At 71.2% G+C, this 57,671-nt stretch carries 43 protein-coding genes and 1 tRNA gene; 25 read left to right on the top strand and 19 right to left on the bottom strand.

The features are described 5' to 3' along the window. Positions 1 to 70 precede the first annotated feature (70 nt). Both ACF08F_RS19920 and ACF08F_RS19915 read left to right on the top strand, forming a co-directional pair. A complete protein-coding gene (locus ACF08F_RS19920) occupies positions 71 to 3,367 on the top strand; it encodes a LamG-like jellyroll fold domain-containing protein (RefSeq protein WP_392299839.1) in 3,297 nt (1,098 codons plus the stop codon). A gap of 230 nt (positions 3,368 to 3,597) precedes the next feature. Next, positions 3,598 to 4,740, top strand: a complete 1,143-nt coding sequence (locus ACF08F_RS19915; RefSeq protein ID WP_392299838.1) for a S1 family peptidase — start codon at positions 3,598 to 3,600, stop codon at positions 4,738 to 4,740. 97 nt (positions 4,741 to 4,837) lie between these two features. Here ACF08F_RS19915 and ACF08F_RS19910 read toward each other — a convergent pair whose 3' ends face one another. Then, entirely contained in the window at positions 4,838 to 7,042 is a 2,205-nt protein-coding gene (locus ACF08F_RS19910; protein ID WP_392299837.1) for an AbfB domain-containing protein, read from the bottom strand. 585 nt (positions 7,043 to 7,627) lie between these two features. Between ACF08F_RS19910 and ACF08F_RS19905 the strand changes: the two genes are divergently transcribed. After that, positions 7,628 to 8,890: a family 16 glycosylhydrolase gene (locus tag ACF08F_RS19905; RefSeq protein WP_392299836.1), complete on the top strand. Its 1,263-nt coding sequence runs from the start codon at positions 7,628 to 7,630 to the stop codon at positions 8,888 to 8,890. Positions 8,891 to 9,064: 174 nt separating this feature from the next. After that, positions 9,065 to 10,735: a beta-1,3-glucanase family protein gene (locus ACF08F_RS19900; protein WP_392299835.1), complete on the top strand. Its 1,671-nt coding sequence runs from the start codon at positions 9,065 to 9,067 to the stop codon at positions 10,733 to 10,735. Positions 10,736 to 10,850: 115 nt separating this feature from the next. On the opposite strand, the gene ACF08F_RS19895 is transcribed toward ACF08F_RS19900, so the two are convergent. Continuing rightward, complete coding sequence (locus ACF08F_RS19895) at positions 10,851 to 11,828, bottom strand: teichoic acid biosynthesis protein C (protein ID WP_392299834.1); 978 nt, start codon at positions 11,826 to 11,828, stop codon at positions 10,851 to 10,853. Positions 11,829 to 12,213: 385 nt separating this feature from the next. Between ACF08F_RS19895 and ACF08F_RS19890 the strand changes: the two genes are divergently transcribed. Further along, positions 12,214 to 12,861 carry a histidine phosphatase family protein gene (locus ACF08F_RS19890; protein ID WP_392299833.1) on the top strand — a complete coding sequence of 216 codons (648 nt, stop codon included), beginning with the start codon at positions 12,214 to 12,216 and terminating at the stop codon, positions 12,859 to 12,861. Between the two features lie 200 nt (positions 12,862 to 13,061). Then, a complete protein-coding gene (locus tag ACF08F_RS19885) occupies positions 13,062 to 13,994 on the top strand; it encodes a tellurite resistance/C4-dicarboxylate transporter family protein (protein ID WP_392299832.1) in 933 nt (310 codons plus the stop codon). A 111-nt stretch (positions 13,995 to 14,105) separates the two neighbouring features. Here the strand turns inward: ACF08F_RS19885 and zwf are convergent, their stop codons facing one another. The 3 genes from zwf to ACF08F_RS19870 all read right to left on the bottom strand — a co-directional run bounded on the left by zwf (position 14,106) and on the right by ACF08F_RS19870 (position 16,307). Next, complete coding sequence (gene zwf, locus ACF08F_RS19880) at positions 14,106 to 15,557, bottom strand: glucose-6-phosphate dehydrogenase (RefSeq protein ID WP_392299831.1); 1,452 nt, start codon at positions 15,555 to 15,557, stop codon at positions 14,106 to 14,108. 1 nt (position 15,558) lies between these two features. After that, entirely contained in the window at positions 15,559 to 15,687 is a 129-nt protein-coding gene (locus ACF08F_RS19875) for a hypothetical protein (RefSeq protein WP_392299830.1), read from the bottom strand. A gap of 185 nt (positions 15,688 to 15,872) precedes the next feature. Beyond that, positions 15,873 to 16,307 carry a MarR family winged helix-turn-helix transcriptional regulator gene (locus tag ACF08F_RS19870; RefSeq protein WP_392299829.1) on the bottom strand — a complete coding sequence of 145 codons (435 nt, stop codon included), beginning with the start codon at positions 16,305 to 16,307 and terminating at the stop codon, positions 15,873 to 15,875. Positions 16,308 to 16,427: 120 nt separating this feature from the next. Here ACF08F_RS19870 and ACF08F_RS19865 point away from each other — a divergent pair, with 120 nt between their 5' ends. Continuing rightward, positions 16,428 to 17,555: an NADH:flavin oxidoreductase gene (locus tag ACF08F_RS19865; protein WP_392299828.1), complete on the top strand. Its 1,128-nt coding sequence runs from the start codon at positions 16,428 to 16,430 to the stop codon at positions 17,553 to 17,555. A gap of 300 nt (positions 17,556 to 17,855) precedes the next feature. On the opposite strand, the gene ACF08F_RS19860 is transcribed toward ACF08F_RS19865, so the two are convergent. The 3 genes from ACF08F_RS19860 to ACF08F_RS19850 all read right to left on the bottom strand — a co-directional run bounded on the left by ACF08F_RS19860 (position 17,856) and on the right by ACF08F_RS19850 (position 19,809). Further along, positions 17,856 to 18,167, bottom strand: a complete 312-nt coding sequence (locus ACF08F_RS19860; RefSeq protein ID WP_392299827.1) for a hypothetical protein — start codon at positions 18,165 to 18,167, stop codon at positions 17,856 to 17,858. Between the two features lie 217 nt (positions 18,168 to 18,384). Beyond that, positions 18,385 to 19,122: an alpha/beta hydrolase gene (locus tag ACF08F_RS19855; RefSeq protein ID WP_392299826.1), complete on the bottom strand. Its 738-nt coding sequence runs from the start codon at positions 19,120 to 19,122 to the stop codon at positions 18,385 to 18,387. A 201-nt stretch (positions 19,123 to 19,323) separates the two neighbouring features. Beyond that, positions 19,324 to 19,809 carry a carboxymuconolactone decarboxylase family protein gene (locus ACF08F_RS19850; protein WP_392299825.1) on the bottom strand — a complete coding sequence of 162 codons (486 nt, stop codon included), beginning with the start codon at positions 19,807 to 19,809 and terminating at the stop codon, positions 19,324 to 19,326. A gap of 113 nt (positions 19,810 to 19,922) precedes the next feature. Between ACF08F_RS19850 and ACF08F_RS19845 the strand changes: the two genes are divergently transcribed. After that, positions 19,923 to 20,846, top strand: a complete 924-nt coding sequence (locus tag ACF08F_RS19845) for a pirin family protein (RefSeq protein ID WP_392299824.1) — start codon at positions 19,923 to 19,925, stop codon at positions 20,844 to 20,846. Between the two features lie 71 nt (positions 20,847 to 20,917). Further along, entirely contained in the window at positions 20,918 to 21,298 is a 381-nt protein-coding gene (locus tag ACF08F_RS19840; RefSeq protein WP_392299823.1) for a GNAT family N-acetyltransferase, read from the top strand. A gap of 68 nt (positions 21,299 to 21,366) precedes the next feature. Here ACF08F_RS19840 and ACF08F_RS19835 read toward each other — a convergent pair whose 3' ends face one another. Together ACF08F_RS19835 and ACF08F_RS19830 are read right to left on the bottom strand one after the other, a co-directional pair. Then, positions 21,367 to 22,164, bottom strand: coding sequence for a VOC family protein (locus ACF08F_RS19835; RefSeq protein WP_392299822.1), 798 nt, complete (start codon positions 22,162 to 22,164; stop codon positions 21,367 to 21,369). 217 nt (positions 22,165 to 22,381) lie between these two features. Further along, positions 22,382 to 23,725, bottom strand: coding sequence for an ROK family protein (locus ACF08F_RS19830; protein WP_392299821.1), 1,344 nt, complete (start codon positions 23,723 to 23,725; stop codon positions 22,382 to 22,384). Between the two features lie 134 nt (positions 23,726 to 23,859). Between ACF08F_RS19830 and ACF08F_RS19825 the strand changes: the two genes are divergently transcribed. The 5 genes from ACF08F_RS19825 (at position 23,860) to ACF08F_RS19805 (ending at position 29,648) form a co-directional block, all read left to right on the top strand. Further along, complete coding sequence (locus ACF08F_RS19825) at positions 23,860 to 25,164, top strand: ABC transporter substrate-binding protein (protein ID WP_392299820.1); 1,305 nt, start codon at positions 23,860 to 23,862, stop codon at positions 25,162 to 25,164. Positions 25,165 to 25,175: 11 nt separating this feature from the next. Next, positions 25,176 to 26,168 (top strand): carbohydrate ABC transporter permease, encoded by a 993-nt coding sequence (locus ACF08F_RS19820; protein ID WP_392299819.1) that lies wholly within the window; start codon positions 25,176 to 25,178, stop codon positions 26,166 to 26,168. Between the two features lie 34 nt (positions 26,169 to 26,202). Continuing rightward, positions 26,203 to 27,042 carry a carbohydrate ABC transporter permease gene (locus ACF08F_RS19815; RefSeq protein ID WP_392299862.1) on the top strand — a complete coding sequence of 280 codons (840 nt, stop codon included), beginning with the start codon at positions 26,203 to 26,205 and terminating at the stop codon, positions 27,040 to 27,042. Positions 27,043 to 27,077: 35 nt separating this feature from the next. Next, on the top strand, positions 27,078 to 28,469 hold the full coding sequence (locus ACF08F_RS19810; RefSeq protein ID WP_392299818.1) for a GH1 family beta-glucosidase: 1,392 nt from the start codon (positions 27,078 to 27,080) through the stop codon (positions 28,467 to 28,469). Between the two features lie 111 nt (positions 28,470 to 28,580). After that, positions 28,581 to 29,648 (top strand): phosphotransferase family protein, encoded by a 1,068-nt coding sequence (locus ACF08F_RS19805; RefSeq protein WP_392299817.1) that lies wholly within the window; start codon positions 28,581 to 28,583, stop codon positions 29,646 to 29,648. Between the two features lie 71 nt (positions 29,649 to 29,719). On the opposite strand, the gene ACF08F_RS19800 is transcribed toward ACF08F_RS19805, so the two are convergent. Next, the gene (locus tag ACF08F_RS19800; protein ID WP_392299816.1) at positions 29,720 to 30,739 is read right to left on the bottom strand and encodes a LacI family DNA-binding transcriptional regulator; all 1,020 of its coding nucleotides are present in this window, start codon (positions 30,737 to 30,739) and stop codon (positions 29,720 to 29,722) included. Positions 30,740 to 30,929: 190 nt separating this feature from the next. Between ACF08F_RS19800 and ACF08F_RS19795 the strand changes: the two genes are divergently transcribed. The 4 genes from ACF08F_RS19795 (at position 30,930) to ACF08F_RS19780 (ending at position 38,306) form a co-directional block, all read left to right on the top strand. After that, positions 30,930 to 33,125: a discoidin domain-containing protein gene (locus ACF08F_RS19795; RefSeq protein WP_392299815.1), complete on the top strand. Its 2,196-nt coding sequence runs from the start codon at positions 30,930 to 30,932 to the stop codon at positions 33,123 to 33,125. A 136-nt stretch (positions 33,126 to 33,261) separates the two neighbouring features. Next, positions 33,262 to 35,454 (top strand): discoidin domain-containing protein, encoded by a 2,193-nt coding sequence (locus ACF08F_RS19790; RefSeq protein ID WP_392299814.1) that lies wholly within the window; start codon positions 33,262 to 33,264, stop codon positions 35,452 to 35,454. A gap of 142 nt (positions 35,455 to 35,596) precedes the next feature. Then, entirely contained in the window at positions 35,597 to 36,688 is a 1,092-nt protein-coding gene (locus ACF08F_RS19785) for a DUF1996 domain-containing protein (protein ID WP_392299813.1), read from the top strand. 163 nt (positions 36,689 to 36,851) lie between these two features. Continuing rightward, positions 36,852 to 38,306: a GH1 family beta-glucosidase gene (locus ACF08F_RS19780; protein WP_392299812.1), complete on the top strand. Its 1,455-nt coding sequence runs from the start codon at positions 36,852 to 36,854 to the stop codon at positions 38,304 to 38,306. 262 nt (positions 38,307 to 38,568) lie between these two features. Here the strand turns inward: ACF08F_RS19780 and ACF08F_RS19775 are convergent, their stop codons facing one another. The 3 genes from ACF08F_RS19775 to ACF08F_RS19765 all read right to left on the bottom strand — a co-directional run bounded on the left by ACF08F_RS19775 (position 38,569) and on the right by ACF08F_RS19765 (position 41,731). Next, entirely contained in the window at positions 38,569 to 38,937 is a 369-nt protein-coding gene (locus ACF08F_RS19775; RefSeq protein WP_392299811.1) for a hypothetical protein, read from the bottom strand. Positions 38,938 to 39,098: 161 nt separating this feature from the next. Further along, positions 39,099 to 39,218 (bottom strand) — tRNA-OTHER (locus ACF08F_RS19770). 248 nt (positions 39,219 to 39,466) lie between these two features. Then, positions 39,467 to 41,731, bottom strand: a complete 2,265-nt coding sequence (locus ACF08F_RS19765) for a Dyp-type peroxidase (RefSeq protein WP_392299810.1) — start codon at positions 41,729 to 41,731, stop codon at positions 39,467 to 39,469. Between the two features lie 341 nt (positions 41,732 to 42,072). Here ACF08F_RS19765 and ACF08F_RS19760 point away from each other — a divergent pair, with 341 nt between their 5' ends. After that, positions 42,073 to 44,052: a galactose oxidase-like domain-containing protein gene (locus ACF08F_RS19760; RefSeq protein ID WP_392299809.1), complete on the top strand. Its 1,980-nt coding sequence runs from the start codon at positions 42,073 to 42,075 to the stop codon at positions 44,050 to 44,052. Between the two features lie 193 nt (positions 44,053 to 44,245). Here ACF08F_RS19760 and ACF08F_RS19755 read toward each other — a convergent pair whose 3' ends face one another. After that, positions 44,246 to 44,437 (bottom strand): hypothetical protein, encoded by a 192-nt coding sequence (locus ACF08F_RS19755; RefSeq protein ID WP_392299808.1) that lies wholly within the window; start codon positions 44,435 to 44,437, stop codon positions 44,246 to 44,248. Positions 44,438 to 44,683: 246 nt separating this feature from the next. Then, on the bottom strand, positions 44,684 to 46,963 hold the full coding sequence (locus ACF08F_RS19750; protein WP_392299807.1) for an MMPL family transporter: 2,280 nt from the start codon (positions 46,961 to 46,963) through the stop codon (positions 44,684 to 44,686). Positions 46,964 to 47,137: 174 nt separating this feature from the next. Between ACF08F_RS19750 and ACF08F_RS19745 the strand changes: the two genes are divergently transcribed. From ACF08F_RS19745 to ACF08F_RS19730, 4 genes are all read left to right on the top strand, one after another. Further along, entirely contained in the window at positions 47,138 to 48,310 is a 1,173-nt protein-coding gene (locus tag ACF08F_RS19745; RefSeq protein WP_392299806.1) for a sensor histidine kinase, read from the top strand. Then, on the top strand, positions 48,285 to 48,947 hold the full coding sequence (locus ACF08F_RS19740) for a response regulator (protein ID WP_392299805.1): 663 nt from the start codon (positions 48,285 to 48,287) through the stop codon (positions 48,945 to 48,947). The genes ACF08F_RS19745 and ACF08F_RS19740 overlap by 26 nt, the downstream gene beginning before the upstream one ends. Positions 48,948 to 48,969: 22 nt before the next feature. Beyond that, positions 48,970 to 50,013, top strand: coding sequence for a pyridoxal phosphate-dependent decarboxylase family protein (locus tag ACF08F_RS19735; RefSeq protein ID WP_392299804.1), 1,044 nt, complete (start codon positions 48,970 to 48,972; stop codon positions 50,011 to 50,013). Positions 50,014 to 50,146: 133 nt separating this feature from the next. Then, positions 50,147 to 51,028, top strand: a complete 882-nt coding sequence (locus tag ACF08F_RS19730; RefSeq protein WP_392299861.1) for a 3-deoxy-7-phosphoheptulonate synthase — start codon at positions 50,147 to 50,149, stop codon at positions 51,026 to 51,028. A gap of 261 nt (positions 51,029 to 51,289) precedes the next feature. Here ACF08F_RS19730 and ACF08F_RS19725 read toward each other — a convergent pair whose 3' ends face one another. After that, positions 51,290 to 52,120, bottom strand: coding sequence for a DUF1206 domain-containing protein (locus ACF08F_RS19725; protein WP_392299803.1), 831 nt, complete (start codon positions 52,118 to 52,120; stop codon positions 51,290 to 51,292). Between the two features lie 477 nt (positions 52,121 to 52,597). Here ACF08F_RS19725 and ACF08F_RS19720 point away from each other — a divergent pair, with 477 nt between their 5' ends. Next, positions 52,598 to 54,703 carry an RICIN domain-containing protein gene (locus ACF08F_RS19720; RefSeq protein WP_392299802.1) on the top strand — a complete coding sequence of 702 codons (2,106 nt, stop codon included), beginning with the start codon at positions 52,598 to 52,600 and terminating at the stop codon, positions 54,701 to 54,703. A gap of 200 nt (positions 54,704 to 54,903) precedes the next feature. Continuing rightward, the gene (locus ACF08F_RS19715; protein ID WP_392299801.1) at positions 54,904 to 55,515 is read left to right on the top strand and encodes a hypothetical protein; all 612 of its coding nucleotides are present in this window, start codon (positions 54,904 to 54,906) and stop codon (positions 55,513 to 55,515) included. Between the two features lie 237 nt (positions 55,516 to 55,752). Here the strand turns inward: ACF08F_RS19715 and ACF08F_RS19710 are convergent, their stop codons facing one another. Together ACF08F_RS19710 and ACF08F_RS19705 are read right to left on the bottom strand one after the other, a co-directional pair. Next, positions 55,753 to 56,421, bottom strand: coding sequence for a LuxR C-terminal-related transcriptional regulator (locus tag ACF08F_RS19710; RefSeq protein ID WP_392299800.1), 669 nt, complete (start codon positions 56,419 to 56,421; stop codon positions 55,753 to 55,755). Beyond that, positions 56,412 to 57,560: a sensor histidine kinase gene (locus ACF08F_RS19705; RefSeq protein WP_392299799.1), complete on the bottom strand. Its 1,149-nt coding sequence runs from the start codon at positions 57,558 to 57,560 to the stop codon at positions 56,412 to 56,414. Before ACF08F_RS19705 ends, ACF08F_RS19710 begins: the two co-directional genes overlap by 10 nt. Positions 57,561 to 57,671: the final 111 nt, after the last annotated feature.

Raw genomic sequence — 57,671 nt, 5'->3', positions numbered from 1 at the left:
GGGGCACTTCCGCCGACGTGTGTTCCCGAGGTCCGGCCGCTCCGATCCCCTCTCCAAGAGGAAAGATTCGATGACACGACGAAACACCCGCCCTCGAACCGGAATATGGGCGCTGCTGACCGCCGCCGCCCTGGTGCTGCCCGTCGGCGCCCTGACCCCGACCGCCTCGGCCGCCCAGCCGGGCGCCGCCTCCTCCCCCGCCGACTCCCACGTCTCCTCCCCCGCCTCCGCCCGGGACGCAGCCGTCGAAGTGCACGGCCTCAAGGGCGAGTACTTCAGCATGTCGGCGCCCGGTGCCCGGGACTTCGACAAGCTGGGCGGCACCTCCCTCGACCCGCAGATCAACTTCTCCGGCCTCACCGGCACCTTCCAGTCGCTGACCGGACGGGCCGAGCACACCACCGCCCGCTGGACCGGGCGGATCGAGGCGCCGGTCACCGGCGACTACACCTTCCACGGCATCGGGGACAACGGCTTCCGGCTGTTCGTCGACGGCAAGCCCGTGATCGACCACTGGGTGCCGGACTGGGACCGCGAGCAGACCAGCGCCCCGGTCCGGCTCACGGCCGGCGAGAAGCACGACTTCCGGCTGGAGATGTTCCAGGACGTCGGCGGGGCCAACATGTTCCTGCGTTGGTCGACCCCGACCCTGGCCAAGCAGCTGGTCCCCGAGTCCGCCTTCACCCCGCCCACCGACTTCCAGGTCTACCCGGTCGAGCCGACGGTCCCGGCGAGCGGACGGCAGCTGCGCCTGCGGTTCGACCACCCGGTCGGCGGCCTGGCGTCGGTGGCCGAGCACCTCACGGTGGAGGCGGACACCACGCCCATGCCGATCCGCTCGGTCACCGTGGCCGGCGACGACCCGAACACCGCGGTCGTCGAACTGGCCGAGGCCGTCCAGAAGGGCCAGCAGGTACGCGTCGACTACGACGGCGCCGGCGGCCTGAGGAACGGGGACGAGACCGTCCCCCGGATCCTCCGCTCGGCCGCCAACGCCTCCACGCACCGGCTGACCACCGAGTGGGGCGACAAGCTGGACCGCAGGAACCCGCTGCCGGAGTACCCGCGCCCGCAGCAGGTGCGCTCCCGGTGGAAGAACCTCAACGGCCCCTGGCAGTTCGCGGGCGCTGACGCCGGTGAACAGCCGGTCTTCGGCAAGGACCTCGACGAGAGGATCGTGGTGCCCTTCCCCGTGGAGTCCCAGCTGTCCGGGATCGAGCGGCACGAGGACCACATGTTCTACCGCCGCCTGGTGGACGTGCCCAAGGACTGGAAGGTGGGCAAGGCCGGCAAGCACAACCGGCTGATGCTGAACTTCGGCGCCGTCGACTACCGGGCCACCGTCTGGGTCAACGGCAAGCGGGTGGCCGAGCACACGGGCGGCTACAACGCCTTCAGCGCCGACATCACCGACGCCCTCAAGGCGAAGGGCCCGCAGGAGGTGGTGGTCGCGGTCACCGACACGGGCGGCCCGAACCAGCCGACGGGCAAGCAGTCCTCCCACCCGGGCGGCATCTTCTACACCCAGTCCTCGGGCATCTGGCAGACGGTGTGGATGGAGCCCGTCGCCCCGGTGGCCGTCGACGACCTCGTCACGACCCCCGACATCGACACGGGCACGCTGGCCGTGAAGGTCGAGTCCGCCCGCGCCTCGGCCGGGGCGCGCGTGGAGGCCGTCGCCCGTGACGCCCGCGGCAAGGTCGTCGGCCGGATCTCCGGCCCTGCCTCCGGGACCCTGCGGCTCCCGGTCGCGAATCAGCACCTGTGGAGCCCGGACGACCCGTACCTGTACGACCTGGAGGTGCGTCTGACCGACGGCAGGTCGATCGACCGCGTCGACGGCTACTTCGGCATGCGCGAGATCGCGATCCAGAAGGTGGGCGGCTTCCAGAAGCTGGTCCTCAACGGGAAGCCGATCTTCTCGCTGGCCACGCTGGACCAGGGATTCTGGCCGGACGGCCTCTACACCCAGCCCAGCGACGAGGCGCTCGCCTTCGACCTCGAGGCGCACAAGAAGCTCGGCTTCAACGCCGTACGCAAGCACATCAAGGTGGAGTCGGACCGCTGGTTCTACCACGCGGACCGGCTGGGACTGCTGGTCTGGCAGGACTTCGTCTCGGGCGACCTCAAGGACGACGCCGGCCACCAGGCGTTCGTGGACCAGGGCCGCGAGATGATGCGCCGGCACCACGACTCCCCGTCGGTCATCGGCTGGACGGTCTTCAACGAGGGCTGGGGCGAGTGGGACCGCGAGGAGACCGGCCGGATCGCCGAGGCGGTCAAGGCGGCCGACCCGTCCCGCATCGTCAACGCCCACAGCGGGGTGAACTGCTGCAACTCGAAGGGTGACTCCGGCAAGGGCGACATCGTCGACCACCACGACTACGACAACACCGACCCGGCCTACCCCGACCACCGGGCGGCGCTGGACGGCGAGCACGGCGGATTCACCCTGCGCACCCCGGGCCACATGTGGCCGGGTGCCCCCACGGTGATCTACAGCGGGGTGGCCGACAAGGAGGCGCTCACCCGCAAGTACGTCGAGAACACCGAGCAGTTCTACCTGGAGGCGGCGGGCGCCGAGCTGTCCGGATCCGTCTACACCCAGATCTCCGACCTGGAGAACGAGCTCAACGGCCTCTACACGTACGACCGACGGGAGATCAAGGTCGACCCGTCCAGGGTCCGTGCGATCAACCTCAAGGTCATCGCGGCAGGCGCCGCCGCCGGACAGCGCGGCCCCGTCAAGGGCGGCGCCTCCTGGTCCCTGGACGAAGGCACGGGCACGACCGCCCGTGACGCGGGCCCGAGCGGGCGGACGCTCACGCTCAACGAGGGAACGGGCTGGAGCGCCGGGGTCGGCGGAAGTGCGCTGAAGTTCGACGGCCAGGGCCACTTCGCCCAGACGGACGGGCCCGTCGTCGACACCACGACGAGCTACTCCGTGTCGGCGTGGGCGACGCTGGACTCCCTGCCGGGCAACTACGCGACCGTGGTGAGCCAGGACGGCCGACGCCAGGAGAACCCCTTCTACCTCCAGTACGGCCAGGGCGCCTTCGCCTTCAGCACCCCGGGCGGCAACCGCGCCCGCCACGTCACGACGCCCGAACTCGGCCGCTGGTACCACCTGGTGGGCGTCCGGGACGCCGAGAGGAACGAGATCCGGCTGTACGTGGACGGGATCCTGGCCGCCACGGCGGCCGCGGGTCCGGCCGATGTGAGCACAGGTCCGTTCGCGGTCGGCCGCGCCAAGTGGGGCGGCGGGAACGTGGACTTCTGGAAGGGCTCGGTCGACGGGGTGCACGCCTTCGACAAGGCGCTTTCCTCCGAGGAGGTGGCCGCGCTGCACACAGCCGAGAAGCCGTAGGGCGACGTCCGCGGGGCCGCGCGCGGGAGCACCGCGCGGCCCTGGGATCCCCGGACCGCGGGCACGGGCCCGCGGTCCGGGCCTTCGCCATGCCCGGGGGCGGTGCCACGGGGCCGCCGTCGCGACGGCCGAAACCTGGTATGGACCTGACAAGCGCGGCCCGCTAGCGTGGCGGCGGCGCTCACTGAGAGCGCTCTCAGGATGGCCAGCCCCCCACACCAGGAGGTCCCGTGAAACGCACCACCCCCCTGCGCGCCGCCATCGCCGCCGTGCTCCTGACGTTCGGTCTGGGCGCCGCCCAGGCCGGCGCGGCCCCGCTCCCGGAGCCCGCGGCGGCGCCGTCCGCCTCGGCCGGCCTCCTCGACGCCATGAGCCGGGACCTCGGGCTCACCGCGGCCGAGGCGGAGGAGCGGCTCAGCGCCGAGAAGGCCGCCGTCGAGGTGGAGAAGGCCGCCCGCCGGAGCGCGGGCGCCGCCTACGGCGGTTCCTGGTTCGACGCGGCGACCGGGCGGCTCGTCGTCGCCGTGACCGACCGCACCGAGGAGGCGGAGGTCCGGGCACTGGGCGCCGACACCCGGCTGGTCCGGCACAGCGCGGCGGCACTGGACCGCGCCAAGGCCCGCCTGGACACGCTGAACGCACCCGCCGGAGTGGCCGGCTGGCACGTCGACCCGAAGAGCAACAGCGTCGTGGTCGACGTCGTGCGCTCCGAGCGGCAGACCCCCGCCGTGCGGTCCTTCGTGGACCGGGCCCGGGCCGGCGGCCTCGTCACCGTCGCCGAGACGGCGCAGGCACCCCGTACCTACGCGGCGGGCACGGTCGGCGGCGACCCGTACTACACCGGCAACGTCCGCTGCTCGATCGGCTTCTCCGTGCACGGGGGCTTCGTGACGGCCGGGCACTGCGGCCGGGCAGGAGCGGCGGTGCGCGGCTGGGACGGCTCCGCGATGGGCACCTTCCAGGGCTCCTCGTTCCCCGGTGACGACTACGCGTACGTCTCGATCCACAGCGGCTGGTGGACCGTGCCCGTCGTGCTCGGCTGGGGCACCATCCCCGACCAGCTCGTCCGCGGTTCGGCCGAGGCCCCGGTGGGCTCCTCGATCTGCCGCTCCGGCTCCACCACGCACTGGCGCTGCGGCACGGTCCTGGCCAAGAACGAGACGGTGAACTACAGCCAGGGCGCCGTCCACCAGATGACCAAGACCAGCGTCTGCGCCGAGGGCGGCGACTCCGGCGGCTCGTTCCTCAGCGGCGACCAGGCCCAGGGCGTCACCTCCGGCGGCTGGGGCAACTGCTCCACCGGCGGCGAGACCTGGTTCCAGCCGATCAACGAGATCCTCGGCCGGTACGGCCTGCGGCTGCACACCGCCTGAGTCCGTGACGCCGAACGGGTCCTTCCGGGCACATCCGCCCGGAAGGACCCGCGGAACGGATGCCCGTCCGGCCCGCACGGGCCGGACGGGGTTCGCGTCAGGGCGCCCAGGGCGCCTCGACCGACCAGCTGCTGTCGGCGCCGAGCGTCTGGGGGCGGTCGAAGCCCCCGCTTCCCGCGCCCGAGGCGATGTACACCGCGGACTCGAAGTGACGCAGGTAGGCGCCGGGGATGGTCACCGACTCGAAGGAGTGGCAGCGGGGGTCGGCGAGTCCGGTGACGGTGCGGAACGAGGCGTCCTGGCGGGCGCCGTCGGCGGAGGCCGCGGTCAGCACGTCCGTCCGGGCCAGGGAGTCGGAGTGGCGTAGGTAGCGGTCGGTGTGGCCGGCGGTGGTGACCCGGAAGGAGCGGACGTGGCCGAGACTGAGGCCCGGCGTGGCGTTGAGGTTGCGGGAGGCGGCGATGAGCGCGCCGTGCGCGGCCCGGAGTCGGGCGGTGTCGACCTTCTGGACCCTGCGGTCGTAGCTGAACAGGCCGTTGTACTCGCCCTCGACGTCGGTGATCTCGGTGTAGACGTACGCGGACAGGCCCTTGGTGAGCATGAGCTGCTGGGTGTCGCGGACCATGCCGGTGTAGCGGTCGTCGAGCTGCGCGGCGCTGGACACCTGCTCGTAGGCGAAGAACCGTCCGTCGGGGCTGTACTCGTGGCCGGGTGTGCGCAGCCCGATGCCGCCGAACTCGCCGAGCACGGAGACGCGGGTGGCGGAGGGTCTGGGTCCGTCGGGGCCGGTGTAGACGTGCCAGTCGACGATGTCGCCGGTGCCCGGATCGCCCTTGGAGGCACAGCAGTTGTAGCCGCTGTGCGAGTTCATCAGCCGACCGGGGTCGTAGTTCTCCAGGTCGGTGGTGATCCGTCGGGTGTCGTCGAGGTTCCACTCTCCCCAGCCCTCGTTGAAGGGCACGTAGGTGACGACGGCCGGCGAGAAGCGGTGCTCGTCGATGATCTCGCGGGCCTCGGTCTCGAACTCGGAGATCTGCGCCGGGGTGCGGTTGGCGTCGAAGGCGGGAGTGGAGGGGATGTCCTGCCACACCAGCAGTCCGAGCCGGTCGGCGTGGTAGTACCAGCGGGCGGGCTCGACCTTGATGTGCTTGCGCACCATGTTGAAGCCGAGGTCCTTGTGCTTCTGCAGGTCGGAGGCGAGGGCGGCGTCGGTGGGCGCGGTGTAGAGGCCGTCGGGCCAGAAGCCCTGGTCGAGGGTGCCGATCTGGAAGACGAACTCGCCGTTCAGGGTGGGTCGCATGACACCGTTGACGAGTCTCTTGCCGATCTCCCGCATGCCGAAGTAGCTGGTGACCGTGTCCACGGCGGCGCCCGACGGATCGCGCAGGGTGACCCGCAGGTCGTGGAGGAAGGGGTCGTCGGGCGACCATCGCCGGGCGTTCGGCACGGGTACCGAGAACTCGGTGAAGCCGCCGACTGCGGTGCCGACGACCTGGGCGCCGCTCAGGGCCTCGGCCTGGACGCTGTGACCGGCGACGTCACCCCGTGTGAAGACCTTGACGCGTGCGGTGTTCGTTGCGAGGTCGGCGCGGATGTCGACCGAGTAGATCGACGACATGGGGGTGGGTTCCAGCCAGACGGTCTGCCAGATGCCGGAGGTGGGCGTGTAGAAGATGCCGCTCGGGTTGTTCGTCTGCTTGCCGACGGGCTGCTTCTCGCCGCGCCCGTCGGTGGGGTCGTAGACGCGCACGATCAGTTCGTTGGCTCCCGCGCGCAGCTGCGGGGTGATGTCGACCTCAAAGCGGTCGTAGCCGCCGCGGTGGCCGGTGACGCGGGTGCCGTTGACCCAGACGGTGGCCTCGTGGTCGACGGCGCCGAAGTGGAGCTGGACCCGTCGGCCGGACCAGTTCTGCGGGACGGTGAAGGTGCGGCGGTAGAACATCAGGTCGCGGTTGTCGTTGCGCATGATCCCGGAGAGCGCGGACTCCACCGGGTACGGGACGAGGATGCGCTCGGGCAGGGTCTGGCCGACGGGGGGCGCGGCGTTGCGGTCGACGTTTCCGGCGCCGTCGACGGGCGGGTTGAGGAACTCCCACTCCCCGTTGAGGGACATCCAGTCGGGCCGCGTCATCTGGGGGCGCGGGTAGTCGGGCAGCGGGTTCGTGGTGGACACCTGGGAGGTCCACGGGGTGGTCAGGGGCGGCGTCTTCGGGACGACGGCGGAGGCGGCGGTGGTGCCGGTGAAGACGAGTCCTCCGGCCATCGCCAACAGGGCCGCCAGACAGGCGACGATGCGTCGCATCGAACTCCTCCTGGGCAGGACGGCGCCCGGAACCGCCGACACGCCGACCGTCGAGTAGGTCGAAGTCCGTTGGTTCCGTGCGGAGTTGGCGAGCGGCTCAGACAGCGGGCGAATGCCCCGCTCCTCGGATCGGCCGAGGTGGGGGGGGAACCGCACACGGGACAGTTCCCAACGGAATCTCTCGCGGAAAACCATGAAATCAAACAATTACCGCCGCACGCGCGGGATGGTTCGTACCAGCGTCTTGACGTGGGCATCTCGGACTTCGATGCCGCCGACAGGGCTTACATCGTTGTACACACACACCGAGCCGTTCACGGGAGTACCGACGAGACCCCGACCCGCCCCCGCACTCCCTCAAGCCAGCCTTAAGCAAGCATTAAGCCACAGGACAGGAGGGAAAAGCCCAGGTCAGCGGCGCGTAAGGAGAGATCGCTGACGTTGCCATGACAGTTACCCCTCCGTAATACTCACTGCCCGCGGACGGCTTCGCGTCGCACTGAGAGCGCTCTCAGTGCGACGACCCCGGGTTCGCCCCGCTCTGTCGCCCTCGTTCCCCAACCCCCCAGACAAGGGAGCACGCCCATGGCTGCTGCTCATCGCGCACGACGCTGGTCCTTCGGCGGCGTGGTGCTCGTCGTCGCCGCCGTGCTCGTCGCGGCCGTCCTCATCTCGTTCAGCGGATCGGTCGCACCGCGGGCCGATGCCGCGATCGCCGCGCAGACCTGGTCCGACGAGTTCGACGGCGCGGCCGGCCGCGCCCCCGACGGCGCCAAGTGGACGCTGGAGACCGGTGGTTCGGGCTTCGGCAACCACGAGCTGCAGTACTACACCAACAGCACGTCCAACGCCGCGCTCGACGGCCAGGGCCATCTGGTCATCACGGCGAGGAAGAACACCGACGCCGGGCTCGGCTGCTGGTACGGACAGTGTCAGTACACCTCGGCCCGGCTGAACACGGCCCGGACCTTCACCCAGGCCTACGGCCGCTTCGAGGCCCGCATCAAGATCCCGCGTGGCCAGGGCATCTGGCCAGCGTTCTGGATGCTCGGCAACGACCTCGGCACCGTCGGCTGGCCCAACAGCGGCGAGATCGACATCATGGAGAACATCGGCCGCGAGCCCAACACCGTGCACGGCACGGTGCACGGCCCCGGCTACTCGGGAGCGGGCGGCCTCGGCGCCGCGTACAGCCTGCCCGGCGGCCGCGCCTTCGCCGACGACTTCCATGTGTTCGCCGTCGACTGGAGCCCCAGCTCCATCGTCTGGTCGGTGGACGGCACCACGTACAAGACCCTCACCCCGGCCGACACCGGCGGCAAGAAGTGGGTCTTCGACCACCCGTTCTTCATCATCCTCAACCTCGCGGTCGGCGGCGACTGGCCCGGCAGCCCGGACGGGTCCACGGCCTTCCCGCAGACGATGACCGTCGACTACGTCCGTGCCTCCTCCTCCGGCAGCGCGCCCGCCGCCCGCCCGATCCGCGGCATCGGCGGCATGTGCGTCGACGTGGCCGGTGCCTCCAGCGCCGACCGCACCCCCGTCCAGCTGCACAACTGCACCGGAAACGCCGCCCAGCAGTGGACCGTCGGCAACGACGGCACCGTCCGCGCCCTCGGGAAGTGCCTGGACGTGGCGGGTGGCTCCACCGCGGACGGCGCGGTCGTCCAGCTCTACACCTGCAACGGCACCAACGCCCAGAAGTGGACGTACACCGCCGCGCACGACCTCACCAACGTCGGCGCGGACAAATGCCTGGACGCCAAGGGCAACTCCTCGGCCGACGGAACCCGGCTCCAGACCTGGACGTGCACCGGCGCGGCCGGCCAGAAGTGGACCCTCGGCTGACCGGTCCGACCCGGCGGACGGGCCCTCCCCTCCCGTCCGCTCCTCCCCTCCCGTCCGCTCCTCCCCTCCCGAACTCCCCGCATCCCCTCGCTCCCCCACCCGACCTCACGCAGACCTCCCACCCGACCTCACGCAGAACGGACCCCCACCGTGACGGCACGCCACCAGCGAACGATGTCCCGCAGAAAGATCCTCGCCGCGACCGCGGGCCTGGCCGTGGCGGTCCCCGCCGTGGCCGCCTGGCTCGAAACCGGCGCCGGCGCGGCCACCACGCCCACGCTCCCCCTCGACCTGGTCAACACCACCGGCAACAACACGGTGTACGCCTACGTACTCGGCCGCGACCCGGCGGCGGGCGGCAACTGGGCCTTCATCCAGGCCAACGGCTCCACCCTGTACCACCCGCCGGCCCCGGCCAACGACCAGACCCCGCTCGGGGCCGACTGCGCCATCGCGCTCAACGCGTCCGGCGCCGGCGCGCGAAGGGTGACGCTGCCGCGCCTGTACAGCGGCCGCATCTACTTCTCCGTCGGCGCGAAGCTCACCTTCCTGATGAACCGCGGGGGCGGGCTGGCCCTGCCGTCGGTGAGCAACCCCACCGACCCCAACGTGAACGTCCACCACGACTTCTGCGAGTTCACCTTCAACGCCGACCAGTTGTACGCGAACATCACGTTCGTCGACATGGTCTCGCTCCCGATCGCCTTCCAGCTGGAGACCGGTCAGGGCACTCAGACGGTGCGCGGGCTGCCCTCCGACGGCCTCTCCCGGGTCGCCTCGGCCCTGCGCGCCCAGTCCGCCGCCGACGGCAGCGACTGGAGCAGGCTCATCGTCGGCAAGGGCGGGGGCGGCGACCTTCGCGTGCTCAGCCCCAACCTGGCGATCCGCGGCAACAACGCTCTGTTCCGAGGCTACTTCGACAGCTATGTCGACGAGGTGTGGAACAGGTACCGCTCCACCGACCTGCGCATCGACACCCAGTTCACCTGGGGCACGCTCACCGGCCGGGTCAACGGCGACACCCTCGTGTTCCCCGGGGCCGGCAGCTTCGCCAAGCCGTCGACCCTGTCGATCTTCTCCTGCAGCGACGCGCCGTTCACCACGGGCAACGACCTGATGGGCAACCTCAGCGCACGACTCGCCGCCGCTTTCAACCGCACCACCCTGCTGGACAACCCGCACCAGCCCACCGCCGAGAACCCGGCCGCCTTCTACACCCGGCCCCGCACCAACCACTACGCCCGCATCCTGCACAACACCACCCCCGACCATCTGGGGTACGCCTTCCCGTACGACGACGTGCACCCCGCCGGCGTCGACTTCGAGGGCAAGGTGCAGTCCGGCAGCCCCGGCCGCTGGACCATCACCGTCGGCGGCGTGGCCGGCGGGGGCGGCACGCCGAGCCCGACGCCGACCGCCACCGCCACGGGCGGCGGGGTCAGCGCCTTCACCACCATCCAGGCCGAGGCGTTCAACGCCCAGTCGGGTGCCCAGGTCGAGGGGTGCTCCGACAGCGGCGGTGGCTCCGACGTCGGCCACCTGTCCAACGGCGACTGGCTCAAGTTCTCGTCCGTCGCCTTCGGCGCCACCGGCGCCACCCGGTTCAGCGCCCGCGTCGCCTCCGGCGCCCCCGCCGGCGTCAGCGGACTGGTCCAGGTCCGCCTCGGCGGCCCCACGGCCGCCCCGGTCGGCAGTTTCGCCGTCGCCAACACCGGCGGCTGGCAGGCCTGGCGTACCGTGCCCGCCGACATCGGCCGCACCACCGGCACCCACGACGTCTACCTGACCTTCGACAGCGGTCAGCCGGCCGACTTCGTCAACGTCAACTGGTTCACCTTCGCCTGACGGGTGTCCGTGCCGGGGTCCGCCTCCACGCGGGCCCCGGCCTCGTCCTTGCGGGCGCGGGACGGACCAGCCGCCCGCACAGGTCAGGACGGCGCAGGCGGGCAGCGGGTACGGCTCAGACCAGCGCGTTCTTGTAGAAGATGCTGGAGCGCCGGTCGCCCTCCACACCCGTGGCGAATCCGATGAAGAGACGGGCCTCGCCGGCATCCGTGCGGTAGATCGCCAGGCCCTCGGGCTCGCGGTGGTGGAGGGTGGCGCCGGCCTTGGTGAGGACAGGGCCCTGCTCCACGGTGCCCGTGTTGATGTCGATGCTGGTGACGTAGGAGTTTCCGTCGCCGGTAGGGGTGCCGTCGCCGGGGTAGGCGTCACCGGTCAGGAAGTACATGTACGAGCCGTAGAGGGTGTAGCCCTGCGGAGTACCGGAGATGGCCGGCTGCTTGAAGTCGACCAGCGGGGCGCCGAAGTTGCGCGTCTCAAGAGCGGAGAGGGGATAGACGGCGATGCGCTTCCCGGCGCCGGTGTGGTAGCGCACGATCACACGCCGATGGACCGGATCGACAGAGCAGGTGTACTCGGTGGCCCCGGCGATCGGCCGGTACGCGGCCGAGCCGGCCGGCGAGTTCAGCGTCGTGCCCGCGGTGTAGCGGATGGGGGCGAGCGCGGTGCCGTACCCGCTTCCGTTCGCAGCGCACTCGATCCACAGCTCGGTGCCGGAACCGTCCGGCAGCGCGGCGAAGGCGACACCGTGACCGAAGCCGTTGAGGTGCATGTACGAGATGTAGTTCCCGTCGAAGTCCATCTTGTTGATGCACAGGTCACCGGCGGACTCGGGGCTGCCGCTTCGCTTGGTCGCCACGAACAGGAACTTGTTCACCCAGTCGAAGGCGAAGCTCTGCTGAACCCGCACACCGTGCGTGTTCGCGGACCGGAACAGGTCGTGCGACGGTTGCGTGAGGTCGAACCGCTTGGTGACGGCCACGTCGGCCGAGGCGGTCTGCGCGCCGGCGCCGAGCCCGAGCGCGGCAAGCGAGGTGCCGGCCCCGGTGAGTATGAGGCTGCGGCGGGAGAGGGGGAAGCCGGGGGTTCGGTTCATGGGGGGGACTCCAGGCAAGGGTTGGGGGGATGAACACGTGATGCTATCCACCGCCGAAATGGCGTCATGTACGGGGCCCCGATGGGCGGTTGGGGCGTTCGGCCGACTGGCACCCGAGCAGCGGAAGAGGCGTCCGGCGACGGTGGTCCGCGTCCAAAGCAGCTGGGGGCCCGTTCCGTCCGAATCATTGCTCCCGAGAAGAGGCTTCGTGGACTCGACGCGTCGTTCCCAGGGGATCCGCAGTCCGGCGTCGCACCCGTGCAGCGTTCTCACGGTGCGTGACCGGCGCCCAGGGCCCCATGCTGGAGTGCGGGACCTGTCTCCCGGCCGCCCCGCGGCGGCAGAGGCCCGTGCCCGTCATGCCGACGAACGGAGCACCGCCGCCATGAGCGACCTCATCCTGATCCGCCACGGCGAGACGGAGTGGAGCGCCACCGGACGCCACACCGGCCGTACCGATCTGCCGCTCACGCCGGAGGGCGAGGCGGAGGCCCGTACCCTCGCCCCGTTGTTCGAGGGCCGCCCCACGTCCTTCGTACTCACCAGTCCCCTGCGGCGCGCCCGGCACACGGCGGACCTGGCCGGGCTGCGGGACAGGGTGGTCGACGAGGACCTGCTCGAGTGGGACTACGCCGGGTACGAGGGGCTGACCACCGCCCACATCCACGAGACCCGGCCCGACTGGTCCCTCTGGGAGGACGGCGTGGCCCCGTACGCCGACGGCCGGCCGGGCGAGACCGCGGAGGACGTGGGGCGGCGCGCCGACCGGGTCCTGGCACGCGTCGCGCCCCTTCTCGCCGCCTCCGAGGACGACGGCGTGCTCGTCGCGCACGCGCATCTGCTGCGCGTCCTGACCGCCCGCTACCTCGGCCTGCCGCCCTCCGACGGTCGGCTGTTCCTCCTCGCGACGGCGCGGGTCGGCAGGCTGTCCACGGAGCACGGACTGCCGGTGGTGTCGGGCTGGAACCAGCGCCCGCTCCCTCCTGTCCCTCCCATCTCTCCTGTCCGTCCTGTTCCTCCTGTCCACGAGTGACACGGCATCGCCGATACGCGCCACCGAGGCACTCGGCGCAGCCGAACGGGTGCAGGTTCCGCCCCCTCGCTCGCCCGCTCCGACGAGTGGCGGGCAGCCGGAAGCAGCGATGCGATGGGGCCATGCACGAACGTCGGCAGGTGAGGCACCCGTACGCCGGGCACTGGGCCGCGTGGCCGCCGGTGACCGGTGCTGCGGTCATGGCCACCGGAATCCTGTCGGTCGGTCTGAGTCTGACCGGCTTCGAGGTGGTCTCCGTGGTGGCGCTGTGCCTGGCCACGGCACTCTGGGTGCTGCTCGCGTTCGGGTTCTCCGCCCTGATCCTGGAGGACCGACGCCGCTGGGAGTCGATCGCCGACACCCCGCCGGCTCTCACAGCGGTCGCCGCCACGACGGTGCTCGGTGTCCGGTTCGAACTCCTCGGCCTCACTCCGGTGGGCGTGTCGCTCCTGGTGATCGCCGCGCTGGTGTGGCCCGTGATGCTGATCGCCGTCCTCCGGCACCTGACCCGGCGGGCACCGGGCGCCGTGTTCCTGATCTGTGTGGCCACCCAGGGGCTCGCGGTCCTGGGTGCCGTCCTCGCGCCGGAGGTCGGCGACTGGCTTGCCCGGGTGGCCCTCGGCCTGTTCCTGCTGGGTCTCGTGTTGTACGTCGACGCACTGGCCCGCTTCGACGTCCGCCAGGTGGTGACGGGCGCGGGCGACCAGTGGATCGCGGGTGGGGCCTTGGCGATCTCCGCGCTGACCGGATCGAAGCTCCTCGCCTCGGGCGTCTGGTCGGGCGGGGCGGCCACGACGCTGCGGGTCGCCACGCTCGTCCTGGTGGCTCTCGATCTGGCCTGGTACGCGGTCCTGCTGTGCGGCGAGGTCGCGCGCCCGCGCCTCGGCTACGACGTCCGTCGCTGGGCGACGGTCTTCCCCCTGGGCATGACGGCGGTGGCGTCCCTCTCGGTGTCGGCCGCCACCGGGGTCGGGTGGCTGGAGGGGGTGGGGCGCGTACTGCTGTGGATCGCCGTCGCCGCGTGGCTTCCGGTCGCCTACGGCTTCGCGCGCTCGCTCGTGGGCCGCGCGCAGGACCGCTCCTCCCCCGCTGCCGGCGACGGTCGACCGCTCCGCGCGCGCCGGAGGCGGTGACGACCGCAGCGACCGAAGCGGTCGCGCTGCGGATCGACCGCAGGGGCCGAAGCCGTCGAGCCGCGGATCGACCGCAGCTGACCCGGAAGCCGTCGGGCCGCGGATTCCAGGTCAGCTGCTACGGGGGAGGTGCCAGTGGTAGGGCCGGATGAGCTCCGTCAGGCTGTCCGGGCCCCAGGATCCCTTGGCGTACGGTTCGACCGGCGGCGGGGAGTCCAGGAGGGGCGCGGCCACCTCCCAGAGTCGTTCGATGCCCGTCGCGTCGGTGAAGAGCGACTGGTCGCCCAGCATGGCGTCCAGGATGAGGCGCTCGTAGCCCTCCAGGGCGTGGTCCTGACTGAAGGAGTCGGCGTAGTCGAAGACCATGTCCGCCGGGGTCAGGCGCATGTCGGGGCCGGGCTTCTTGGCGAGGAATCGCGCGGTGATGGTTCCGGGGTCGTCGAAGTCGATGACGAGCTCGTTGTGACGGCCTTCCGCGGACTCCTGCGCGGCCAGCGGGAACATCCGCAGGGGTGGTTCGCGGAAGCCCAGGGTGATGACGTGCCGGCTCGCGGCGAGGGCTTTGCCCGAGCGGAGGTAGAAGGGGACGCCTGCCCAGCGCCAGTTGTCGATCTCCAGGCGCAGGGCCGCGAGCGTCTCGGTGTCCGAGGCCGGATCGACTCCCGGCTCGTCGCGGTAGCCGTCGTACTGTCCCCGGACCACCCGGGCCGGGTCGACGGGGCGCAGGCTCTGGAAGACCTTGTCCTTCTCCGCGCGCAGCGAGTTCGCGTCCAGGGTGGCCGGCGGTTCCATGGCGATGAACCCGAGGAGCTGGAACAGGTGCGTGACGATCATGTCGCGGAAGGTGCCGGTCCCCTCGAAGAAGTGGGCGCGGCCTTGGATGTCGATGTGCTCGGGGACGTCGATCTGCACGTGGCTGATGTGGTCGCGGTTCCAGATCGGTTCGAGAAGACCGTTGGCGAAGCGCAGGGCGAGGATGTTGTCGACGGACTCCTTGCCCAGGAAGTGGTCGATGCGGAAGACGCGGGACTCGTCGAAGACGGTGTGGATGGCGTCGTTGAGGGCCCGGGCGGAGGCGAGGTCCGTGCCGAACGGCTTCTCCACGATCACCCTGGCGTTCCGGGCCAGTCCCGAGGCACCGAGCAGCTGCACGACCGAGGCGCAGGCCTGCGGGGGTACGGCGAGGTGGTGGAGGAGCCGGGGAGTGCCGCCGATCTCCCGTTCGGCCTCCTGGACGGCGGCGACGAGCGGGCCCGGGTGCTCGGGGTCGGCGGCGCCGAAGGTGAGTCGGCTCGCGAATTCCCGCCACTCCGGGCCCTCGGGCTTGGCGAGGCCGAACTCGGCGACCGCCTCGCGCGCGTGTTCGCGGAACGCCTCGCTGCTCAGGGCGACCGCGGCGGGTGCCGAGCCGACGATCCGGTAGCGGTCGGGGAGCAGTCCGGCTCTGGCCAGGTGGTACAGGCCGGGCAGGAGCTTGCGGCGGGCGAGGTCGCCGGTGGCGCCGGAGATGATGATCACGTGGTCGTCGGGGGTGGCTCCGCCGGGGCTGGGGGATGCGGCCACGTCAGCTCGTCCTCTCGCCACGGTCGTCGTCGGACTCGTCGTGCGTCGTGGAGTGGACCTGGTGGGCGGGCCCGGTCGCCGGGTCGGTGAACCGGTCGCCTCGGGACAGCACGTCCGGGATCTGCTCCATGGGGCCACTGTGGAGGCCCCGCGGGAGTCCGGCACCCTCCCGCGGGCCGACCGGGCGACTGGGGACGTACCGACCAGCGGCCGAGCCGACATATGTGATCACCGCGGCAGCCCGGCCTGCGCGGCGTGGCCGCGTGGGCGTCGGCGCGCAGGTGTGCTCCGGGCTGGGGCAGGCGGTGGCGGGGTTCAGGCGGTGGGCGGGGTGAGAAAGACCCGTTCCAGCAGGTCATACAGGGCGCCCTGGTCGTCGGCGCCGAGCCCGGCCAGACCCTCCTGGGTGATGCGCATCTTCGCACGGATCGCGTCGGTGACGCGCTCGCCCTCGGCCGTGAGGATCACGTTCTTGACGCGCCGGTCGGCCGGGGCGGCTTCGCGGCGCACCAAGCCGCGCTTCTCCAGCCGGTCGATGATCCCGGTCATGTTGGAGGCGTCGCAGGTCATGGTCTCGGCCAGGGCACGCATCGCGGCCGGTCCCCGGCGCAGCACGGTGAGGGCCCGGCCCTGGCTCGCCGTGAGGTTCTCACTCGCCGCCGCGACGGTGAAGTCGCCGTAGTAGACGCCGAGCGACACGGAGAGCAGCTCCAGGAGCTGGGCCGTGTCAACGCGGGGAGCTTCTGTCATGGCGGCCACTCTAGCCCAGAGATACTTGACCATCTCAAACGTCGACGTCTACCGTCGCTCTCGTTGCATGAAGTTCTCAAGCATCAAGGTTGTCAAGTAATTGCCACGAGGAGCGTCCCTGTGACCGTCACCGCGTCCCCCAGCTCACGCGCTGCCGAGATCCTGTCCCGGCCTGTCACGCTGAACGGCCTGACCGTCCCGAACCGCATCGCCATGGCCCCGATGACCCGCATGTTCTCCCCCGGCGGGGTCCCCGGCGAGGACGTGCGGTCGTACTACGCGCGCCGCGCCGCGGCCGGCGTCGGCCTGATCGTCACCGAGGGGACCTACGTCGGCCACGAGTCGGCCGGGCAGAGCGACCGCGTGCCGCGGTTCCACGGCGAGGAGCAGCTCGCGGGATGGGCGAAGGTCGCCGAGGACGTCCACGCGGCCGGCGGCACGATCGTGCCGCAGCTGTGGCACATCGGCATGGTGCGCGAGCAGGGCCAGGCGCCGTACCCCGACGCACCGGCGATGGGCCCCTCCGGCATCCGCACGGACGGCACCGAAGGCACGGGCAAGGCCATGACCCAGAGCGACCTGGACGACGTCATCGGCGCCTTCGCCGAGGCCGCCGTGGCCGCCGAGCGGATCGGCTTCGACGGCGTCGAGCTGCACGGCGCCCACGGCTACCTCCTGGACCAGTTCCTGTGGGCGGGGACGAACCGCCGCACCGACGCCTACGGCGGCGACCCCGTGGCCCGTACGAAGTTCGCGGCCGAGATCGTGGCCGCGGTCCGCCGGTCCGTCTCGCCCGAGTTCCCGGTGATCTTCCGCTACTCGCAGTGGAAGCAGGACGCCTACGACGCGCAGCTCGCCGAGACCCCGCAGGAGCTCGAGGCGATCCTCGCCCCGCTCGCCGCGGCCGGCGTCGACGTCTTCCACGCCTCCACCCGCCGCCACTGGATCGCCGAGTTCGACGACTCGGACCTCAACCTGGCCGGCTGGACCAAGAAGCTCACCGGCAGGCCCACCATCACCGTCGGCTCGGTCGGCCTCGACGGCGACTTCATCCACGCCTTCGCCGGCCAGGGCGCCCCGGTCCAGGGCATCGACGAGCTCCTCGACCGCCTGGAGCGGGACGAGTTCGACATGGTCGCCGTCGGCCGCGCGCTGCTCCAGGACCCGGAATGGGCTGCGAAGGTCCTCGCCGGGCGCACCGACGAGCTGAAGCCGTACGACGCGTCCGCCGTGAAGACGCTCAGCTAGGGCCTGTCACGACCGCTCGGCGACGCGGCCGAACGAACGGGTGCGGCCCGACTGCAAGCCGGGCCGCACCCGTGTCGAAGCGTCCGCCCCTCCCTCCGACACCTCAGGGCGGGGCCTGCCGTTGGTGACGGGTCCCGTCCCGAGGCGGACACCCGTCCGGCAGGCGGGCAGACGACTCCCGCGGTATCGCCGGACCCCTGCCAACCCGGGGCAGGGACAGCGCTCCCTTGCTACCGCCGCGTCAGAAGGTCCTGGTCAAGTAGCAGGCTTGGGGGGAAGTCGGTCCTGGTCGTGAAATGATCACGTGTTTTCGGCTTCCCGGGGTGAGGACGCCTCCCCGCAGGCGGTGCAGTAGTACGTGGGGACGGTGCCGGCTGCGGCGGCACGGTCCACGGCGGCTCGTGCCTTGCGCGCGTCCCGGTTCTCGCTTCGGACGATGGCTATCGTGCCGACGAACAGGAGCACGGCGACGACGGCTCCGATCGCTGTGAGCCAGGGCCAACCTCGGTCGTCGGCGTAGTACTTGCCCGCAGCCCCGGCCATGAGCGCGATCACGGTTCCCTCGGCGAAGTGCATGCAACCGCTGCCCTCGGTCGCGTCGGCGACCGGCACGGCAGCCGCCGCTCCGCACCGCGGACACACCGCTGACCCGTTCGCCGCCCCGCCGTCCACCCCGTTCACCATGGCCCCATCATGCCGCCACCTCGCGTGTCCATGCCAATCGGTCGGCGGACCGGCAGCACCGGCAAAGGGCCACAGTCGACGCGTATCTGCCGGCCACCGGCATCGAGGATGGCCGGGGCCCGTCCTCGATGCCGGTGGCCTGGCCTCACTTCAGGTGCCGGGCGAAGAACCGGGCCCCGGCGTCGAGCTCGAACTGCGGGACGCCTGTGTGTCCGCCCATGTTGGCGTGCAGCGTCTTCTCCTTGGAGCCGAAGGCGTCGAACAGGTCCAGGGCCGCCTGCCTGTCGTTCCCTTCGTCGTCCCATTGCAGCAGGACCTGCAGTGGAACGGTGACCTGGTGGGCCTCCTCGAAGATGGAGCGAGGCACGAAACTCCCGGCGAAGAAGCCGGCGGCCGAGATGCGCGGCTCGACCACCGCCAGTCGGACGCCGATGGAGATCACTCCCCCCTCGTATCCGACGGGGCCGCCGGTGTCGGGCAGCGACAGGAGGGCGTCCAGGGTGGCCTGCCATTCCGGGACCGACTTCTCGACGAGCGGGAGGACGAGGGCGTCGATGATCTCGTCGCCGACCGGTTCGCCGGCCTCCATGGTCCGCCGCAGGTCGGCGCGGGCCTGCTCGGCGGCGGCCCATCGGGGCCGGTCACCGCTCCCGGGGAGCTCGATGGTGGCCGCGGCGAAGCCGTACGTCGCCGCGTAGTACCGGGCCCGCCCCGCCAGCCGCGGGTACATCTTGCGCAGGCCGAGGGGCGGGGGGCTGATCAGGATCAGCGGGGCCGGTGCGGATGCGGACGCGGGCGTCCACAGGATGCCGGGGATCTCACCGAGCGTGAACTCGCGTTCGAGGACGCCGTCGTCGAGGCGCTGCTCAGAACTGAATCGCATGGTCGTGCCTTTCGGGAGTGCTCGTGAACGGCGCTCCCGGACGACCTATCGCCCGACCGTGACCCCGGAGGGGAGCACCCATGTCGATACTGCGTTCACGGGTACCACCTCCTCGTTCTCTCGCACGGCCTCCGGGAAATTAGCAGTGGTCGCCGTGGTCCGCCAACAGGTTTTCGCAGGGCGGAACCCCGACCGTGGTGGTCAGGCCCTGACGTCCCGTACGGGATGCCGGCTGAGGATCGAGACGCGGTTGAAGGCGTTGATGGTGATCGCCACCCAGATCACCGCGGAGATCTCGTCGTCGTTCAGGACCTCCCGGGCCGGTCCGTAGGCCCGCTCCTGCACGAGGGAGTCCGCCGGGTCCGTGGTGGCCTCCGCCAGGGCGAGGGCCGCGCGCTCCCGCGGGGTGAAGAGCTCGGTGTCCCGCCAGGCGGGGAGCACGCCGAGGCGCCGGGTCGTCTCCCCGGCGCGCAGCGCCGCTCTGGTGTGGACGTCGAGGCAGGAGGCGCAGCCGTTGATCTGCGAGACGCGGAGGTTGACCAGTTCCACCAGGATGCGGTCGAGGCCCGCCTCGGCGGCGGTCGCGCGGACGGCGTCGGCCGTCGCCACCAGGGCCCGGTAGGCCGTGGGACTCTGCTTGTCGAGGTAGACCCGTCGGCCGTCCTGGACCACTGTCACGTCGTTCACCCTGCGCTCCTTCGACCGAGCCGTGCACGTCACGGGTTTCGGGGCTATGATCACCCATAGTTGTTGAAAACAAAACTACAGTCTCGATGTGCGAGATACGAGAGGGGTCGGGCATGGACGACACGGAGGTGCAGGTCCTCGGCGCCCGGGACGTCCCGCTGGGCGGCCCGCGCGCCATGACCGTGCGGCGCACCCTGCCCCAGCGGGCCCGGACGCTGATCGGGGCATGGTGCTTCGCCGACCACTACGGCCCCGACGAGGTCGCCGAGTCCGGTGGAATGGACGTCGCTCCCCACCCGCACACCGGCCTGCAGACCGTGAGCTGGCTGTTCAGCGGCGAGATCGAGCACCGCGACAGCCTGGGCAGTCACGCGTTCGTACGGCCCGGGGAACTGAACCTCATGACCGGCGGCCGCGGCATCAGCCACACCGAGGTCTCCACACCGGGCACCACCGTCCTCCACGGGGTGCAGCTGTGGGTGGCACTGCCCGACGCACACCGTCACGCCGACCGCGACTTCCAGCACCACGCCCCGAAGCCGGTGCGGTTCGAGGATGCGGAACTCCGGGTGTTCCTCGGCTCACTGGCCGGTGAGACCTCCCCCGTCCCCACGTTCACGCCCCTCCTCGGCGCCGAACTCCTCCTCGCCCCCGGCGCCACGGTCGCCCTCCCCGTCGACCCGGCCTTCGAGCACGGCCTGCTCGTCGACGAGGGAACCGTCCGCCTCGGCGGCACCTCGCTGCGCCCGGCCGAGCTCGGCTACGTCCCCACGGGGCACGACACCCTGACCCTGACGAACGAGTCCGACCACCGCGCGCGGGCGGTCCTCCTGGGCGGCACGCCGTTCGACGAGGAGATCGTCATGTGGTGGAACTTCATCGGCCGCAGTCACGCGGACATCGTCGAGGCCAGGGAGGAATGGGAGCGCGCCTCCGAGCGCTTCGGGCACGTCGACGGCTACCCCGGCGCCCGCCTCCCCGCCCCTGCCCTGCCGAACGCCGCTCTCACGCCCCGGGGCAACCCGCCCCGCGCGTGACCCGCGCCCCGGACCCGCCCCCGCCGATCCCCACCGATCCCCACCGATCCCCGACGCAGACAAGGCAGATCATGAGCGAGCAGAAGCCCGAGCAGGGAACCGCGCAGGAGACCGGGCGGGAGGGCCGTGCGCCCGTCGTCCGTCGCGTCGACCCCCGCCACCGTTACGAGATCCTGGTCGACGACCGGCGCGCCGGTCTCACGGCGTACCGAGACCGCGACGACCGGCGCGTCTTCTTCCACACCGAGATCGACGACGCCTACGCGGGTCAGGGCCTCGCCGCGACCCTGGTCGAGCAGGCCCTGACCGACGTGCGCGCCTCCGGGATGCGGATCGTGCCGGTCTGCCCGTACGTGGCGAAGTTCCTGAAGAAGCACGGGGAGTTCGCCGACATCACCGACCCGGTGACCCCGGAGGTCATCCAGTGGCTGGACGCGCAACTGGGCCGCTGAGCCGGACAGGAGGCCGGGAGGCCGGGAGGCCGACTGAACCACCCGGCCTCCCGGGTCGGCCTCCCGGGTCAGCCGGCGACCGGGGCGAGTACCACGAAGTCGGCGTTCGACGGGTCGAGACAGACGGCGAGCCGGCCGACGCCCTCCGCGTCGTCCGGTCCCATCTGGACGTTTCCGCCGCTCGCGGTGACCCTGGCGACCGCGGCGTCGCAGTCGTCGACGGCGAAGACGGGGTGCCAGTACGGCCGCCCGTTCGCGAGCGCGAGGTCCGCCTCGCTCAGCTGCATGAGGCCGCCGTGCATCCGCTCCTCGGGGAGTCCGGCGGGGGTGATGAGCGCGTACGTGCCCCCGCCGCCGGGCAGTTCCATGTCGCTGAACTGCCAGCCGAAAACGGCTCCGTAGAACTCCTTGGCGGCCGCGGCGTCGCTCGTGTACAGCTCGGTCCAGGACAGTGAACCCGGCTCGTCGACCAGATCGACGCCCTTGTTCGTTCCCGGCTGCCAGACGGCGAACTGTCCGCCCAGCGGGTCGCTGTACTGCGCCATGCGGCCCCACTCGTCGAGGTCCATCGGGGCCACCCGGACCGTGCCGCCCGCCTGCTCGACCGCCCGGGTCGTGGCGTCCGCGTCGGTGACGCTGTAGTAGATCATCCAGGCGGAGCGGGCGCCCTTCTCGGTGAGCTTGCCGAGCCCGGCGACGATCTTCCCGTCCTTGCGGAACATCCCGCCTTCCATCTCCTCCGACTCCCCCATGGACTCGTACTCCCAGCCGAGCACTCCGCCGTAGAAGTCCGCGGCGGCCCCGACGTCGGGGGCGCCGAGGTCGAGCCAGCAGGGCGATCCGGGTACGAAGTCAGTGGTGATCATGGTGATGACCTTTCGCAGAGGCGGTACGCCCCCAGGCTCGCACCGACCCCCGCCCCTCGCCCGTCGGACCCTGAGCCGTCGGCCGCTCGCGCGCCGCTCCACCTGAGAGCCGCGCGCCCCGGTCCGCGCATCGGCCGCGCGCCCGGGCCGACGCCCCGCCGGGGTGCTTTCCCCCGGCCGTCCCGCCGGCTCCGGGCACATCGCGGTACCGGTCCGATCAGGGGGACACCCGGTCCTGCAGGGCCGACTGCCAGGCGGGGGCGGGAACGCTCGGCTTGCTCTCCGCGCGGCGGCCTCCCTGGGCGAAGAAGTCGACCAGCGGCAGCAGGGCGGCCCCGACGGTGACCGCCTCGGGGCCGAGCGTGCCCATGCCGACGGCGGTACGGCTGGCGGGGTACCGGAGCGCGTACTCCATCGCGTATCCGGTCACGGTCTCCAGGAATCGGGTGCCGAGCTGGAGACCGGCCCAGCCCCCCACGAGGATGCGGTCGGGCTGGAAGAGGTTGATCAGGTCGGCGAAGCCGGCGCCCAGGTACTCGGCGGTCTCCTCAAGGACGGAGAGCGCGGTCGCGTCGGGGTCCGTCCCGGGGTCGGCGGGGTAGGCGGCGGTGAGCATCGCGGTCAGGGCGGTCTCCTCGTCCGCGCCGGCCGGGGGCTGCCCACCGGCCTCGCACCACCGCGCGAGGAGGGCCTCGGCACCCGCGTACGCCTCCAGGCAGCCCTGGGCTCCGCAGCGGCAGCGCCGGCCCCTGACGCGTACGGTCAGATGCCCCCATTCGAGCGCCCGGCCGGGCCCCATCGGGTCCGTGAGCACACAGGCGCCCACGCCCGAACCGAAGAGGACGACGACCGCGCTGCGCGCCCCGCGCCCGGCGCCGAACCACATCTCGGCCTGGCCGAGGGTCTTGGCGCCGTTGTCGATCCAGTAGGGGACGGCCTCGGGCAGTTCCACGGCGGCGCGGAGCAGGCGCTCGAAGGGGACCGCGTCCCAGCCGATGGTCTGGCCGTGCACGACGGCGCCGTCCCCCGCGTCGCGGGAGACGATGCCGGGGACGCCGACGCCGACGCCGATGAGCCGCTCGGCGGGGACGCCCGCGGTACGCAGCACCTCCGCGATGCCCTCACGGAGATGGGCGACGACGAGGTCGACGTCGTAGCGGGCGGTGCGGGGTCCCGAGCTCGCCAACGGACGTTCGGTGCGCGCGAGTTCGGTGAGGGTGAGATCGAACAGCTCGATCCTGATGCGGGTTTCGCCGATGTCGACGCCGATCATGAAGCCGCTGGCGGGGGTGATCCGCACGAGGGTGCGGGGGCGTCCGCCGGCGGAGTCGACGCTGCCGGCCTCCTCCACCAGGCCCTCGGCGACGAGCTCCGCGACCACGTTGCTGACCGAACCCGAGCTGAGGCCGGTCGCCGGGCCGAGCATCAGACGGCTCATCGGTCCGTCGAAGTACAGCCTCCGCAGCACTGCGCTTCGGTTCTCGCGCCGCAGGTCACGCACCGTGCGGCCACTTCTCGCGTGCACTCTGGTCCCCGTCTCTGAAGTCGTTCGTTGCAACATACCCGCACTACAAGCCTTGACGCGACCTTCTCACGGGGTTTAACTCACATCCTAAATTAAGCCGATGTTACGGCGGGTGCTCCAGCAGCCCACCGCTTCGGCATCCCCGTCATCCCCGAAAGGGCCCAGGAGCCATGCGCAGATTCAGAGCCGCTGTCACCGGTGCCGTCTCCCTCTCCCTCGCCTTCACCGCCACCGCCTGTGGTGGCGGTGAAGGGAGCGAGGCGTCGCCGAAGACCCTCACCTACTGGGCCTCCAACCAGGGCTCCAGCCTGGAGGTCGACAAGAAGGTCCTGCAGCCCGAGCTCGACCAGTTCGAGGAGCAGACCGGGATCAAGGTCAAGCTGGAGGTGATCCCGTGGTCCGACCTGCTCAACCGGATCCTCACCGCGACCACCTCCGGCCAGGGCCCCGACATCCTCAACATCGGCAACACCTGGAGCGCCTCGCTGCAGTCCACCGGCGCCCTGCTGCCCTGGGACGCGAAGAACCTGGAGGCGATCGGAGGCAAGGACCGCTTCGTCGACTCCGCGCTCGGCTCCACCGGCGTCTCCGGCAAGGACCCGGCCGCCGTCCCGCTGTACTCCATGGCGTACGCGCTCTACTACAACAAGGCGATGTTCAAGGAGGCCGGCATAACGAAGCCGCCGGCCACCTGGGACGAGGTGGCCGCGGCCGGCAAGAAGCTCACCAAGAACGGCAAGGCGGGCATCGGGGTCGAGGGCTCCAACCTCTCCAACAACATCCACCAGGTCTTCGTCCTCGCCAAGCAGCACGGCGCCGACTTCTTCACCGCCGACGGCAAGGCCGACTTCACCTCCGACGGTGCCGTCGCCGCCGTCAAGCAGTACGTCGACCTCATGGCCACACAGAAGATCGTCGCCCCCGGCAACGCCGAGTACGCCCAGAACCAGTCCCTCAGCGACTTCGCCAAGAACAAGACCGGCATGGTCCTGTGGCAGACGCCGTCGCAGACCTTCGCCTCCCAGGGCATGGGGCCGGACGACTGGGGCGTCGCCCCCGCCCCCGTCCCCTCCGGTAAGCCCGGCACGGGCAAGCAGACCAACTCGATGGTCGCCGGCATCAACATGGCCGTCTTCAAGAACACCAAGAACCTCGACGGCGCGCTGAAGTTCGTGAAGTTCATGACCAGCGACGAGGAGCAGATCCTCCTCAACAAGGCCTACGGCTCGGTCCCGCCGGTCAAGAGCGCCCAGAAGGACCCGGTCTTCGCCGACCCCTCGCTCACCGTCATCCGCGACACCCTCTCGACCAGCGCCGCCGCCCTGCCGCAGGTTCCCGAGGAGTCGCAGTTCGAGACCGTCGTCGGCACCGCGGTCAAGGAGCTGTTCGCCGACGCCGCCGCCGGACGCGCGGTCACCACGGAGTCCGTGCGGGCCAAGCTCGAAAAGGCCCAGCAGCAGATGCCCAAGAAGTAGGCCACTCCTCCATGACCCAGACCGCCGTCACTCCCCCGAGTGAGCGCGCGGTGCGCAAGGCCACACCCGGAGGGGCACGCGCACCACGCCGCTCCGGGCGTCGCCGCATCGCACTGCCGTACCTGCTGCTCCTGCCCGCCCTGCTCCTCGAACTCCTCGTCCATCTCGTACCGATGCTCATGGGCATCACCATGAGCTTCAAGGAGCTCACCCAGTTCTCCATCCGGAACTGGTCGGAGGCGCCCTGGTCGGCTCTCGACAACTACACCGTCGCGATCGACTTCGACGCCCCCGTCGGCCAGGCACTGCTCAAGTCCTTCTTCACCACGTGCCTGTTCACCGTTCTCTCCGTGGGGCTGTGCTGGTTCCTCGGGACGGCCGCCGCGATCTTCCTCCAGGAGAACTTCCGGGGCCGCGGCATCCTGCGGACCCTCTTCCTCGTCCCGTACGCGCTGCCCGTGTACGCCGCCGTCATCACCTGGGCGTTCATGTTCCAGCGGGACAACGGCCTGATCAACCACGTCCTGCACGACCAGCTCGGCATCGGCGACAGCCCCGCCTTCTGGCTCATCGGCGACAACAGCTTCTGGGCCCTGCTCGTCGTCTCCGTGTGGAAGGGCTGGCCCTTCGCCTTCCTCACCGTCATGGCGGGGCTGCAGAACATCCCCCGCGACATGTACGAGGCGGCGGCCCTCGACGGCGCCGGCGTGTGGAAGCAGATCAGGCACATCACCCTGCCGTCGCTGCGCTCCGTCAACCAGGTCCTCGTGCTCGTCCTCTTCCTCTGGACGTTCAACGACTTCAACACGCCGTTCGTGCTCTTCGGCAAGGCGGCGCCCGAAGCCGCCGACCTGATCTCGCTCCACATCTACCAGTCGTCCTTCCAGACGTGGAACTTCGGCACCGGTTCGGCCATGTCCGTGCTGCTGCTGCTCTTCCTCCTCGTCGTCACGGGCGTCTACCTCCTGCTCACCACCCGCGGAAGGAAGACCTCCGATGTCTGAGCACGCTTCCCGGCGAGCGGTCCACCGCTCCCCCATGGCGGCGCCGCGCTCGTTCCTCTGGACGCGGCGGATCTTCCTCACCCTGCTCACCGCCTTCGTGGTGCTGCCGGTGTACGTCATGGTCTCCAGCTCCCTCAAGCCGCTGGAGGACGTCTCGGGCAAGTTCCAGTGGTTCCCCTCCGGACTCACGATCCGCCCGTACTTCGACATCTGGGAGACCGTCCCGCTCGCCGACTACTTCGTGAACTCGATCGTCGTCGCGGGCGCGGCCACGGTGTTCTCCGTGGCCGTCGCGATCTTCGCCGCGTACGCCGTGAGCCGCTACTCCTTCCGCGGCAAGCGGGTCTTCACGGTGACGGTGCTGTCCACCCAGATGTTCCCCGGCATCCTCTTCCTGCTGCCGCTCTTCCTCATCTACGTCAACATCGGCAACGCCACCGGCATCGCCCTGTTCGGCTCCCGCGAAGGTCTCGTCCTCACGTATCTGACCTTCTCGCTGCCGTTCTCCATCTGGATGCTGACCGGGTACTTCGACTCGATCCCGCGCGAGCTCGACGAGGCCGCCAAGGTCGACGGCTGCGGCCCGATCAGCGCCCTGTTCCGCGTGATAGTCCCGGCCGCGTCCCCCGGCATCATCGCCGTCGCCGTCTACGCCTTCATGACCGCCTGGGGCGAGGTCCTCTTCGCCTCCGTCATGACCAACGACACCACGCGTACCCTCGCCGTCGGCCTCCAGGGGTACGCCACCCAGAACGACGTGTACTGGAACCAGGTGATGGCCGCCTCCCTCGTGGTGAGCGTCCCCGTCGTCGTCGGCTTCCTCCTCCTCCAGCGCTACCTCGTCGCCGGCCTCACCGCGGGTGCGGTCAAGTGACGTCCTTCTCCACACCGATCACGAAGAGGTTTCCCGTGTCCGAACCCACCGACGCCCGCACCGCGCTCGACCTGGAGGCCTTCCCGCCGAACTTCGCGTGGGGCACGGCGACCTCCGCCTACCAGATCGAGGGCGCCGTCGCCGAGGACGGCCGGGCCCCGTCCATCTGGGACACCTTCTCCCGTGTCCCCGGCGCGATCGACAACGGCGACCACGGCGACACCGCCTGCGACCACTACCACCGCTGGCCCGAGGACATCGCCCTGATGAAGGGCTTCGGCACCGACGCCTACCGGCTGTCCGTCGCCTGGCCGCGCGTCGTCCCCGGCGGCGACGGCCCCGTCAACGCCGCCGGGCTCGACTTCTACGACCGGCTCGTCGACGGACTCCTCGACGCCGGGATCACCCCCTCCGTCACCCTCTACCACTGGGACCTCCCGCAGGCCCTCCAGGACCGGGTCGTCGACAGCCGCGGCGGCTGGACCGAGCGAGCCACCGCGGAACACTTCGCCGCGTACACCTCGGTCGTCGCCGAGCGCCTCGGCGACCGGGTCACCCAGTGGACCACGCTCAACGAGCCGCTCTGCTCGGGCTGGATCGGTCACCTGGAGGGCCGCATGGCGCCCGGTCTGACCGACCTCACGGCCGCCGTCCGCGCCTCGTACCACCTCCTCCTCGGCCACGGCCTCGCCACCAGCGCCATCCGCGCCGCCGCTCCCGGGGCGCAGATCGGCCTGGTCACCAACCACTCGACCGTCGAGGCCGCCTCCACCCGGCCCGAGGACATCGCCGCCGCCGCCCGCGCGGACGGCCACACCAACCGCTGGTGGCTCGACCCGGTCTACGGCCGCGGCTTCCCGGCCGACATGCGCGAGCTGTACGGGGTGGAGCTGCCCGAGCGCCCCGGCGACCTGGACACGATCGCGGCCCCGCTGGACTGGCACGGTCTCAACTACTACTTCCCGGTCACCGTCGCGGACGACCCGAGCGGCCCCGTCCCCCACGCCCGTGAGGTGCGCCTGCCGGAGGTGCCCCGCACCGGCATGGACTGGCAGATCGACGCCGGCGGCCTGGAGGCCTTCCTGCTGCGGCTCACCGAGGACTACGGCGTACAGAAGCTGTACGTCACCGAGAACGGTTCGGCCTTCCCCGACACCGTCGGCCCGGACGGCGAGGTCCACGACCCGGAGCGCACCCGCTACCTGGAGCAGCACCTCGCTGCCTGTGCCCGCGCCGTACGCAAGGGCGCCCCGCTCGCCGGCTACTACGCCTGGTCCCTGCTCGACAACTTCGAGTGGGCCTACGGCTACGACAAGCGCTTCGGCCTGGTCCACGTCGACTACGCCACCCAGCGGCGGACCGTGAAGACGAGCGGACACCGGTACGCGGACATCATCCGCGCCCACCGGGAGGCGACGGCCGACTGACGTGACAGCCGCGTCCCGACCGTCGTGAAGGCCGCCCCGGACTGCCGGGGCGGCCTTCCGGAACCCCGGCAGCACCCGTCCCCCTCCCCGGCTTCCGCGCAGGAGTGCCCCATGGCCGCCAGTGCCGTCCCCTCCCCACCCTTCGAACCCGACGACGCCGAGACCTTCGCCGGCGGGCGGTTCCGCCAGGTCCTCGGGCGGGCGACCGTCGTCCGGGGCACCGCCCTCGGTGGGGGCCACTTCAACTCCGCCCTCCTTCTCGAACTCGCCGACGGACACCGTCTGGTGCTCAAGACGGCGCCCCCGGCGGACTCCCCCGCCCTCACCCACGAGCGGGGGATGCTCGGCACCGAGGCGCTCTTCCACCGTCTCGCGGGCGGGGCCGGCGCCCGGGTCCCCACCGTCCTCCACCACGAGCCCGCCGGTCCGGGGGTCCCCTCCGAGTGGCTGCTCCTCTCCTACCTCGACGGCACCACCTGGGCCGACGCCCGCGACCGGCTCACCCCGGCGGATCACGCCGTGCTGCGCCGCCGGCTCGGCGCGACCCTGGCCCGTGTCGCCTCGGTCACCGGTCCCGCGTACGGGTACCCCCGGCGCGGCCCGGGTCTGTCGGCCGCCGACTGGCCCTCGGCGTTCGCCGCCATGCTCCGTGCCGTCCTCGCCGACGCGTCCCGGTTCGGCGTCGCCCTGCCCGCTCCGGCCGAGTTCCTCGGCGAGCTGCCCGTCCGCTTCGGCCACCGGCTCGCGGAGGTCCGCCGCCCCGCCCTCGTCCACTTCGACGCCTGGGAGGGGAACATCGTCCTCCGTCGGACCCCGGACGGCGTTCGCGAGGACGCGGACCGGGCCCCGGACACCGGCGCCTGGCGTCTGAACGGCCTCATCGACGGCGAACGCGCCTTCTTCGGGGACCCCTTGGCCGAACTCGTCGGGCTCGACCCGCTCGGCACGGCCGAGGACGACGCCGGCCTGCTGGCCGGCTACCGGTCGGTCGCCGCCGACCTGGCCGTCGACGACGGCGCGCGGGTCCGGCTCGCTCTCTACCGGGTGTACCTCGCCCTGGTGATGCGGGTGGAGTCGGTACCGCGGGCCTACGGCGGGGAGCACGCGGCCTGGCTCGACACCTGGTCCGCCGGCCGCGTCACGGAACAACTCGCCGTGCTGGACGCCCTGGCGAGCTGAGACGGGGCCGTCGGCGGAGGTCAGGGACACGCGGACGGTCAGGTGGCTCGCGGAGGGTGGCTCGCGGCGGGTCAGGTGGACTCGCGGACGACGAGCACCGGCTCGAACACCTTCGAGGCGGGTTCGGAGCCACCTCCGTCGAGCTCCTCGATCAGGAGTCCGGCCATCGCCGCCGCCATCCGTTCCACGGGCTGGCGCACGGTGGTGAGCGGTGGTCGCGCCTTGCGCGCGGCCACCGAGTCGTCGAATCCCACCACGGCCACCGTGCCGGGGACGGCCACCCCCTGTTCTCGCAGGTACTGGCAGGCGCCCTGGGCCATCAGGTCGTTCGCGGCGAAGACCGCGTCGGTCTCCGGGTGGTCCTTCAGCAGCTTCGCCATGGCGCGGCGGCCGCTGTCGACGGTGAACCGGCCCCGTACGACGGGAACCGACGTCACCCCCCGGGCCGCGAAGACGTCCCGGAAGGCGTCGAGGCGCTCGTCGGCCGTGGGGGCGGTGACCGGTGCGGCGATCGTGGCCGGGCGCCGTCGGCCGGTGGCCCACAGGTGCTCGGCGGCCAGTCGGGCGCCGGCGGCGTTGTCGAGGTCGACGTAGCCGCACCGCTCCCCGTCACGGGGGCTGCCGAAGAGCACCGTGGGGAGGCCCGCCGCCACGAGCATCGCGGGCAGCGGGTCGTCCTGGTCGAGCGGTACCACCAGCGCCCCGTCGGCGCCGCCCTGCCGCAGGTACTCGACGAGCTGGGTCCTGGCCTGTTCCGACTCGGCCACCAGCAGCACCGGCTGGATCCCGCGTTCGCGCAGGACCGGCAGGACGCCGTCCACGACCCGCCCGAAGAAGGGGTCGGAGAAGACCCGCGCCGCGAAGGCCCTGCCCGTCGCGGAGAGTACGAGCGCGACGGTTCCGGTGCGCCGTGTCACCAGGGAGCGGGCGGCCTGGTTGGGCGTGTAGCCGATCCGGGCGATCGCGTCGCGCACGCTCCGCTGGATGCCGGGATCCACGTTCCGCACGCCGTTGACCACGCGGGACACCGTCGCGCGCGATACCCCCGCCTCACGTGCGACATCTTCCAGTGTCGGTGCTCGATTCCCCACCCGCGCACCTTAGCGGTGCCGTGTGTCCGCTGGGAGAACAGTCCACGGCATGGCCGGAACGCTTGAGGTCGACACTTAATGAAAGACAAAAGAAAAGTCATGTCATACGCCTTGACCGTCAACTCGCCCTGGGGGCAAGGTTCCGGAGAGCGCTCTCCCACATTTCCCCCATGTATCCAGAGGAGACCCCATGTCTTCCGTCGGGTCCCCGCCGGTCTTCCGGCGACCCGCCTCAGCCGTCCGACGGGCCACCGTCGGCGCACTCGTCTCGTCGTTGGCGGGCAGCCTGCTCGCACTGGGCCCCGCCACGACGGCACACGCCGCCCCCACCCTGCTCTCCCAGGGCAAGACGGCCACCGCCTCCTCCACGGAAGGGGGCGCCTTCTCCGCGGGCGCCGCCGTCGACGGCGACCTCACCGGAACCCGCTGGGCCAGCGCCTGGCAGGACTCCCAGTGGCTCCAGGTCGACCTCGGCGCGAGCGCCACGCTCAGCCACGCCGTCCTCAACTGGGAGGCCGCGTACGGCAAGAGCTACCAGATCCAGGCCTCCGACAACGGCAGCGACTGGCGGACCGTCACGACCGTCACCGCCGGCGACGGAGGCACGGACAACGTCACCCTCTCGGGCACCGGCCGCTACGTCCGGATGAACGGCCTCACCCGGGCCACCGGATACGGCTTCTCCCTCTGGGAGTTCCAGGTGTACGGCTCCACCGACACCACCGGCCCGACGCTGCCCGGCGGCGGCGACCTCGGCCCCAACGTGCACGTCGTGGACCCGGCCACGCCCGGCATCCAGGCCAAGCTGGACCAGGTCTTCCAGGAGCAGGAGTCTGCCCAGTTCGGCAGCGGCCGGCACGCCTTCCTCTTCAAGCCCGGCACCTACAACGGCCTCAACGCCCAGATCGGCTTCTACACCCAGATAGCCGGCCTCGGGCTTCGCCCCGGCGACACCACCATCAACGGTGACGTGACCGTCGACGCCGGCTGGTTCAACGGCAACGCCACCCAGAACTTCTGGCGCGGCGCCGAGGGCCTCACCCTCAACCCGGTCAACGGCACCAACCGCTGGGCCGTCTCGCAGGCCTCCTCCTTCCGCCGCATGCACGTCAAGGGCGGACTCAACCTCGCGCCCAACGGCTACGGCTGGGCCAGCGGCGGCTACATCGCCGACTCCAAGATCGACGGCCAGGTCGGCAACTACTCCCAGCAGCAGTGGTACACCCGCGAGAGCACCATCGGCGGCTGGTCCAACAGCGTCTGGAACCAGACCTTCTCCGGCGTCGAGGGCGCTCCGGCCACCTCCTTCCCCGAGCCCCGCTACACCACGCTCGACACCACGCCGATCTCCCGCGAGAAGCCGTACCTCTACCTCGACGGCAACGAGTACAAGGTCTTCGCCCCGGCCAAGCGCGTGAACGCCCGCGGCACCAGCTGGGCCAACGGCACCCCGCAGGGCGAGTCGATCCCGCTGAGCCAGTTCTACGTGGTCAAGCCGGGCGCCACCGCCGCCACGATCAACCAGGCACTGGCCCAGGGCCTGCACCTGCTGTTCACTCCGGGCGTCTACCACGTCGACCAGACCATCAACGTGAACCGCGCCAACACCATCGTGCTCGGCCTCGGCCTCGCCACGATCATCCCGGACAACGGCGTCACCGCGATGAAGGTCGCCGACGTCGACGGCGTCCGCCTCGCCGGCTTCCTGATCGACGCCGGCCCGGTCAACTCCCCGACGCTGTTGGAGCTCGGACCGCAGAACTCCGGCGCCGACCACGCCGCCAACCCCACGACCGTGCAGGACGTGTACATCCGCATCGGCGGCGCCGGCGCGGGCAAGGCCACCACCAGCGTGGTCGTGAACAGCGACGACGCCATCATCGACCACACCTGGGTGTGGCGCGCCGACCACGGCGAGGGCTGGGGCTGGGAGACCAACCGCGCCGACTACGGCGTCCGGGTCAACGGCGACGACGTGCTCGCCACCGGCCTCTTCGTCGAGCACTTCAACAAGTACGACGTCGAGTGGTACGGCGAGCGCGGCCGCACGATCTTCTACCAGAACGAGAAGGCGTACGACGCCCCCAACCAGGCCGCCATCCAGAACGGCTCGACGAAGGGGTACGCGGCCTACCGGGTCGACGACTCCGTGAACACCCACGAGGCCTGGGGCCTCGGCAGCTACTGCAACTACAACGTGGACCCGACGATCGTCCAGGACCACGGCTTCAAGGCACCCGTCAAGCCCGGGGTGAAGTTCCACAGCCTCCTCGTCGTGTCCCTCGGCGGCATGGGCCATTACAACCACGTCATCAACGACACCGGGGCGTCCACCATCCCCGCCGGCACCTCCACCGTGCCGTCCACCGTCGTCAACTTCCCCTGACGACCCCGCCGGGACGCGCCCTCCTGCGCGTCCCGGCCCCCACACCCCTTCCGGGCGGCGCCCAGTCCCCGCTGCGCCGCCCGGAAGGAGATCCCCTCCCGCCCCCACCTCCCCCGTTGTCCGTCCAGGAGCCGCCATGACCGCGATCACCGACCCGACGACACGACGGCGCGCCCGCAGCCGCGCCCGTACGACGGGCTCACTCCTCTCCCTGGGTGCCCTGCTCGCCACCTCCGTCACCTCCACCGCACTGCTGACCGCGGCGCCCGCCACCGCCGCCGAGACCCTGCTCTCCCAGGGGAAGACGGCCACGGCCTCCTCCTCGGAGGGCGCCGCCTGGGGCGCGTCCGCCGCCTTCGACGGCGACCTGACCGGCACCCGCTGGGCGAGCCAGTGGAGCGACGCCCAGTGGATCCAGGTCGACCTCGGCAGCAGCAAGGACGTCAGCCGCGTCGTCCTGAACTGGGAGGGCGCCTACGGCAAGGCCTACGACATCCAGCTCTCGGACAACGGCACCGACTGGCGCACCGTCAGGTCCGTGACCGCCGGCGACGGGGGCACCGACGACCTCGCCGTCACCGGCACCGGCCGCTACGTACGCCTCCAGGGCGTCACCCGGGGCACCGGGTACGGCTACTCCCTGTGGGAGTTCCAGGTGTACGGCGGCGGGTCCGCGCAGCCCGAGCCCGGCGGCGCCGTCCGGGTGAGCGGGACGCAGGGCGACTGGCGGCTGACCGTCGGAGGCCAGCCCTTCACCGTCAAGGGCGTCACCTGGGGCCCGGCCATGGCCGACGCCCCCCGCTACATGCCGGACGTGAAGTCCATGGGCGTCAACACCGTCCGCACCTGGGGGACCGACGCCGGCACCAAGCCCCTGCTCGACGCGGCCGCGGCCAACGGGGTCAAGGTGATCAACGGCTTCTGGCTCCAGCCGGGCGGCGGCCCGGGATCCGGCGGCTGCGTCAACTACGTGACGGACACCGCGTACAAGAGCAGCATGCTCACCGAGTTCGCCAAGTGGGTCGACATCTACAAGTCCCACCCGGCCACGCTCATGTGGAACGTCGGCAACGAGTCCGTCCTCGGCCTGCAGAACTGCTACGGCGGCACCGAGCTGGAGGCCCAGCGCAACGCCTACACGACTTTCGTCAACGACGTCGCCAAGAAGATCCACTCCATCGACCCCGACCACCCCGTGACCTCCACGGACGCGTGGACGGGCGCCTGGCCGTACTACAAGCGGAACGCGCCCGACCTGGACCTGTACTCGATGAACGCGTACGGCGACATCTGCGGTGTCCGGCAGGACTGGGTGGAGGGCGGCTACACCAAGCCCTACATCATCACCGAGACCGGTCCCGCCGGAGAGTGGGAGACCCCCAAGGACGCCAACGGCGTCCCCGAGGAGCCCACCGACGTCCAGAAGGCCGAGGGCTACACCCAGGCCTGGAACTGCGTCACCGGCCACCAGGGCGTCGCCCTCGGCGCGACCGCCTTCCACTACGGCATCGAGCACGACTTCGGCGGCGTCTGGTTCAACCTCCTCCCCGACGGCCTGAAGCGCCTCTCGTACTACTCCCTCAAGAAGGCGTACACCGGCTCCCTCGCCGGCGACAACACCCCGCCGGTCATCAGCGGCATGACGGTCACCCCCGCCGGATCCGCCCCGGCAGGAGGCGAGTTCACGGTCCGCGCCGACGTCCGCGACCCCGACGGCGACCCCGTCACCACCAAGATCCTGCTCAGCGGCAACTACGCCAACGGCGACAAGCGCCTGATCGACGTCCCGTACCGCTCGCTCGGCAACGGCGCCTTCGCCGTCACCGCGCCCGAGAAGCTCGGCGTGTGGAAGGTGTACGTCCAGGCCGAGGACGGCCGCGGCAACGTCGGCATCGAGACCAAGTCCGTCAAGGTCGTCGCCCCGCCCGTCGCCGGCACCAACCTCGCCCTGAACAGGCCCACCACCGCCTCCTCCGCCCAGGCCTCCTACGGCGACTGCCCCTGCCCGGCGACCAACGCCACCGACGGCAACACCGGCACCCGCTGGGCCAGCGACTGGAGCGACCCGCAGTGGATCCAGGTCGACCTCGGCTCGGCCAAGCCCATCCGCACCCTGCAGCTCGTCTGGGACCCCGCCTACGCCAAGTCCTACGACGTGCAGGTCTCCGACGACGGCAACACCTGGCGGACGATCCACACCACCACCACGGGCAACGGTGACATCGACACCGTCACCACCTCCACCACAGCCCGGTACGTCAAGCTCCAGCTCACCGCGCGCGGCACCGGGTGGGGCTACTCCCTCCACGAGTTCGGCGTCTACAGCTGACGACGCCGGCTCCCCCGAACGGGCGTGGCGGGGACCGCCGCAGGACCCCGCCGCCCCTGCACCACCGCAAGGGAATCCATCACGCCAGTCGCGTGGCGTCCCCGCGCTCACGCGAACCCACCCCCATGGGCAGGAGATCCCCATGAGATCGAGTCCGAAGCGGCTCCCCGCACTCCTCCTCGGCACGGCCCTCGTCGCCGGCGTCCTCGGCATCGGCACCATCGCCTCCGCCGCGGACACGGACACCCCCGTCCCGCCCACCGTCGCCACGGCGGGCGCCCACGCCGGACACGTCATGGCCGTGTCCACCCAGGCCTCGGGCGACGACGCCGACGGAGACGGCTACATCCCGGCCGTACCCCAGGTCACCGGTGTGACACCGTCCACCGCGACCCCTCCCCCGGCCTACCATCACGAGTTCCAGGCCGGCTGCGCCGTCACCCACACCGCGCCGGACGACCCGATCGTCTACCCGGGCCAGTTCGGCAAGTCCCACGACCACACGTTCATGGGCAACACCTCCACCAACGCCGCCAGCACCACCGGCTCGCTCTACGGAGGCAACACCACCTGCAAGGCGCCCGCGGACGCCTCCGCGTACTGGATGCCCTCGCTGTACAAGGGCGACCAGAAGATCCTGCCCGTCGGCCCCCAGGTCATCTACTACAAGGCGGGCGTCACCGACTACCGGAGCGTGCGGCCCTTCCCCAAGGGGCTGCGGTTCGTCGTCGGCAACCCGATGCAGAGCGCCGAGGAGTTCCGGTCCCACAAGGGCTTCGTCGAGGGCTGGGAATGCGGTGACAGCTTCTTCAACACCGACATCCCGACCACCTGTCCGAACCGGCCCGACGTCCAGCTCAACCTGCGCATGCAGGCGCCCAGTTGCTGGAACGGCCTGTACCTCGACACCCCCGACCACAAGAGCCACATGGCCTACCCGGTGGTCAAGCCCGGCACCAACGACAACATGTGCCCGGCCTCCCACCCGGTCGCCCTGCCGATGATCGAGTTCAAGATGGCATGGCCGGTCAACGGTGACATGTCCCAGGTCCGCCTGGCCAGCGGCCGCGGCTACTCCTTCCACTACGACTTCTTCAACGCGTGGGAGGAGCGCACCCTCAAGGCCCTGGTCGACCACTGCATCGTCGGCGGCCTCCAGTGCGACACCCGGGGCTTCGACCTGTACCGCCCCGAACGCGGAACCGTGCTGAACGAAGACCACCGTCTGCCCTGACCCCCGCCCCCGCACGGCCCGGACGCCCACGCCGGCGTCCGGGCCGTCCTCGTGCCCGCGCCCCCGAGCGCCTCTCACGCCCGCGCCCCACCGTCCGACCGACCTCTCACGCCCGCGCCGCACCCTCCGACCGACCCCTCGCCTCCGGCCTCAGGAGCAGCCCATGACCGCCCCGGCCCCCTCCGCCACCGCCCAGTACGACGAGCTCATCGACCTCCTGCCACCGCACTTCCGCTTCGGCGCCGCCACCTCCGCCTTCCAGATCGAGGGAGCCGTCGCCGAGGACGGCCGCACCCCGTCCATCTGGGACACCTTCTGCCGTGTCCCGGGAGCCGTCGACAACGGCGACACCGGCGATCAGGCCTGCGACCACTACCACCGCATGCCGGAGGACGTGGCCCTGCTCGCCTCCCTCGGCCTCGACACGTACCGCTTCTCCGTCTCCTGGTCCCGTGTCCAGCCCCACGGGCGCGGCCCGGGCAACCCCGCGGGACTCGCCTTCTACGACCGGCTCGTCGACGAACTCCTGGCGCGCGACATCACCCCCTGGCTGACCCTCTACCACTGGGACCTGCCCCAGGAGCTCCAGGACGCGGGCGGCTGGCCGGCCCGCGACACCGCGTACCGCTTCGCCGACTACGCGGAACTCGTCCATGAGCGCCTCGGTGACCGCGTCACCCACTGGACCACCCTCAACGAGCCCTTCTGCTCGGCGATCCTCGGCCATGTCGAAGGCGTCCACGCACCGGGCGGACGCTCCCTCGCCGACGGAGTGGCGGCTGTGCACCATCTGCACCTCGCCCACGGCCTCGCGGTCCGGCGGCTGCGTTCCGCCGACCGCCGCCCGCTCGACCTGGCCGTCACCCACCTCCTGGGCACGAGCAGTCCCGCCACCGACAGCGAGGCCGACCGCGAGGCCACCCGCCGGGCGGACGCCCTCGGGTTCCGCTTCTACCTCGACCCGATCCTGCGCGGCCGGTATCCGCAGGACCTCGTCGACGACCTGGCCGTCCACGGCATCGAGATCCCCGTCCGGGACGGCGACCTGGAGACGATCGCCGCGCCCATCGACACGCTGGGCGTCAACTACTACCGCTCCATGCGCACGTCGGGAGTCGACGAGCACGGCGCCGCCACCGACGCCCGCGGCATCCCCGTCACCCGCAACCTGCCGCACGGCGGGCTTCCGGTCACCGGGCTCGGCTGGGAGGTGATGCCGCACGACCTCACCGACCTGCTGCTGCGCATCGCCCGGGACTACCCCGGCACCCCCGTGGTGATCACCGAAAGCGGCGCCGCGTACGAGGACCGGCCCGACGCCGACGGCTTCGTCGACGACACCGAGCGCACCGGCTACCTCGCCGCCCATCTCGCCGCGGTGGCCCGGGCGCGCGCCGGCGGAGCCGACGTCCGCGGATACTTCGCCTGGTCGCTCCTGGACAACTTCGAGTGGGCGTACGGCTACGACAAGCGCTTCGGGCTCGTCCGCGTCGACTACACCACCCAGCGCCGCACGCCGAAGCGCAGCGCCCTGTGGCTGCGTGACACGGCCCACCGCGTCCGCGGCGCCGCCGGTCGGGTCGCCGCGAGCGAGCGCGATGGCGCGAGCGAGGGCTAGGGCGTGTTGCGAAAGTAGCGCCGGCCGCCCGAAGGGCGGGCCCGACGGCGTCTGGTGCGTGCGATCGCAAGGCGGAGGGTCGCCCCGATACTGGATGTATCGGGGTGATCCCGACAACGCGGCGAGCGTGCGTGCCAGGCGCCGTCGGGCAGGCGGGACTTTCGCAACACGCCCTAGACCGTCACGTCAGACCGACATCCCTGTATCTGGCGACAGACACTGCGACGCCCCCGCCGGCCGGCGGGGGCGTGGTGGCAGGTACTCAGGCTGCGGTCAGCCAGCCTTCGTCGAGACCGCCCAGAACGAACCCGTTGTCGAAGCGCACCCTGTACCTGATCTGAGTGCCGACTCCGGCGTCGATCCCTCCGCGCTGGATGATCTGCTGACGGAGGTTGTCGATCACGCCGGCCGTGAAGGCATCGAACTGGGCGCCGCGTACTTGCCGTTCGAATTCCGCGAGCCCGTCCTGGGCCAGGCCGCCGCCGGCTTCGTTCGCCGAGCCTGTGACGACGCCCACCAGGCCCTCGGCCAGGCACAGCGGACCGGGGAAGCCGATCCTGCCCGCCGTGTCGTTCGCGGTGACCTGCACATCCCTGGTCAGCTTCACCTTCGCGCCGGTCTCGTACGGCATGGGAGTTCCCCCTCGTTCGATCGTGGCCGTGACCACGGCAAGCGTAGTCGGGACACCATGGGGAGGAGTGGGTGCCAGGCAAGATCACCGGGCCGCACGGCTTGCGCTGTGCCTGGCGCGCGGCAGCAGGGCCGTGCGTTGTCCTACGTTCTGGTCGGCTGCGGTGCCGACGGGATTTGAACCCGCGAGACAGATGGGGGCAGGCCCGCCCCGTCCCCGTCACTCGCCGAGGGAGGGACCTCACCCCCGGCGATCGCAATAGACCGCTCTGCCACGGCACCGCAACCTGCGGAAACGCGCGCACTCCCGCTCTGACCAAGCTTAGAGGCACCGTTCTCTGCGGACGAATCCTTATCCGAGCCGCCGGCAACCGTCGCCCGCCTCGGTCAGCCGGTCTCACCCCACCAGCGCTCGTCCACGTCCCGCCTGGAGTACTCGTGGCGCATGGGCTCCACGTGTTGGCGGGACAGCCGTGCACCTGTGGCGGTCGCACGGCTGCACCGGAGCCGGGGGCCGAGGGGGGCGCAGGTCAGCCCGTGAGGGACCTCCACATCGTCAGCGGCCGGTCCTCGACCGTGACCTGGTCCTCGTGGCCGTGGCCGTCGCGGATCACGATGATCCGGTACGCGTCCCGGTGGAACACCCAGAACAGGCTCATGCCGTTGATCCTCTGCATGTCGGGGACCGCGAGGAACTCGTCGACCCGCGTGATCCCGGCGAGCGATCGCCACAGGTCGAGGCCGCGGTCGCCGCGTTCGAGCCTGTCCTGGTGCATCCTGCCGTCGGCGACCGAGACGAGGCGGTACACCTGACGGTCCATCACCGTGTGGAACACCCAGTACCAGCTCTTGCCGTCGACCCGCTGCATGTCGGGGACCGGCAGGAAGGCGTCCACCCTCTCGATGCCCTGGAAGGAGACCCAGGCGGAGAGCGAGCGGTCCGGGAGGTCGATCGCGGCGGACCGCTCCAGCGGGAGTCCGGACTCGGCGCCGTCGGCGATCGAGATCTTCCGGTAGACCTGCCGTCCCTCGACGGTGTGGAACAGCCAGAACCGGCTGCGGCCGTTGATCCGCTGCTCGTCCGGGACGGGCAGGATCGCGTCGACCTTTCTCACTCCGGCGTAGCACGGCCAGGTGCTCAGCGGCCGGTCGGGGCGTTCGCGGACGTCCGTGTGCTCGTCCCCGTCGGCGATGGACAGGGTCCGGCAGACGGCTTCACCGTCGGCCCCGGTCCCGTACGCCCAGTACCAGCTCTTGCCGTCGATCCGCTGCATGTCGGGGATGGGCAGGAAGGCGTCGGTCGGCCGGACGTCGGCCGGCGGCTTGTCGGTGAGCCGGCCGTCGCCGAGCAGTCGCAGCAGTGTCAGCGAGGGGACGAAGGCATAGACGGACCCCTCGGTGACGACGAACTGGCTCATGCTCAGCGGAGTGGTCCGGCCGGGGCTCTCGTAGCTGAGCGTGCCGGCGGCGCCGACCATTCCGTCCGGGCCGGGCTTGTTGGGCCGGTTGGGCGGAAAGTCCGGGCTGTCGATCCACGCCTTCTGAATGAACTCGAACTGCTGCACGATGTCCGACTGGTAGCAGACGAAGAGCAGACCGCGCTTCTCGTCGGGCCCGCCCGGCCCGTCCGAGGCAGGGTCGAAGGGCGCGCCGTACGGGGCGCCGCGGCGGATGATCCGTCGGCGGTCCATCACCGGATTCTCGTCGAACGGCGGATCGCCGGGCCTCTCCTGCAGGCCGTCCCGGGGGTTGGTGCAGCGCAGATGCGAGAAGAGCGGGGTGATGAAGCCCTCGGGGTCGTTGCGGTAGCCGAAGTCGTTGTCGTCGCCGGCCAGTGCGTTGGAGGGCCTGTCGGCGTTGGGGCACGTGGCGACGGGGGTCCCGGAGCGCCACCGGCCGACGAGGCGGGCCGCCAGCCACTCCGAGGTGGCTTCAGGGGGCACGACCTTTTCCTCCTTGAGTACTCTCAGCTGCCCGGCGACCTGGGACCAGAAGCCCGGGACGTCCTGGCCGAGCCGCCGCACCACTTGAAAGGTGCCGTTGTCGGCCCAGTCGGGCGTCTCGTGCGGCACGCCGCCCACCCGGTCGTGGCCGACGAGGAACTCGCCGGGCGGGATCAGCCGCGTACCGTGATGGCCCTTGACGTACTCGGGCTTGACGGGGTCCGGCTCGTCGAAACCGATCACTCCGGGCTCGCTGACGCCGTCCTTGAAGCCGAAGTGCTCCTTGCCCCTCCGGCTTCCGGGCAAGGTGGCGGCGTCCTGCTGGAACACGATCACGATCTTGGCCGCGGCGCACGCCTCTCTCTGCTGCCGGACCATCGCCTGGAGGTCCTGGACCGTGTCGGAGGCGACGGTGAGCACGGCGTGGACGACCTGTCCCTTGCCGTTGCCGAAGAGCCACATCTCCGGCGAGCTGTCACCGGTGTCCCCGAGCGCCCGCTTGGCCGAGCCCTGCTTGAAGGCCTCCAGGCCACTCCCGGGCCTGACAGAGGGCAACGGGTCCTTGCCGGTCAGCTCCCGAAGGCCCGCGCAGGTGAAGCTCACGTTGATCCAGGTGGCCTTGAGCGTCTTCGGGTCGTCGCCGGCCGAGGCCTTCCTGGCCTTGCTGAAGGCGGCGTTGAAGGTGGCCACCTGCCGCGTCGTGGAGATCTGCGGTTCCAAGCCCTTGACCCAGGTACGTGCCCGCGCCGCGTCCTCGAACTTGAGGAACAGCAGGGTCATCTGGTCCTTCTTGAAGCCGGCGATCACATCGCCCTGGATGTCGTCGCTGTCACGCAGCTTGAGATCGTCCACCGTGCACACTCCCGAAGATCGACACCTCCACACCGTTGTCACGTGGAGTAGTCAGCAAGGTACGCGGCACTCAGGCGGGACTCCGGCGGCCGACCGGCCGACGAAGCCGGCCTTCACCCGTTTGTTTTCCACAAACGTGCTGGTCGGGGGGCGCACGAGGCGCGTTGGAGCGCTTCCGGCGCTCGGGATCACCCGCCTGCATGCCTCGGGGTGACAGCCGAGTGACCCGCGGCAAAGCTGAAGCCTGTCACTCTGCGTAAACAAGTGGCAGTCCTGGTGCGCCCCCCGGCTCGTCCCCCGGCCGGGGCCGGCGCGACCACACCTCCACGGCAAGGAGCCCCATGTCCCGCAGCAGTCCGCCCCCGCTCGTCCGCCGCCGGCTCGCCACGGCGATCTCCGTCTGCGCCGCCACCGCGATGGCCGCGTCCGTCGCCCTGGCGTCGGCAGGCCCCGTACTCGCCCACGACGGTCACGACGAGCAGGGCAGCGCCTACCCCTACGGCCCCGCCTCCCGGGCAGCGACCGCACCGGTCGCCGTCGACCCGGACGAGGCGGCGACACTGGGCAGGGAGCACGCCGAGGAGCACGCCCGCACCCGGAAGGCACTGGCCGACGTCGGCGAGTACCCGCAGACCACCCGCACAGAGCGTCTGAAGGCCCTGACCGCCTCCCAGGAGAAGGCCAACGCCTCTTTCGACGCGGCCGAGTTCGGCCGGTTCCGCGAGTACTTCCAGTCCCCCGACTTCGCGGCCCACATCGCGCTGCTGCCGACCGGCAAGGTCCTGCTGTTCTCCTTCGAGCGCATCGAGGTCAACCCGCAGAACGAGCCGGCCCCCACCGACACCATCGGCAAGGAGAACGCCGGCCGCGCCTGGATCTGGGACCCCGCGAAGGGAACCGGCCCCGGCGCGTTCTCCGAGAAGAAGCCGCCGGTCATCAACATGCCCGACGGCAAGAACGAGCCCCGCCCGGCCCCGTTCTTCTGCGCCGGCCACTCCTACCTGCCCAACGGCATGCTCGGCGTCTTCGGCGGCAACCTCGGTGGCAACGGAGGCTCCGGGGCCAAGCTGTCCCTGGTCTTCGACCCCTGGACGGAGGAGTGGTACCTGAACAAGGACATGTCCGTCGGCCGGTGGTACCCGAGTGTGGTCACCGGCGCCGACGGACGTCAGCTGATCATGTCCGGCCAGTCGGAACTCGGCTGGGGCACGCCCACTCCGCTCGTCGAGCGCTTCCCCTCCGCGGCCCACCCCGTGCCCGTCGACAAGACGGTCAAGCCGATCGGCTGGGGGGTGGACAAGCTCACCACCGAAGCCCCGTTCAAGTGGGACTACCCGCACCTGTTCTCGCTGCGCGACGGGAAGATCTACGGGCTCGGCCGCTCCGTGGACCAGCAGTGGCTCTTCGACACCGCCGCCGACACCAAGACCGACCTGCCGAACCGCCCGGACATCAACAAGGACAAGCCCGGCCCGGACGGCGGGGAGTGGAGGCGCAACTACGGCTCCGCGGTCCCCCTGCCGGCCGGCTTCAGAGGCCCCGACTCGGTCCTCGTCCTCGGCGGCGACCGCAACGACCCGAACACGTACCGTCTGGCCGGCGGAAAGTGGAACACCGAGAAGCCCCGCGCCTTCGGCCGCACCCAGGACGACACCCTGCTCCTCCCGAACGGCAACCTGCTCACCGTCAACGGCGCCTTCGACATCCGCGACTACGGCAACGGACCGTACAACCCCAACGCCGACCTGAAGTACCGCCAGGTCGAACTGCGCGACGAGAACGGCGACTGGAAGCTCGGCCCCGTCCAGCGGCTGCCGCGCGGCTACCACTCCAACGCCGTGGTCCTCCCGGACGGCCGCGTCATGATCACGGGTGACGAGCTCCAGCAGCTCGCCAACGACCCCGACGTCACCGACAACAACAACGGAAGCATCGAGATCTACGAGCCGGCCTACCTCCACCAGGGCAGCCGCCCCGCGCTCGGTCTGATCTTCAACCCCAGCGTCGGCTACAACGAGAAGATCACGGTCAGTACCAGCACCCCCGGCGACGTCACCCGCGCCGTCCTGCTGGCACCGACCACGGCGACCCACTCGATCAACACCAGTCAGCGTCACGTCGAACTGCGCATCAAGAGCCGCGGTGGCAACTTCCTGGAGCTCCAGGCCCCACCGACCGCAGCCGCGGCGCCCCCCGGCCACTACATGCTCTTCCTCCTCAACGAGGAGGGCGCGCCGAGCAAGGCCGGCTGGGTCCAGCTCAAGCCCCCGACGGCCTCCGCCACGGCTTCCACCACCGCCAAGGCCAAGGCCGACGGCTGACACCCGCTGCCTCCTGCGGGGCGAGCCTCCAGCCGGGACACGGGAAACGGCTGGGGCTCGCCGTCCACTGGGCAACACCGCACAACTCAGCTCGGCTCGGCTCGGCTCGGCTCAGAATCCGGCCCGCCATCGGCGGCCCAGGACCTGCCCCCTACCCGCCAAAATCACCTTCCTCGTGTCGACGACGGCGGGCTCAGCCGTCCTCGAATGGTTCGTCACTCCACCTGAACCAAGCACGATCGTCACTGATGTGCAGAAGGAAGTCCGCGACCGGACCGGACGGGGCCACGAGCGACAGCCGGGGAAAGTCGGCCTCGTCGATGACGATCTCGCCGAGCACTTCCTCCTGCCGCATCAGTCGCCAGACTGCGCCCTCGAAATCCATCCCGCCGGCTCTCCGTCCATGTCCTGGTGTCGCCGGGCAGCCTCTCACGCGGCAACGACAACGAGGCAGGAGCGCCGGCGTGGGCAGCCGTATCGGCGCTCCTGCGCGCGATGGATCTGGATGGTCAGGGCTTGCCGCTGGGGTTTTCGGGTGCTCGTTGGGACCCACAAGCACACCGGCCGGGGCCCCTCGAAGGCGCCCCGGCCGGCGAGCCGGACGACAGTGCACTCGGACGCGGGGGTTGAGTCAACGGTCGACCAGCCGTTGGCTCGGGGCCTCACCCGTGGATTCCCCGTCGGTGTCGTCGGTGTCTTCCCTGCCGACGGGGCCGTGGGGAAGCAGCCGGTCCAGCCACTTCGGCAGCCACCAGTTGCTCCGGCCGAGGAGTGTCATGGTCGCCGGGACCAGCACCATGCGTACGACCGTGGCGTCGATGAAGATCGCGGTGGCCAGGCCGAGCCCGAACATCTTGGTGGAGGGGTCCTCGGCGACGGCGAAGGACAGGAAGACCGCCACCATGATGAGGGCGGCCGAGGTGATGATCCGGGCGGTGCCCGAGACGCCCTCGACGATCGCCGTGCGGTTGTCGCCGGTGCGCTGGTACTCCTCGCGTACGCGGGAGAGGAGGAACACCTCGTAGTCCATCGACAGGCCGAACAGGATGGCGAAGAGGAACATCGGGATGAACGACACGATCGGAACCGTCGCTTCCAGCCCGATGAGTGCGCCTCCCCAGCCCCACTGGAAGACAGCGACCATGATCCCGTAGGACGCGCCGATGCTCAGCAGATTCAGCAGTACCGCCTTGAGCGGTACGAGGATCGAGCGGAAGGCCAGCATCAGCAGCAGGAACGACATCGCCAGCACGGCGGCGACGAACGCCGGCAGGCGCTGGCTGGTGCGTTGGCCCACGTCGGACAGGCTCGCGGCGGCGCCGCCGACGTGCGCCTCGGCCGGTCCGTGCCCGATCGCGGTGGGCAGTACGTCGGTGCGCAGCCGGGCGATGGTGTCGGCCGTGGCCTTGTCCTGAGGGCTGGTGGTCGGGAACACCACGAGGGTCGCGATGCCGGTGGCCCGGTCGATGTGCGTCGGCGCGACGGATGCGATGCCCGGATCCGCCGCGACCGCCCCGACGAGCCGGTCCACCACTCCCGGATCACCGGTGGGGTCCGCGGCGATGACGAGGGGACCGTTGGTGCCCGGGCCGAATCCCTCGGCGACGAGGTCGTAGGCCCGGCGCTCGGTACGGCTCTGGGGCTGTGAGCCGTCGTCGGGAAGGCCGACGCGCAGGCCGAGCACGGGCAGCGTCGCGGTCAGCAGCAGCCCCGCCGCGCCGACCGCGTACGGCACCGGGTGCCGGCTGACGTGCCCGATCCAGCGACGCCACCCTGCGGCGTGGGCGGCACCTGCCGCCGGGTCCCGCCGCCGTGCGAGCCGGTCCGGCCTCCTGGTCTGCAGGGCCCGGCCGATCCGGCCCGCCCGGGCCAGTCGTGGGCCGGCGGCACCGAGGAAGGCAGGCAGGAGCGTCACCGACGCGACCACCATGATCAGAACGACGATCGAGACGGCGACCCCGCCCACCGTCATGAACGGTACGTTCGCGACCGCCAGGCCGAGGATCGACACGACGACGGTGCCGCCGGCGAAGACCACGGGCCTCCCCGCCGTGGCCACCGCTCGCCCCGCCGCCTCGCGGGGGTCGAGCCCGCGCGCGAGGTACTCCCGGTGTCTGGCGAGTGCGAACAGCGCGTAGTCGATGCCCACTCCGAGCCCGACCATGCTGCCCAGGACGGGGGCGAAGCTCGGGACGTCCGTCACCCCCGCCAGTACCGTCATCGTGGCAACCCCGACGGTCAGCCCGAAGACCGCCATGCCGATCGGCAGCGCGGCGGCGACGAGCGACCCGAACGCGAGGAACAGGATCGTGGCCGCGGCGAGGAGGCCGATCAGCTCGCTCGTGCCGCCGTCGGGGTCGGAGAAGGCGTAGAAGAGGCTCCCGCCCATCTCGATGCGCAGCGGCAGCTCGGCGCGCAGCCGGTCGCCGAGATCGACGAGGGCGTCGAGGTCTTCGGCCGACAGCCGGCTCTGGTCGGGGTACTGCACCCGGACGACGGCGACCCGCCCGTCGGCCGAGACGAGGCCGCCGCGCACGGTGGCGTCCCCGCCCGCGTTGAGTGCCCCCGCCGGGTCACTCGTGCCGAGCACGTGCGGCAGCCGCTGCACCTCGGTCTGGAGCCGCGTGAGAGCGGTGAGCGCGCTGCCGCGGTCGAAGAACGTCGCACCGCCGTCGAGGGGGGTGACGACCACTTGGGCGGTCATGCCCTCCTGACCGGTGCCGGCCCGCTCGATCAGTTGCGCGGCCCGTTGGGAGTCCAGTCCCGGAGCGGTCATCGAGTCCGCGGTCCGCCCGCCGACGGCGATCGCGGCGAGGACGGCGAGTGTGGCGGCGATCAGCCATGCCGCGATCACCCGCCAGGGATGACGGGCGGCGCCTGTGCCCAGGCGCAACAGGGCTTTCGAGAGCATCGGGTCCTCCAACCACCTCGTCGGCCGTCCTTGTGCGGCCTCCGATGCCGAGGTTCGTCGCCGCGGCGCTCTGCGGCATCGGCTCGCGGGCCGCGGTTCCGTCGGCCCCGGGGCCGAGTGACACCCCGTACTTTCGGCCGATGCGCGGCACGGCGCGGCCCCTAAGCTGAAACCGTGCTGCGCGACGACCTGCGAACCCTGTGGACCGAACCCCGGCCGCCCGACGCGCCCGCCCGGGTGTGGCGGGACTGGGCGCTGCTCGCCGTGAGCCTGGTCGCTGTGGTGCTGGAGGCCACCCTGCGCGAGAACGTCGTGTGGCGGCCGGTGGCGGTGGTGTTCGCCGTCTGTACGTGCCTGCTGCCCCTGTGGCGCCGGACCCACCCGCTGGCGATGGTCACGCTGGGGTTCGGCTCGGTGATCCTGCTCCAGGTGGCCTCGCTGGTCGCGGCACCGGGCGGGCACGTCGGCCTGGACGCCGGCATGGTCGTGCTCGTGCTGGTGTACGCGCTGCCCCGGTGGGGATCGGGACGGGAGATCGTGCTGGGCAGCGCGGTGATCCTCACGGCCTTCGCGCTGGCGGTCGTCGCGGACGAGATCCCGGCCGCCGAACAGGTCGGGGGCTTCGTCTTCCTCTCGCTGCCCGGCTTGATCGGGGCCGCCGTGCGGTTCTGGGGGACCGCTCGCGAGAGGCAGTTGGAGCAGGTGCGTTCCCGCGAGCGTGAGCAGCTCGCCCGGGAACTGCACGACACGGTGGCCCACCACGTCTCGGCCATGGTGATCAGCGCCCAGGCGGGCCGGGTGCTCGCGGGCACCGACCCGTCCGCCGCCGTCGAGGCGCTGGAGGGGGTCGAGGAGGAGGGGGCGCGCACGCTGGAGGAGATGCGAGCGATGGTCGCCGCGCTGCGCGACCGCGGGACCGGCGCCGAGCTGGCGCCGCCTGCCGGTGTCGCGGATCTGGAGCGCCTGGTGCGCGCCCCGGGTGGTCGCCTCAGGGTCGACCTGCGTCTCGAAGGCGAACTGGACACGCTGCCCCCGGCCGTGGACGCGGCCGTCTACCGCATTGTGCAGGAGTCGGTGACGAACGCCATGCGCCATGCGGTCAACGCGACCGAGGTCGTCGTCCGGGTCACCGCGGAACGGCACACGGTACGGGTGAGCGTGCGCGACAACGGGCAACGCACCGGCCGAGGCCGTGCCGGGTACGGACTCACCGGACTGCGCGAGCGCGCGACGCTGCTCGGCGGCACACTGCGAGCGGGCCCCGGCACCGACCAGGGCTGGCATGTCGAAGCCGAACTGCCGAGAGGGAGGACCGAGAGCGGTGCCCATCCGCGTCCTCGTCGCTGACGACCAGACCATCATCCGCACCGGGCTGCGGATCATGCTGAACGCCCAGCCCGGCATCGAGGTGGTCGGCGAGGCCGCCGACGGACAGGAAGCGGTACGTCTGGCCCAGGAACTGCGCCCCGACGTGTGCCTGTTCGACATCCGCATGCCCGTGATCGACGGGCTCGAGGCCACCCGGCTGGTCGCCGGCCCGGGCGTCGCCGACCCGCTGGCCGTGGTCGTCATCACCACGTTCGACCTCGACGAGTACGTGTACGGCTCACTGCGTGCCGGCGCCCGCGGGTTCCTCCTCAAGGACACGGGACCGGACCTTCTGGCCCAGGCCGTACGGTCGGCGTCCGACGGCGAGGCTCTCATCGCGCCCAGCGTCACCGTCCGCCTGCTCCAGGCGTTCTCGGACCTGCCCGCCGGCCGGCCCGTGGCCCAGCCGGTCTCCCCCGTCACCGCCCGCGAGGAGCAGGTGCTCGTCGCCGTCGCCCGCGGGCTGACCAACACCGAGATCGCCGACGCGCTGCACATCAGCCTCAGCACGGTGAAGACGCATCTGGCCAGCCTGATGGCCAAACTCGGCGCCCGCAACCGGGTCGAGATCGCCATGTGGGCCTACGAAACGCGCCGCATCCTCCCCGGAACCTGAGCCGGGTGGCGGGCCATGTCCCATGAGCCCCCGCCCGGCAGGCGGCGCTCGACGGTGCCGCCACCGCGGCTGCCGCCGCCGACCGCGCGAGCCGCCCGAACAGCTCCGCTTCGTCCCCACCCACGAAGACCTCACCATGGACGTCGCCGCGCTGCGACGCATGGTCGAAGAGGACCGGGCAGCGGGCCGGACACCGTTCTGCGTCGTCGCCAACGTCGGCACCACCCGGAGCGCCGCGGTCGACCCGCTGCCGGAGATCGCCGAGGTGTGCCGCGAGCACGACCTGTGGATGCACGGTGACGGCGCCTTCGGCGCGGCAGCGGCGATCGTCCCCGAGGGCCGCGAGGCGCTCCGGGGAATCGAGGAACTGGATTCGCTCTCGATCGATCCGCACAAGTGGTGGTTCCAGCCGTTCGAGATCGGTGGGCTGCTGGTGAAGGACACCGGGCATCTGCGGGACATGTTCCGCCTGGTTCCGGACTACCTCGCCGACCTGGACGCCGACGAGGGCGAGGTCAACTTCTACGACCACGGTTTCCAGACCACCCGCTCGTTCCGCGCGCTCAAGCTGTGGATGTCCCTCAAGACGTTCGGCGCCGATTCCTTCCGGGCCGCGGTGCGCGGCGGGCTCGAGCGCGCGGAACGACTCGCCGCGCGGATCGCCGCCGAGCCGGGGTGGACCGTCGAGAGCGGTCCCCGGCTCGCCACCCTCACGTTCCGCTACACCGGTACGGACGCGGCCTCGGAGGGAGACCTCAACGCGTTGAACCGGGCCCTCGCCGACCACGTCATGGCGTCCAACCGGGTCGGCTTGCACACCACCGGGATCCATGGCCGGACGGTCATGCGGATCTGCACGATCAATCCGCGGACGACCCCGGAGGACGAGGACACGGTCCTCGACGTCCTGCGCGAGTCGCTCGCGGCGACACTGACCGCCGCCGCCGGCGCCGCCACCGTCGGCACTCCCGCCGACGCCACCGCCGTCACCCCGGCCGACGCCACGGCCCGTACTCCCGCCGACGCCACGGCCCGTACTCCCGCCGACGTCACCGGCCGGGCCTGACGCGCCCGGCCCCCCCTCCCCTCGACCGGCCGCCCCGTTCCAGGGGCGGCCCCGGAACCGAAGTGGAACCACCCCGATGTCCGTCCTGACCTCGACACAGCTCATACAGCCGGACAGACCTCCGGACTCCGACGTGTTCGCGGGCGCGCCGGCCGCGACGCTGAACGTCGACTCCTGGCGAGACCTGCCCGCGGCGCAGCAGCCCGAGTACCCCGATGCCGAGGCTCTGCGCGATGTGATCGCGGACCTCGAGTCCTATCCTCCGCTCGTCTTCGCCGGCGAGTGTGACCAGCTGCGCGCCCGGATGGGAGCCGTCGCCCGTGGCGAGGCGTTCCTGCTCCAGGGCGGCGACTGCGCCGAGGCTTTCGACGCGGTGTCCGCCGACCACATCCGGGCCAAGCTCAAGACGCTGCTCCAGATGAGTGCCGTCCTCACCTACGCGGCCTCCGTGCCGGTGGTGAAGGTCGGCCGTATCGCCGGCCAGTACTCCAAGCCCCGTTCCAAGGGGACCGAGACGCGTGACGGCGTGACCCTGCCGACGTACCGGGGCGACTCGGTCAACGGCTTCGACTTCAACGAGAAGGCCCGTATCCCGGACCGCGAGCCGGGCCGGCTGACCTTCATCGTCCGCATGGGCGCCGACAAGGTCCGCGACAAGCTCCCCGAGCTCGTCGAGAAGGTCACCGCCTCGGGCGCGGTCGTCGCCTGGGTCACCGACCCGATGCACGGCAACACCTTCGAAGCCGCCTCCGGCCACAAGACGCGCCGTTTCGACGACGTCCTCGACGAGGTCAAGGGCTTCTTCGAGGTCCACAAGGAGCTCGGCACCCACCCGGGCGGCATCCACGTCGAGCTCACCGGTGACGACGTCACCGAGTGCGTGGGCGGCGGCGACGAGATCTTCGTCGACGACCTCCACCAGCGCTACGAGACCGCCTGCGACCCCCGCCTCAACCGCAGCCAGTCCCTCGACCTGGCCTTCCTCGTGGCGGAGATGTACCCGATTCACCGTTAGAGCGTGGCTCCTTGTTCCGAGGGTTACGACGGTGACGTCCTTGCCGAGGCCTGCGGGCACCCACGCCGCAGTCGTCAGGACGGTCCTCCTGACCGTCCTGACGACATCGGTGAAGGGCGAGACCCGCCGCCGTCGCGGATGGCACCGTCACATCACCCTGACCCTGGCCGCACACGCCGTGTCGGAGTCGATCTCGACGACGGTGTCGCAGCCGGGTGTGGCGGGGACGAGCAGCCGCGGCTCGCCGGAGTGCGGCCGGGCTCAGACGTCGCGCCACTTGGCCTGACCGAAGGAGAACACACCGAAAAGGACGAGCCCGACGGCCACGGCGACCAGGAGCCACGGCCCCACGGGTGTCTGGGCGAAGGAGCGGATGGCGTCGTCCATGCCCTTGGACTCCTTCGGGTCGAAGGCGACCGCCGCCTTCAGGCCGAAGTAGCCGACCGCGCCGAAGACGAGCCCGCGTCCCACGCCTCCTGCGATACCCGTCACGTCCATGAACCGCCGCTGGTGCTTCGACATCCGGCCCCAGGTGAGGTGCTTGCGGTACGTGCGCAGTGCCGCGCGGCCCGCGATCCACAGTCCCGCGCCGAGGAACCCTGCGGCCGCGGCGCCCACCCACCACTGGCCGCCGGGCAGAGCGAGCAGGCGTCCGGTGACGTCCTGGCTCTGTCGGTCGGTGGAACCGGCCCCGCTGCCCCGGTCGCCGACCGCGAAGGCCAGGACGAGGAAGGACGAGACTCCGTAGAAGACGAACCGCGCGCCGGACAGGGCGCGTTTGCCCGCGCCGTCGTTCTCGGGTCCCGCCGAGCCGAACAGCGCCTCGGAGAGCCGCCACACCGCCATCCCGGCGAGTCCGACGCCCAGCGCCCACAGCAGGGCGGCTCCGAAAGGCGTCGCGGCGACCTCGGTGAGGGCCCCGCCCCGATCGGCCTGCTCGTTCGTGCCCGTCAGGCCGATGCGTACGGCCAGGACTCCGACGAGCAGATGGAGCACACCGCGCGCCGCGAAACCCACCCGGGCACCCGTGCGTACGACGTCCCCCCGAGCCGCTCGCCTCGCGGCGGCCCACGACGACCCGGTTGCAGTCATGTCAGGTCCTCTCCTCTGTCCGGACCCCTCGCATGCCCCGAATGCTCGCTCGGAATCAGGAGGCAGGGGCCGCGCGACGTCCCTCACCTCCCTTCAGCGAGCCGTCTGCCCGGCCTCTCGGCTCCGGGAGAGGGGAGCGAACACTTCACCCTCGGCTGAGCACCGACGGCGTCCTCACGGCTGGTGACGAGGGGAATTCGAGAGGTGATAAATAGATGAATACCTTACTGAATCTCCGTCAATAACATTGCCCCGCCTATCTCGATTCGATAACGAGATCTCAGAAAAGGCCTGGACCATTCACCAACGAAATCCCAACTTGCCTCACCTGCATGGATATTGATTGTTCATCAGATACGGCACCGTAGGTAACGGTCAGATATCTCGACGGGCATTCCCGTTTGCCCGAATTCTCCACCGCACGCATCTGGCAGGCTTCCGCGCACCCACTCCTCCGACCAAGGATTTGAGGTGCGCATGACTAGACATCGCAGGAAGCGTGAACACGGGCGCAAGAGCCGGAGGTTGATGCTCCTCACCGCCGCAGTGGCGTCGGCGGCGGCGATCGCCGGAGGGGCCGCCTACGCAGGCATCGGGAGCAACGAGGGGCCCAGGACCCCCGCGCAGGCGCGCATACCCGCGACCGCCACCGTTCCCCTGGCGCCGGCCGCCGCCCCGACCCGCGACGAGGAGCCGGAACCCATCGTGGGCAAGCCGGCCAACGACACCCGGCGCGGCATGGTCTACAACGGACTCAAGGCGGCTCCCCGGGGCGACCGTTGCACGGGCACCTATCGCACCGACGCGGGCCTGTGCACCCACGGGCCCGACGCTCCGCCCAAGGGCGTGGACATCAAGGCGGACGTGCCTCCCGCCGTCACCACCAAGGCCACCGCGGCCGACCCGGCGAAGCCCACATCCGGGGCCGCGGGCCCCGCGAAGGGCGCCGGAAGTCCCCAGGACGCGCCCGCCGCCGATGCCGACGGCGCCAGGACCGGCGCCGCCGCGGCCCCGAAGCCGACCGCGCCGTCCGCCGGCCAGACGGTCGCCGCGGGCCCGGCGGGACAGACCGTCCAGTGCGACGGCGACGGCACCACCGGCAACCGCGTGCAGGTCGTGTACGTACACGGCCCGGGCCGCGACCGGTACGCCGAGTACGTCGCCTCGTTCCGCAAGTGGGCGGCCGACGCCGACCTCATCTACTCCATGAGCGCGAAGGAGACCGGCGGCGTACGGCACATCCGCTACGTGACCGCGGCCGACTGCACGCCGACCGTCCTCAACATCGAGCTTCCCTCGTCCGCACTCTCCGAGTTCAGCGCGACGAACAACGCGCTCGCTGCCAAGGGCCTCGACCGGCGCGACCGCAAGTACATGATCTTCGCGGACACCAACGTCTACTGCGGCATCGGCACGTTCGCCGGTGACGAACGGCCGGGGCAGAACAACCAGAGCAACTTCGGCCCCTCCTACGGTCGTACGGACGCGGGCTGTTGGGGCGGTCACACCGCCGCGCACGAACTGGGACACAACCTCGGCGCGGTCAACAACAGCGCGCCCAACACCAGTCGCGGCGCGCACTGCACGGACGAGTACGACGTCATGTGCTACTCGGACACCCCGTACTACCCGCAGATGCGGTACGTGTGCTCCAACCGGGCTGCCGAGAACATCCTGGACTGCAATCACGACGACTACTTCCACACCAACCCCAAGGCCGGCAGCTACCTGGCCACGCACTGGAACATCGCCGACAACCAGTTCCTGATGCGGTCCACGGGCGGTACCACCCCCAACCCGAACCCCACCCCGACACCCACCCCCACTCGCACCCCGACGCCGACGCCGACCCCGACCCCGACGCCGACGCCGACGCCGACGAAGCAGCCCACTGGCGGACCGACGCCGACGGCCGGTCAGATCCAGTCCACGGCGGCCGTCGTGAGCTGGCCCAAGGTCGAGGGCGCCGCCTGGTACCAGGTCCTGCTGGACGGCAGGCACCTGACCTGGGTCCAGTCGCAGTCGCTGCGCATCTACAACCTCCGGCCCGGCACCGAGTACAAGGTCGCCGTCTCGGTCCGCGACCGGTCCGGTCGTGACAGCGGGGCGGGTCGGACGACCACGTTCCGTACGGCAGGAGCGGGCAAGGGCACGACCACGCCCGGTACCCGCTACACCCTCGCCAACGCGGGCACCGGCATGGCCGCCGAAGTCTGGGGCGGCCGCTCCGCCGACGGCACGGTGCTCGTCGGAGCGCGCGCCACGGGCTACGCCCAGCAGCAGTGGCTGTTCGACGACGCGGGCAACGGGCTCGTCCGCATCCGATCCGCCGTCTCCGGCAAGTGCCTGCAGACGGGCGGAGCCCCCACCGCGGGCATGTGGATCGCCCAGCAGCCGTGCGGCGGCGCGGCCACGCAGAAGTGGAAGCTGGCCGCCCGCGACGGAGCGGTCACCGTGACCGACCCGAGCGGCGGCTACGCCCTGTCGGTGAGCGACCGCCCGTACTACGGGAGCTGGCTGCTCGACCTGCGGCGCGCGAACGGTGCCGCGACCCAGGCGTGGACGGTCCAGAAGGCCTCCTGACCCCGACCGCCGGACCGGGGCCGGGCAAGCGGCCCCGGTCGTCCGGTCCGACGCCGGTGGACGGTCACCACGACCGTCCACCGGCGCCCCGGCTCTCCGCATTCCGCACGCACCGCATCTCACGCACCTGGAGCACAGCAACGATGCGCACACACCACGCTTCCCGTGCCCGTACGGGCTCAGGCCTTCTGCTCATGCTCATGCTCTTGCTCTTCGCCCAGGCCCTGGCCCTGCCGGCCACCACCCAGGCCCACGGCGACACCGTCAAGGTGGTGGTGACCGGTCAGCGGGACGGCCACGTCACGACCGAGATCACCTGGGAGAACGACGGGGACGCCGTCGAGGAGAACGTCGCCGCCACGGTGAACGCGACCAGCCCTGACGGATCCCGTTCCCTGGGGCCGTGGCCCCTGGTCCGCGCGCCCGGCACACGCACCGGCTGGACCACCACCGAGGTCCTCGCCCCCGGCACCTGGAAGGTCACCGTCGACGTGGGCTTCCCCGCCCTGGGCCACGCCGAACGCGAGGTCCAGGTCCCGGTGGTCGACCCCTCGCCCCCCGCCCCCCGCCCGACCCCCACCACGCCCCTCCCCTCCGCCCCGGCCCCCACGACGCCCGCCCCGGCCACACCCGCCCCCACCACGTCCGCGCCCGCACCGGCCAGCTCCGCGCCCGCACCGGCCCGGACGGGCCCGGCCGCCGAGCGGGGTGACAGTGCGGTCGGCTGGTCACTCGCGGGCCTGGCCGCCATCGTGCTCGCCGGCACCGCGGCCGGCATGCTCCTCCGACGATCCCGCGCCCGCCGACGCTGACGCTCCAGGGGCCGGGCAGTCATCGGCTGCGCATCGAAAGCGCCATGGCCGGAGATGCGCGAACGGCGCCGGCGCCGTCTACCGATGCGCATCCGCCCGGCCGCCACGATGAGATGGCACGGATCCTGCACTCGACGATCTTGATCGGAAACGTGTCCGGATGCGTGCTGATCTTGTGCCGGACAACCTGGCCGCGGCCTTCACTCGCCCTGAGCCGCGTGTCTGTCCTCCGGTCGATTACTCCACCGGGGCTGGGTTCGATCCGCCGTGGCGGCGGAGGTAGGCCAGGACGGCGCGGACCCGGCGATGGCCGCTGTCGCCGACCGACAGGCCGAGTTTGAGGAAGACGCTGCCGATGTGTTTGTGGACGGCGTTGTCGGTGATGAAGAGCCGCTGGGCGATGGTGGTGTTGTCGTGCCCTTCGGCCATCAGAGCCAGGACCTCGCGTTCGCGGGGGGTGAGGGCGTCGACGGGATCGCTGCGGACGGCGAGGAGCTGGGCTATGACCTCGGGGTCCATGGCGGTGCCGCCGGCGGCCACGCGGCGCAGGGCGTCGGTGAACTCCGCGATGCGGCTCACCCGGTCCTTGAGTAGGTACCCGATGCCGCCGCGGGTGTCGGAGAGGAGGCGGCCGGCGTATTCCTGCTCGACGTACTGGGACAGGACCAGGACGGGAAGCCCAGGCCGGTCGCGGCGGGCCTGGAGGGCTGCGCGGATGCCCTCGTCGCGGAAGGTCGGGGGCAGTCGCACGTCGACGATGGTGACGTCCGGGCGGTGGAGGTCGACGGCGGCCATGAAGCCGGGGGCGTCGACCGTGATCGCGGCAACCTCGAAGCCCTGCGAACCCAGCAGGAGTTCGAGCCCGGAGGACAGCAGGACGTTGTCCTCGGCGATGACTACACGCACGGCAGCTCCACGGTGATGGTGGTCGGCCCGCCCGGCGGGCTGCTGATCTTCATGGTGCCGTCCAGGGCGGCGGCGCGGCGGCGGATTCCGTCCAGACCGCTGCCTTGAGACGGGTCCGCCCCGCCGGTCCCGTCGTCGGTGATCTCTGCGGACAGCATCGTGCCGCTGCGGGTGACGTGGACGGCGGCCTTGGTGGCTCGGCTGTGCCGGGCGACGTTCGCCAGCGCCTCGGTGACGGTGAAGTAGGCGACCGCTTCGACCGCGGCAGGGACCTCACCGAGCTCGCCGATGCCGATGCGGGTCGGCACGCCGGCCCTGGTGGCCAGCGCGCCGAGCGCGCCGCCGAGGCCCATGTCGGCCAGGACCGGTGGGTAGATGGTGCGGATGACGGAGCGCAGCTCGGTCATGGCCTCCTCGGTCTCGGCCCGGGCCTGCCGTACGAGCGCAGCGGCCGCATCGGGGTCCTGGGAAAAGCTCTCCCCGGCCACGGCGAGCCGCATGGCGATGGCCACCAGCCGGGCCTGGGTGCCGTCGTGCAGGTCGCGTTCGATCCGGCGAAGTTCCGCGCCGTGCGCCTGCAGGACGCCTGTGCGCGTCCGGGTGAGTTCGGTGACGCGCGTGGCCAGCTCTTCCGCGGAGGAAGGTGCCAGGACCGCCAGGCAGCATCGCGCGTGCACTCGGGCGAGCGGTGGCAGGGCGATGGCCGCCAGCACCCCAAGGAGCAGGAATTGCGCCGGACTGATCGTCAGCGCAAGGGCCCAGCTGTCGATACGGACACCCAGCAGCGGCAGCCGTGGCGGATCCGATGCGGGAAACGCCCACCACGCCACGGTGATGCCAAGGATGAGAAGCAGGTTGCCCAGGCACAGCAGCGCGAAGAGGCCCACTGGCAGGCCGGTGACCACCTGTGTCACGAGCCACGCGAGGTCGCGGCGCAGGGCGAGCGGGCGAGGCTCGACCGGCCGGCCCAGCAGCGCACCGGCGCGCCGGCGGTGGCCCGCCGCCCAGGCAGCCGCAAGCGACGGTATGCACAGGAGGGGCGCCGCCACGAGCGTCGCCGTCGCGGTCATCAGGGTGCCGAGCAGGTAGCGTCCACTGCGCCCGGCCCGGACCAGCCGAGCGCGGACCTTGCCGATCACACCGTGCACTGGCCCGCCTCCACCTGTCGTACGGGACCGGGAGCGGCCCTCCGACGCGCCACGGTACGTGCCGGGAGCCCCCGCGGCGCTACAGCCAGCTGTAGGTTTCCC

The organism is Streptomyces sp. NPDC015130, assembly GCF_043080005.1.
GTDB lineage: Bacteria > Actinomycetota > Actinomycetes > Streptomycetales > Streptomycetaceae > Streptomyces.
Note: the sequence above shows the minus strand (reverse complement) of the source record. Positions and strands in the feature narration are given on the sequence as shown.

Bases quoted from the DNA above. Each gene is read 5' to 3' on its own strand.
- ACF08F_RS19920 (WP_392299839.1), top strand. From the start codon at position 71: ATGACACGACGAAACACCCGCCCTCGAACCGGAATATGGGCGCTGCTG.
- ACF08F_RS19910 (WP_392299837.1), bottom strand. From the start codon at position 7,042: ATGCGACGCATCGTCGCCTGTCTGGCGGCCCTGTTGGCGATGGCCGGA.
- ACF08F_RS19905 (WP_392299836.1), top strand. From the start codon at position 7,628: ATGGCTGCTGCTCATCGCGCACGACGCTGGTCCTTCGGCGGCGTGGTG.
- ACF08F_RS19900 (WP_392299835.1), top strand. From the start codon at position 9,065: ATGTCCCGCAGAAAGATCCTCGCCGCGACCGCGGGCCTGGCCGTGGCG.
- ACF08F_RS19895 (WP_392299834.1), bottom strand. From the start codon at position 11,828: ATGAACCGAACCCCCGGCTTCCCCCTCTCCCGCCGCAGCCTCATACTC.
- ACF08F_RS19890 (WP_392299833.1), top strand. From the start codon at position 12,214: ATGAGCGACCTCATCCTGATCCGCCACGGCGAGACGGAGTGGAGCGCC.
- ACF08F_RS19885 (WP_392299832.1), top strand. From the start codon at position 13,062: ATGGCCACCGGAATCCTGTCGGTCGGTCTGAGTCTGACCGGCTTCGAG.
- ACF08F_RS19875 (WP_392299830.1), bottom strand. From the start codon at position 15,687: ATGGAGCAGATCCCGGACGTGCTGTCCCGAGGCGACCGGTTCACCGAC.
- ACF08F_RS19870 (WP_392299829.1), bottom strand. From the start codon at position 16,307: ATGACAGAAGCTCCCCGCGTTGACACGGCCCAGCTCCTGGAGCTGCTC.
- ACF08F_RS19855 (WP_392299826.1), bottom strand. From the start codon at position 19,122: ATGCGATTCAGTTCTGAGCAGCGCCTCGACGACGGCGTCCTCGAACGC.
- ACF08F_RS19845 (WP_392299824.1), top strand. From the start codon at position 19,923: ATGGACGACACGGAGGTGCAGGTCCTCGGCGCCCGGGACGTCCCGCTG.
- ACF08F_RS19840 (WP_392299823.1), top strand. From the start codon at position 20,918: ATGAGCGAGCAGAAGCCCGAGCAGGGAACCGCGCAGGAGACCGGGCGG.
- ACF08F_RS19835 (WP_392299822.1), bottom strand. From the start codon at position 22,164: ATGATCACCACTGACTTCGTACCCGGATCGCCCTGCTGGCTCGACCTC.
- ACF08F_RS19830 (WP_392299821.1), bottom strand. From the start codon at position 23,725: ATGTTGCAACGAACGACTTCAGAGACGGGGACCAGAGTGCACGCGAGA.
- ACF08F_RS19825 (WP_392299820.1), top strand. From the start codon at position 23,860: ATGCGCAGATTCAGAGCCGCTGTCACCGGTGCCGTCTCCCTCTCCCTC.
- ACF08F_RS19820 (WP_392299819.1), top strand. From the start codon at position 25,176: ATGACCCAGACCGCCGTCACTCCCCCGAGTGAGCGCGCGGTGCGCAAG.
- ACF08F_RS19815 (WP_392299862.1), top strand. From the start codon at position 26,203: ATGGCGGCGCCGCGCTCGTTCCTCTGGACGCGGCGGATCTTCCTCACC.
- ACF08F_RS19805 (WP_392299817.1), top strand. From the start codon at position 28,581: ATGGCCGCCAGTGCCGTCCCCTCCCCACCCTTCGAACCCGACGACGCC.
- ACF08F_RS19795 (WP_392299815.1), top strand. From the start codon at position 30,930: ATGTCTTCCGTCGGGTCCCCGCCGGTCTTCCGGCGACCCGCCTCAGCC.
- ACF08F_RS19790 (WP_392299814.1), top strand. From the start codon at position 33,262: ATGACCGCGATCACCGACCCGACGACACGACGGCGCGCCCGCAGCCGC.
- ACF08F_RS19785 (WP_392299813.1), top strand. From the start codon at position 35,597: ATGAGATCGAGTCCGAAGCGGCTCCCCGCACTCCTCCTCGGCACGGCC.
- ACF08F_RS19780 (WP_392299812.1), top strand. From the start codon at position 36,852: ATGACCGCCCCGGCCCCCTCCGCCACCGCCCAGTACGACGAGCTCATC.
- ACF08F_RS19775 (WP_392299811.1), bottom strand. From the start codon at position 38,937: ATGCCGTACGAGACCGGCGCGAAGGTGAAGCTGACCAGGGATGTGCAG.
- ACF08F_RS19760 (WP_392299809.1), top strand. From the start codon at position 42,073: ATGTCCCGCAGCAGTCCGCCCCCGCTCGTCCGCCGCCGGCTCGCCACG.
- ACF08F_RS19755 (WP_392299808.1), bottom strand. From the start codon at position 44,437: ATGGATTTCGAGGGCGCAGTCTGGCGACTGATGCGGCAGGAGGAAGTG.
- ACF08F_RS19750 (WP_392299807.1), bottom strand. From the start codon at position 46,963: ATGCTCTCGAAAGCCCTGTTGCGCCTGGGCACAGGCGCCGCCCGTCAT.
- ACF08F_RS19735 (WP_392299804.1), top strand. From the start codon at position 48,970: ATGAGCCCCCGCCCGGCAGGCGGCGCTCGACGGTGCCGCCACCGCGGC.
- ACF08F_RS19725 (WP_392299803.1), bottom strand. From the start codon at position 52,120: ATGACTGCAACCGGGTCGTCGTGGGCCGCCGCGAGGCGAGCGGCTCGG.
- ACF08F_RS19720 (WP_392299802.1), top strand. From the start codon at position 52,598: ATGACTAGACATCGCAGGAAGCGTGAACACGGGCGCAAGAGCCGGAGG.
- ACF08F_RS19715 (WP_392299801.1), top strand. From the start codon at position 54,904: ATGCTCTTGCTCTTCGCCCAGGCCCTGGCCCTGCCGGCCACCACCCAG.